The organism is Thalassobaculum sp., from assembly GCF_040219615.1.
GTDB lineage: Bacteria > Pseudomonadota > Alphaproteobacteria > Thalassobaculales > Thalassobaculaceae > Thalassobaculum_A.
Genome location: NZ_JAVJSE010000001.1, coordinates 1 through 54,950 on the forward strand (window position 1 = coordinate 1; position 54,950 = coordinate 54,950).

The window sequence follows — 54,950 nt, forward strand, 5'->3', positions numbered from 1 at the left end:
ACGCTCAAGCCATCGCGCAGACCATCCATGATCGATAGCCGCTCACCGTAGCTCAGGTGACTGTAGCTCTTCCCCATCGCACCGCTCCCGTTCCAGCGCACCGGAGCGTGCCCTGTTGCACTTACTTTTGGAACGCGCCCCGAGAGGCGACAAGAAAAGTGCACTGTCACCGTAATGCCTTCCAATTACGGTGACAGTGCACCTAATTTCGAGCCCTGTTCCTTCCGGGGTTTTGCGCCGACGGTCCGGCGGCCGCGTGGCCACCCCGCTCAGGCCTGCTTCGCCCGTTCGCGCAGGACGAATTTCTGGACCTTGCCGGTCGAGGTCTTCGGCAGTTCGCCGAACACCACCGTGCGCGGGCATTTGAACCGCGCCAGGTTGCGGCGGCAGAAGTCGATGATGTCGTCGGCGGTCGCCTGCTTGCCGGGCCGCAGGGTGACGAAGGCGCAGGGCGTCTCGCCCCATTTCTCGTCCGGTCGCGCCACCACGGCGGCCTCCAGCACCGCCGGGTGGCGGTACAGCACGCCCTCGACCTCGATGGTCGAGATGTTCTCGCCGCCGGAGATGATGATGTCCTTCGAGCGGTCCTTCAGCTCGATGTAGCCGTCCGGGTGCATCACCCCCAGGTCGCCGGTGTGGAACCAGCCGCCCCTGAACGCCTTCTCGGTGGCCGACGGGTTCTTGAGATACCCCTTCATGACGATGTTGCCGCGCATGAACACCTCGCCGATGGTCGCGGCGTCGGCCGGCACCGGCTCCAGGGTCTCCGGGTCGGCGACCATCAGCCCCTCCAGCACCGGGTAGCGCACGCCCTGGCGGGACTTCAGGTCGGCCTGCTCCTCGATGGACCGACCGCTCCACTCCTCGTGCCAGGCGCACACCACCGCCGGCCCGTACACCTCGGTCAGGCCGTAGACATGGGTGACCTTGATCCCGAGCCGGTCCATGCCCTCCAGCACGGCGGCCGGCGGGGCCGAGGCGGCGGTCATCATCTGCACCGCCTGCGGGAAGTCGCGGCGCTGCTCGTCGGGCGCGTTCAGCAGCATCGACATGACGATCGGCGCGCCGCACAGATGGGTCACGCCCTCGTCGGCGAAGGCGTCGTAGATCGCCTGGGCCTCGACCCTGCGCAGGCACACATGGGTCCCGGCCTGGGCGGTGACGGTCCAGGGGAAGCACCAGCCGTTGCAGTGGAACATCGGCAGGGTCCAGAGATAGACCGGGTGCATCTTCATGCCCCAGACCAGGACGTTGCCCAGCGCGTTCAGGTAGGCGCCACGGTGGTGGTAGACCACACCCTTCGGGTCGCCGGTGGTGCCGCTGGTGTAGTTCAGGGCGATGGCGTCCCACTCGTCGGCCGGCCGCTCGCCGCGGTACCCGGCGTCGCCGGTGCGCAGGAACGCCTCGTAGTCGGTCTCGCCGAGCCGCTCGCCGCCCGGCCCTTCGCTGTCGTCGACGTCGATCACGATCAGCTCTCGCCGGGTCCGTCCGAGCGCCGCCTTGATGGTCGGCGCGAACTCGGTGTCGGTCAGCAGCACCCGGGCCTCGCCGTGGTCGAGCATGAAGGCGATCGCCTCGGCGTCGAGCCGGGTGTTCAGCATGTTCAGGACGGCGCCGGTCATCGGCACGCCGTGCGCCGCCTCGAAGGCTTCCGGTGTGTTGGGCAGCATGGCGGCGACGGTGTCACCCTTGCCGACGCCGCGCCTGGCCAGCGCCGAGCCCAGCCGCCGGCAGCGCTCCGCCGCCTCGGCCCAGCTGTACCGCCGCCTGCCATGCGCCACCGCCAGCCGGGTCGGGAACACCGCGGCGGTGCGGTCGAGGAACGACAGCGGCGTCAGCGGCACGTAGTTGGCGGGCGACTTGTCGAGGTCGGTATCGTACGCGTCCATGGGCCTTCGTGCGCTCTTGCGGCGAGGTCGGAACCGTAGCGCCGCCGCCGGGAGAGGGCAATGTGGCGGTGGTCGCCGATGGCGGCCGGCGGCGACGTTCGTTCGGCGACAGATGGGGTCGTTGATCTGCGTCAATGGCCGCCCGGGCGCGGTTGCCTACGGTTCGACGATCGATCGAGGTGCTCGGGCTCGGCGCCGTTCCCCCGGGCGGGCAGGAGAGTTCCGGGGGCGCGCTCCGGGTGTCGTCGGCAGGACGGCAGGGCAAACTGGAACGGACGCTCGGGCGTCCAGGAGCATCGACCGATGAAAGGGCGGCCCAGTCGAAGCGCGCTCGCCGAGCCGGCGGCGCGCGCGTGGCATTCCCTGGATCCGACGGCGGTACTCGCCGATCTGCAGGTCGACGCCGAAGGTCTGTCCTCGCCGGAGGCGGCGCGTCGGCTTGCCGAGCATGGCCCGAACCGGCTGCCGCAGGGCCCGGGCCGGCCGGCCGCCGTGCGTCTGCTCCTGCAGTTCCACAACCTGCTCATCTACATGCTGCTCGCCGCCGGCGCATTGGCGGCCGCGATCGGTCACGTCACGGACGCGCTGGTGATCCTCGCGGTCGTGGTGATCAACGCGGTGATCGGGTTCATCCAGGAGGGCCGGGCCGAGCGTGCCCTGGAGGCGATCCGCGGCATGATCGACCCGAATGCGTCGGTGATACGCGACGGCCGCCGCGTCACGGTGAAGGCCGAGGCGGTCGTGCCCGGCGACATCGTGCTGCTGGAGGCCGGCGACCGGGTGCCGGCCGACCTCAGGCTCATCCGGTCGCGCAACCTGCGCGTCGACGAGGCCGTGCTGACCGGCGAGTCGGTCCCGGTGGACAAGGCGGTCGCTCCGGTCGCCGCCGACGTGCCGATCGGCGACCGGTTCTCGATGGCGTTCTCCGGCACTTTCGTCGCGGCCGGCCAGGCAACCGGCGTGGCCGTCGAGACCGGGATGGCGACCGAACTCGGCCGGATCAGCCTGATGATCGGGGCGGTGGAGAGGCTGGCGACGCCGCTGGTCCGGCAGATGGACCAGTTCGCCCGCCAGGTGGCGGTCGCGGTGCTGGGACTCTCGGCCCTGGTCTTCGGCTACGCCGTGCTGCTGCGGTCCTATCCGCTCGACCAGGCCTTCATGGCGGTGGTCGGCCTGGCCGTCGCCGCCATTCCGGAGGGGTTGCCCGCGGTCATGACCATCGCGCTGGCGGTGGGTGTTCAGCGGATGGCGGCGCGCAACGCCATCATCAGGCGACTTCCCGCCGTCGAGACCCTCGGCGCGGTCTCGGTGATCTGCTCGGACAAGACCGGGACGCTGACCCGCAACGAGATGACCGTGCGGAACGTGACGACGGCGCTGGCCGACATCCGGGTCGAGGGAGGCGGCTACCGGCCCGAGGGCGGGTTCCGGATCGCCGACGAGACCATCGACCCGCCTGCCTACCCGGTGCTGGAGGAACTCGCCCTGGCGGCGGCCCTGTGCAATGACGCGAATCTGCGGCAGGTCGGCGAGAACTGGGTGGTGGACGGCGATCCGATGGAGGGCGCGCTGGTGGCGCTCGCCGTCAAGTCGGGTCACGACGTGGCCGCGGCACGCTCCAACCTGAAGCGGCTGGACGAGATCCCGTTCGACTCGCGCCACCGCTACATGGCCACCCTGCACGCCCGCCGGGGCCGTGAATCCGTCGCCTATGTGAAAGGCGCCCCGGAACGCATTCTCGGCATGTGCGCGTACGAGGCGACGCCCGACGGCGATCGTCCCGTCGACGCCGGGCGATGGCATGCGGCGATCGAGGCGCTGGCGGCGGACGGCCAGCGGGTGATCGCCCTGGCGCGCAGAACGCTCCCTGCCGACATGATCGACGTCGCCCCTGGCGACGTGGAGCACTACCTGACGCTGCTCGGCCTGGTCGGGCTGATCGACCCGCCGAGACCCGAGGCGATCGTCGCGGTCGCCGAATGCCGCTCTGCCGGGATCCGCGTCAAGATGATCACCGGGGATCACGGGGCGACGGCGCGTGCCATCGCGGTCCAACTGGGCATCGAAGACGATCCGAAGGCGGTGACCGGCCAGGACCTGGACCGGATGGAGGCGGCCGAGTTCCGCGACCAGGCCCGGTCGGCGACCGTCTTCGCCCGGACCAGCCCGGAGCACAAGCTGCGGCTGGTCGAGGCCCTGCAGTCGGACGGCTCGATCATCGCGATGACCGGGGACGGGGTGAACGATGCCCCGGCGCTGAAGCGCGCCGACGTCGGCGTCGCCATGGGCGGCAAGGGGACCGAAGCGGCCAAGGAGGCGAGCGAGATGGTACTCGCCGACGACAACTTCGCCTCGATCGTCGCGGCCGTCCGCGAGGGCAGGACCGTCTACGACAACCTGACAAAGGTGATCGCCTGGACGCTGCCGACCAACGGCGGCGAGGCCTTCACGATCGTGCTGGCCATCCTGTTCGGCCTGACCCTGCCGGTCACGCCGGTGCAGATCCTCTGGATCAACATGGTCACCGCCGTGGCCCTCGGCCTCACCCTGGCGTTCGAGCCGACCGAGGCCGGCGCCATGCGGCGGCCGGCACGGCCCGCCGGGCAACGGCTGCTGTCGCGGCGGCTGGTCTGGCGGATCGTGTTCGTTTCCGGGCTGATGGTCGCCGGAACCTTCGGGATCTACAGCTGGGCCATGGCCCGCGGCCTCGACATCGAGACCGCTCGTACGGTGGTGGTGAACACGCTGGTGGTCATGGAGATCTTCTACCTGTTCAGCGTCCGCTACGCTCACGGATCCTCGTTCACCTGGCGGGGCATGCTCGGCACCCGCGCGGTGCTGATCGGGGTCGCGACGGTCGCGGCGGCGCAGTTCGCCTTCACCTACCTGCCGGCGATGCAGGCGGTCTTCGAGAGCCGGCCGGTGGCCCTGGGCGACGGCGTCGCGATCGTGGCGGTAGGCGTGGCTTTGCTGGTGACCGTCGAGGCCGAGAAGTGGATCGCGGCGCGTTTCGGGCGACCGGTCTGAGCTATACCGCCACTCGTCGCCCGGCCTGCCTATCTGATCATCGCGCACGCCACCCGGGCGCCGGCGCCACCGATCGGCTGGGTCGTGTGGTCGTCGGCGTTGGCGTGCATCACCAGGGCCGAGCCGTCGGCGTCGCGCAGGCCGGCCAGCGGGGTCGGCGAGCTGACCTCGGCGTTGACCGATCCGTCGGCGGCCGCGAACACGTTCGGCAGGTCGCCGTCGTCCGGTCCCTCGGGGTTCAGCAGCCCGTGCTTCCTGCCACCGTGGTTCACGTGGCTCTTCGACGCCTGGAACTTCTGGTGGTCGGAGCAGTCGCCGACCGCGTGGAAGTGGACGCCGTGCCAGCCGGGGGTGACCTTGCCGGCCTGGACCGTGATGCGGGCGACCGTCGGCCCGGTGCCGCCGCGCAGCTCGACCTTGCCGATCTCGGTGCCGTCGTTGCCGATCAGCGGCGCCTCGACGGTGTCGGCCCGGAGCCCGGCTGTCGGCAGCGCCAGCGCGGTCGCAAGCACGATCGCAGTGAGTCTGATCATTGGAACCCTCCCGGTCGACGCGGCCGCGCCGCGTCATGGTTGCATCCACGCATGTATCTAGACCGAAGCCGGCGCGATGCAATTCCGTGCGGCGTCTCTGCGGCTGCTCTACGCTCCCGGAAAATGCGAGGGTCGCCGGGAGGATTGGCAGATGACGCAGCAGGGACGGGTCGCGTTCGGGCGCATGGAGGCGGTCAGCTTCGGCCGGCCGGCCGCCGAGGCGGTGGCGGAGGAGCTGGCGGCCCTCGGTGCCGACCGGGTGTTCCTGATGGTCAGCGGCACGCTCAACCGCGAGACCGACGAGATCGCGAAGCTGCGCCGCGCGCTCGGCGACAGATGCGTCGGGACCTACGACCGGATGCGGCCGCACACACCGCGCGGCGACGTGATCGCCGCCGCCCGTGCGGTCCGCGAGGCCGGTGCCGACACCATCGTCACCCTTGGCGGCGGGTCCGTGACCGACGCCGCCAAGGCGGTCCGGCTCTGCCTGGCGAACGGCATCGACACGCCCGAGGGGATGGACGCCTTCCGGCCGGTGATGGGGGGCGACGGCACCCTCGCCGCCCCTGCCGGCAAGGCTCCGGCGGTGCGGCAGGTCGCCGTGCCGACCACGCTTTCGGCCGGCGATTTCAGCGGGCTGGCCGGGGTCACCGACGAGCGGACCCACACCAAGGAAATCTTCCGACATTCGGGGATGATCCCGTCTGCCGTGGTCCTGGACCCGGCCGTCACCGTCCACACCCCCGAGTGGCTGTGGACGTCGACCGGCATCCGGGCGCTCGACCACTGCGTCGAGGGCGTGTGCGCGAAGGAAGCGCATCCCTATGGCGACGCCCAGGCGCTGCAGGCCCTGTCGCTGCTGGCGCGCGGCCTGCCGGCGGTGCAGCGGAACCCGGCCGACCTGGCGGCCCGGCTCGACTGCCAGATGGGCATGTGGCTGTCGATGGGACCGCTGGCGAGCGGCGTGCCGATGGGCGCCAGCCACGGCATCGGCTACGTGCTCGGCGCCATGTTCGACGTGCCGCACGGCCACACCTCCTGCATCATGCTGCCGGCGGTCATGCGCTGGAACAGGCCGGTCAACGCCGACCGCCAGGCGCTGGTCGCCGCCGCCATGGGCCGCCCGGGGGAGGATGCCGGCGACGTGCTCGACGCCTTCATCGGCGGTCTCGGCATGCCGCGCAGCCTGTCCGCCGTCGGCATCGGCCCGGACAAGTTCCAGCGCATCGCCGAGGGCGCCATGGGCACCCCCTGGGTGCCGCGCAACCCGCGCCCGATCCCGTCGCCGGCCGAGGTGCTGGAGATCCTGGAGCTGGCGGCGTGAGGGGCTGGCGCCCGTCGCATCGTGGGTTCCGGAGCCAGCCGCTTGCGCGGCTCCTCCGGAATGACGGAAGGAGGAGAGGTGGGTCGGAACAGCAGATCCCCCTCTCGTCGTCATTCCGGAGGGGGCGCGTCAGCGCCCGGCTCCGGAACCCACCCGCCGTTCCTGCTGCTGGACATTTGATCCAGCGCACGGGCGTGCCCGCGTTGCCCTGTTAACATCCGCCCCGGTCTGACGCAGGATCGAGGCCAAGCACGAGCCCGGCGCGACCCGGGCCACGACCGGATCAGGGAGGAGACATGGGCCGCTTCCACGAGGTCTATCGCCGTTCGCTCGAGGACCCCGAGGGGTTCTGGGCCGAGGCCGCCGAGGGCGTGGCCTGGACCCGGCGCTGGGACCGGGTGCTGGACGACTCGAAGTCGCCGTTCACCCGCTGGTTCGTCGGCGGCGAGACCAACACCTGCTACAACGCGGTCGACCGGCACGTCGAGGCCGGGCGCGGCGGGCAGCCGGCGCTGATCTACGACAGCCCTGTCACCGGCACGGTCGCGACCTTCACCTACGCCGAGCTGCAGGACCGGGTCGCCCGGTTCGCCGGCGCGCTGCGCCGGCTCGGGGTCGGCTACGGCGACCGGGTGATCCTGTACATGCCGATGATCCCGGAGGCGGTCGTCGCCATGTTGGCGAGCGGGCGGATCGGCGCGATCCACTCGGTGGTGTTCGGCGGCTTCGCGGCCAAGGAGCTGGCGACCCGCATCGACGACGCCAGGCCGAAGGTCATCGTGTCCGCCTCCTGCGGCATCGAGGGCCAGCGGGTGCTGCCCTACAAGCCGCTGCTGGACCGGGCGATCGAGCTGTCGGCCCACAAGCCCGAGCGCTGCGTGATCAAGCAGCGCCCCCAGGCCGAGGCCGAGCTGGTCGCCGGCCGCGACCTGACCTGGGAGGACGCCGAGGCGGGTGCCGAGCCGGCAGCCTGCGTGCCGGTGAAGGCGACTGACCCCGCCTACATCCTCTACACCTCCGGCACCACCGGCCAGCCGAAGGGCGTGGTGCGCCCGACCGGCGGCCACCTGGTGGCGCTGAAATGGTCGATGAAGAACATCTACGACGTCGACCCCGGGGACGTGTACTGGGCGGCCTCGGACGTCGGCTGGGTGGTCGGCCATTCCTACATCGTCTACGCGCCGCTGTTCCACGGCTGCACCACGGTGCTGTACGAGGGCAAGCCGGTCGGCACCCCGGACGCCGGCGCGTTTTGGCGGGTGATCGCCGACCACAAGGTCAAGGTGATGTTCACCGCACCGACCGCGATCCGCGCCATCAAGAAGGAGGATCCCGACGGCAAGCTGCTGGCGAACTACGACCTGTCGCATTTCCGCGCGCAGTTCCTGGCCGGCGAGCGCTGCGACCCCGACACCCTGAAATGGTGCCAGGACAAGCTGAAGGTCCCGGCGGTCGACCACTGGTGGCAGACCGAGACCGGCTGGCCGATCGCGTCCAACTGCCTCGGCATCGAGGAACTGCCCTACAAGCCGGGCTCGCCGACCCATTCGGTGCCGGGCTGGAACGTCCAGGTGCTGGCGCCCGAGGGCACGCCGGTGCAGCCGAACGAGATCGGCGCGATCTCGATCAAGCTGCCGCTGCCGCCGGGCGCGCTGTCGACCCTGTGGAACAACGACGACCGCTTCGTGCAGAGCTACATGACCGAGTACCCCGGCTTCTACCAGACCGGCGACGCCGGGCTGATCGACGACGACGGCTACCTGCACGTCATGACCCGGACCGACGACATCATCAATGTCGCCGGCCACCGGCTGTCGACCGGCGGCATGGAGGAGGTGCTGGCCAGCCACCCGGACGTTGCCGAATGCGCGGTGATCGGCGTGGCCGACGACCTGAAGGGCCAGGTGCCGCTCGGCTTCCTGGTGCTGAAGGACGGGGTGAACAAGCCGCACGACCAGGTCGTGAAGGAGGTGGTGGCGCTGGTGCGCGAGCGCATCGGCCCGGTCGCCGCCTTCAAGGTCGCGACCGTGGTGCAGCGGCTGCCGAAGACCCGCTCCGGCAAGATCCTGCGCGGCACCATGCAGAAGATCGCCGACGGCCAGGAGCCGGGGGTACCTGCCACCATCGACGATCCGGCGATCCTCGGCGAGATCGCCGAGTCGCTGCAGGGCGTCGGCTACGCGAAGAAGGGGTGACGGCGATGGCTGGAGCAGGGCGCCTGGCCGGCAAGGTGGCTGTGATCACCGGCGCGGCGCGCGGCATCGGCGCGGCGATCGCCGAGCGGTTCGCCGCCGAGGGTGCGAAGGTGGTGGTCGCCGATATGGACCCGATGGCCGGCGACGCGGTGGTCGGGCGGATCAAGGAGGCCGGCGGCGAGGGCCGGTTCGTGGCCTGCGACGTCACCCGGCGCGACCAGGTGGCGGCGCTGATGGACCACGCCATCGCGGCCTACGGGTCGCTCGACGTGGTGTGCGCCAACGCCGGGATCATCCACCACACCCCGTTCCTGCAGCTCGACGACGAGACCTTCGATCGGGTGATAGCCGTCAACCTGAAGGGCGTGTTCCACACCGGCCAGGAGGCGGCGCGGCGGATGGTCGACCGCGGCATCCGCGGCGTTATCGTCAACACCGCATCGATCAACGCGGTGATCGTCCCGCAGGGCCTGGCGGCCTACAACGCCTCCAAGGGCGCGGTGAACCAGCTGACCAAGACCATGGGCGTCGAGCTGGCGCCTTACGGCATCCGGGTCAACGCCATCGGCCCGGGCAGCGTGGCCACCGACCTGTTCCGCTCGGCCATGCTGACCGACGACGGCGCCATGGAGCGGCTGCGCGCCCGCACCCCGCTGGGGCGGCCGGCCGAACCGTCCGAGATCGCCGGCGCCGCGCTGTTCCTGGCGACCGACGACAGCGCCTACTTCACCGGCCAGACCATCTACCCCGACGGCGGCCGGCTGGCGCTCAGCCACGTCATGCCGAAGGAATAGGACGTGCCGGAAGCACCCGGGACATGGCGCTGTCCCGAGTGCGGGATGGCCGGCCGGGTGATACTGGCAAACGAGTTGTGCCTGTTCCTGCAGGAACCGCAGCGGGTGCTGGTCGGCTCGGGCCTCATCTTGCCGCGCGCCCATCGGCCGACGCTGTTCGATCTCGACGCGGACGAATGGGTGGCGACGCACTCGCTGCTCCGGCAGGCGCGCGAGCTGCTCGACGGGCTTCACCGGCCGCAGGGCTACAACGTCGGTTGGAACGTCGGCGCCACCGCCGGGCAGGAGATCTTCCACGCCCATCTGCACGTCATCCCGCGCTTCGAGGACGAGCCGCTGGCCGGCAAGGGCATCCGCTACTGGCTGAAGCAGCCCGGCAACGCCCGGCCCGGATAGGGCCGTTCACGCCGTCCCGGCCAGCGGGTGCTCGAAGATCCGGTCGGCCGTGACCCGGCGGCGGCGCATGTGGCGGTGCTCGAGGTCGGCGTCGGCGAGCGCCCGGGGCAGATCGGCCCCGTGCACCGTGGCGCCGAGGCTTCCGCCGGACGGGGTGATGTCGGTCATGGCAGTGCCGTCCGTTCGACCACCGGATTCTCCAGCGTGCCGATGGCCGGGCAGGCGATCTCGACCCGGTCGCCCGGCTGCAGGAAGACCGGCGGCTTGCGGAACGCGCCGACCCCGTCGGGGGTGCCGGTGGCGATCACGTCGCCCGGCTCCAGGGTCACATAGCGGCTGACATAGGACAGGATCGCCGGCATGGAAAAGATCATGTCGCGGGTGTTGCCGTCCTGCATGAGCGCGCCGTTGACCCGGCAGGTCAGCTGCAGGTGGCCGGGATCCGGGATCTCGTCGGCGGTCACCAGCCACGGGCCCATCGGGCAGAACCCGTCCATCGACTTGGCGAAGCTGGTCTGCGGCGGCTTCACGTCGAACTGGAACTCGCGGGCCGAGACGTCGTTCAGCAGGGTGTAGCCGGCGACGTGGTCGAGCGCATCGGCTTCCGCGACGTCCCGCATGGTCCGGCCGACCACCACCGCGATCTCCGCCTCCCAGTCCAGCTTGGTGACGGTCGCCGGTTTCTCGATGGCGCCGCCCGGGCCGGTGACCGAGGACGGCACCTTGGTGAACAGCCGCGGCTTCTCCTGGGCCTCCAGCCCGCCCTCGGCGGCGTGGGCGCCGTAGTTCCGGCCGACGCCGATGATCTTGCCGGGACGCGGGACCGGCGCCAGCAGCCGGACGGCGTCGAGCGGGATGCCCTGCGCCCGGTTGCCGCGCGCCGCGCCCGCGATCACATCGAGGCCGCCGCGCAGCAGGGCGATCATGTCGGTGGCGGCGGCGCCGAAATCGGCGGCGTCGACCACCCGCCCGCCCCGGACGAGACCGACCCGGGTCGCACCGGCGCGTTCGTAGGTGACGAGTTTCATGAACGCATTCTGCCACGCCTGCCGCCCGGCGCCACGCCCGCCGCCCGGTCCGCCTCAGAGCATGCGCCGATAGACCACGAAGCCGGTGTCCTGCGCCACGCTGTCGTACAGCCGCCGGGCCGTCGTGTTGGTCTCTTCGGTGAGCCAGTAGACCCGGTCACCGCCGGCGGCCCGGGCGCGCACGCAGACCGCCTCGATCAGCGCCCGGCCGACGCCCTTGCCGCGGGCCTCGGGCAGCGTGAACAGGTCCTGCAGGTAGCAGTTCGGCCCGATCAGCGTGGTGCTGCGGTGGAACAGGTAGTGGACGAGGCCGAGCAGTTCGCCGTCCTGCTCCGCCACCAGTGCATGGACCGGCTCCGCCGGGTCGAAGAACCGCGCCCAGGTGGTCCGGGTGATCTCCGGCGCCAGGGCGGTCGGCCCGGATCGCCGGTAGAACGCGTTGTAGCCGTCCCAGAGCGGCAGCCACCGCCCGTGGTCGTCCTGTTCCACCGCCCGGATGATCATCGCCGTCTCCGCTGCCGTTGTGCCGGTCTCCGGGGTGCGCGAATTTGCGGTGGCTGGCGAGGGCCAATTCCCGCGACGACCCCCGAGCCAACCGGCGCGGGGGGAGCGGCGGTTAGCGGCTCCGCGGGGCGTGGGTGCGCATCTGGTGCTCGACCGAGTCGACCTGGCCGATGCGCAGCGCGAAGCGGCCGTGCAGCCGCTCCAGGGTCTTCTCGGACACCATCGGCATCGGGATCCGGCGGTCCAGGCAGAAGCCGATGAGCGCGTCGAGGACCTCGGCACTGGTGAACGGCACGACGGAGGGCACGCCGTCGCCGGTGTCGACGAGCAGCCGCCCGTTGTTGACCTTCTCGCCGACCGGCTCGGCACCGACCGGCCGGCCGGCCGGCAGGGCCTTGCCCGTCTTCTTCGCAAGGGCCGCCAGGGCGGCTGCCGATTCCTCGGGCGAGAAGACCAGGAAGCGAAACTCGTCTGGCATCGCTTGTCTCGTGCAATCGCCGCCACATGGCGGCTAAGGTCCCGAACAATAGCATTCCGCGGGCGCCGCGGCCTTTGATGGAATTACGTAGTCGCCCGGCGTCCCGGGGACAATCGTCCCGATTTCGGGCGCGATGGCGGGCAGCAGTCGCAGCGCGGCCAACCGGCCGGAGGAGGAACCATGATGTACGGCGGGTGGGAAGGCCACGGCCTGGGGCCGTTGCTTCCGATGCTGGTGATGGCGGTGCCGTTCGCGATCGGCAATTACCTGCTGGCCCGACGCCTCGGGCAGACCCCGTGGCTGTGGGCGGCGGTCACCCTGATCCCGGTGGCGAACTACTTCTTCATGATCTTCGTCGCCTATATGGTGGTGTTTGCGGTGCTCGACCGGCTGGCGGCGTCCCGCGACGCTGCCGGGACCGCCGCAGACTAGGCTTGGCCCGCCGGGCGGTTGCGGCTTGGCTCTAAGCGGAGCGCGTGTTCCGTGGCATCGGAAGGCGCCAAGCCGACCGCGATGGAGCCCCCCATGACCGCCCGCACCAACCACCTCGGACAGCCGATCGGCGACCCGGTTCCGGGCTGGATGCCGCGGCCGCGCCCGGGCCGCTCCCCCATGGTCGGGCGGACCGTGCGGCTCGAGCCGCTGACGGTCGCGGACCACGCCCGGTCGCTGTTCGAGGCGGTGTCCGCCGACGTCGAGGGCGGGATGTGGACCTATCTCGCGGTCGGGCCGTTCGGCGACGACCGGGCCGGGTTCGACAAATGGATCGCGCAGTGCGAGACGAGCGAGGATCCGCTGTTCTATGCCGTGGTCGAGCTGGCCAGCGGCCGCTGCCTCGGCTATGCCAGCTATCTGCGGATCGAGCCGGCGGTCGGGGTCATCGAGGTCGGCCACATCACCATGTCGCCGGCCCTGCAGCGCACGGTGATGGCGACCGAGACCATGTACCTGATGATGGCCCGGGTGTTCGACGAACTCGGCTACCGGCGCTACGAATGGAAGTGCGACAGCCTGAACGCGCCGTCCCGGGCGGCGGCCGACCGGCTCGGCTTCCGGTACGAGGGACTGTTCCGGCAGGCGACCCTCTACAAGGGCCGCAACCGCGATACCGCCTGGTTCTCGATCCTGGACTCCGAATGGCCGGCCCTAAGGGCGGCGTTCGCCCGCTGGCTCGACCCGGCCAACTTCGACGCCGAGGGCCGGCAGCGCGAGAGCCTGTCGGACCTGACGGCCTCGGCCCACGCCTCGCAACCGCACGTCTGACCCGGGTGGCGCCGGTCACCCGGCGTCGGAACCGATCGTTCCCCTGCCGCGTTGTCTATAGACGCGTCCGCCCGTGACGGCGGCGTGCCGCAGCCGGCCGCGGAGGCTTCTTCCGGCCGCTAGAACGCCAGGGGGATGGCCATGCGCAAGACCTTCGTTCCGATCCTGATCGCCGGTGCGCTGATCGCGCAGCCCGTGGCGGCCCAGGAATTCCTGAAGAACATCACGAACGAGGATATCGGCCGGGTGCTCGGCGGTGTCGGCGGGGCGCTGGTCGGCTCGCAGTTCGGCGGCGGCTCGGGCAAGCTTGTGGCGGTCGCCGCCGGCGCGATCGGCGGCATGTTCCTCGGCGGCGTGATCGGCAAGCAGCTCGATCCGAGCGACCGCCAGGGTATCGCCGAGACCCGCCAGCAGGCGCTCGACACCGGCCAGCCGGTTACGTGGAACAATCCCGACAGCGGCGTCCAGTCGACGGCCCGCGTGGTCGAGACGTCGTACCGCCCGGTCCCGGCGGAGCGCAGCACGGACAGCGAGGATCTGGTGTGGCGGGTGCCGCCGCTGCAACTGATCGGAGGCGACTACGTGGCCACGACCACCTCGAACGTCCGCGGCGGACCGGGCACCGAATACGGCGTCATGGACCAGCTGAAGGATGGCGAGCCGGTTTACGTCGTCGGCAAGGTCGTCGAGGCCGACTGGATGATGGTGGCCCGCAACGGCATCGGCCGGGGCTTCGTCCACGCCGACCTGCTGCGCCCGGCGGACGTCGCGACCAGGGTCGACCGGCCGCTGTCGAACGCCAACCTCGCCGGGGTCCGCGAGTGCTCGATCCTCGAGCAGGAGGTGCGGCTGGCCGACGGCACGAGCGAGACCAAGCGGGCCCGGGCCTGCCGGTCCGCCGACGGCAGCTGGGAGCTGGTGTGATGCGTGCGCTCGGGACTGCCTTCGGGATCGCCGCGGCCGTTTTCGGCTTTACCGTCGCCGGGACGGCGACCGCGCAGGAACGGCTGCTGGTACAGCATCCGGACATGCTGGTGGTGGTTGACCGCGAGGTCGCCTGCGGCCAGCCGGTGCCGATCACCGTCCGGGCCGCCGAACCGGCCCTGTTCGAGACCGGCGACCGGCTGCAGCGCACCGTCGACGGGGTGCGGGCGATGCTCGGCTTCGAATGCGCCCGCCTGCCACGGCTGGAGATCACCGGAGAGGCCGGGCGCGACCAGCAGGTCGTGTATCGCGGTGTCGCCGGCGACGAGACCAGCTGGCTGGTCGAACGCCGGGGCCCGGCGGCGACCGGCTCCACCGGCACGACGTCCGGTTCCGCCGGCGGACCGCTGGCGGGCGGCGGCCGCGGTTCGACCGACCCGGCGGTCACCGGTCCCGAGGTCGCCGGCGTCCGGCTCGGCATGTCGGTCGAGCAGGCGCTGGACGCCGCCGCCGGATCGTTCGGGAACCGGCCGACCTATCGCGAGGAGGCCCGGGTGATGCAGGCGATGTCCGGCGGCTGCGACTTCCGCTTCGACGCGGATCGCGCGCCCGAGCCGGGCTGGCGATGCTTGGAAGGCGTATTCACCGAGGGTGGCTCGCCGCGGCTGCACACCGTCGGGCTGGCCCAGGCGGTCGACCAGGACCAGCGCGATGCGATCGAGGCGCGCCTGATCGAACGCTACGGCCCGCCGGACCGGTCGATCCGCCGGGACGAGGCCGGCGGCGACGGTGGCCACCCGTTCCTGTACCTGGCCTGGGGCGACGTGCTCAGCCGCGACCGCGGCAGCCGGCTCGGCTTCCTGGACGCGCCGCTGCGCAAGCTGGAAGCCTATGCCGAGGTGCGGAACAACCTGACCGTCGTCAACATCTGGAACCAGTATCCGGCGGTCGCCGTGGCCGCGGCCCCCGACTACCGCCTGAAGTTCTGAGGAGCCCGGCGGGCGCCTTGGCCGGCCGCACGGCCGAACCCGGATCACCGGCCGCGAGGCGGCGATCCAGGCCCTGTTGCCGATCGCCGCGGTGGGAGTCGGGATGGTGCTGCTGGCGGCCGCGATGGCGGTCGCGACCGCCGGGCGGCCGGCCTGACCGTCAGGGCAGTTCGCTGATCGACTCGAGCTGCTGCTCCGGCGGGACGTGGGTGCCGCCGGCCTTCTCGATGGCGGCGTCCAGGTCGCGCTGGGTGCACAGGCCGAGGAACACCGGGTGCCGCGGCTGGATGTTCGGGCTGTTCCAGTGGGTGCGCTCACGGATCTTGTTGATGGTGTCCTTGGTGGTGCCGATCAGCCGCGCGATCTGGGCGTCCTTCAGCTCCGGATGATGCTTGACCAGCCAGGCGATGGCGTCCGGCTTGTCACCGCGCTTGGCGATCGGGATGTACTTCGGACCCTTGGTCTTCTGTACCGGCTTGGGCAGGTCGCTGGTGGCCATCTGCAGCCGCGCCTTCGGGTTGGCCTCGCAGCGCACGATCTCGGCCTTGGTCACCTGGTTTGCCAGCACCGGGTCGAAGCCCTGGATGCCCGCGGACACCTCGCCGTCGGCGATGGCCTGGACCTCAAGGGGATGCAGACCGACGAACGCCGCGATCTGCTCGAAGGTGAGCCCGGTGTTGTCGATCAACCACACGGCGGTGGCCTTCGGCATGAGCGGTTGCGCCATGATGTCTTCTCCTCGCCCCGGCGTCACCGACGTCGACGCCCGGTTGAAATCTCAAGTCAACGTTTCGGGATTCGTGCCTCTATATAGGGATTTCCGCCTCTCCCGGCAAAGGATTATCTGGCCCGCCGTGCTCCCGCGACGCGCGGAAGGTTATCCCCGATCCCGAGTCGCTCTACCATGTCCGCCGGGCCGCATGAGTCGATCGGGAGGAGCGTGATGGAACTCGAGGACCTGGAGCCGCGCAACCAGACGAAGAAGCCGAAGGATCTGTCGAACTGGAGCTTCGAGGACCTGGAGGCCTACATCGCCGCGATGGAGGCCGAGATCGTCCGGGCCCGAGAGGTGATCGCCAAGAAGAAGGGCGTCGCCTCGGTCGCCGACTCGCTGTTCAAGCGCTAGCTCGGACGAGGGCGCCCGGCCTTGGCGCTGGACAACCCGGGGGTGCCGGAGTATTCCCCCGCCCCTGGGTGCGACGCGATGTCACCGCTTGACCGTCGTCAGGGCGCTCGCTAGCGTCGGCCCAAGCAAGTTGAGCAGGGAGCTCACGGCGAAAGCCCGGACGGGGCCGCGGAACACGCGGCCCCGTAACCGTGTCCGGGGCAGGGAAGGTCTCTGGGCGACGGCAACGGCCTGGTCAGTCTGTGGTTCCGCCGAGATAGGGGCCTGCCGCGGGCCGCCGTCGCAGCCGCTCGAAATAGTTCCCGACCGCCGGGAAATCCGGCCGCTCGATCGGGGACTGGAACCAGCGGTTCACCGACAGGCCAACGACAATGTCCGCGACGGTGAAGGCCTCGCCGCACGCATAGGGGCCGGAGCGTGCCAGGCGGTCGTCGAGCAGCCCGACCATGGCGTTCCATTCGCGCAGCGAGCCGGCAACCTGCTCGGGGCTGCCGGCCGCCGGGTTGCCCCGCACGAGGGCCGAGAAGGCGACCCGCCATGCCGCATTGAATTCGGTCGCCTGCCAGTCCATCGCCTCCTCGACCCGGGCGCGGGCCAGCGGCGCCTCCGGCAGCAGGTCGTCCCGGCCATGCTTCGCCGCCAGATAGCGCACGATGCTGTTGGATTCGGTCAGGATCGCGTCGCCGTCCATCAGCACCGGCACCAGCCCCTTGGGGTTGATCGCCCGGAACGCCGGGTCCGAGGTCGGCTGCGTCCCGGCCCCCCAGTCTTCCCGCTGGTATTCCAGGCCGATCTCGTCGCAGGCCCACAGTACCTTGCGGACGTTGATCGACTGCAGCTTGCCGAGGATGCGGATCATGATGCCCGGCTCCTGTTCGCCCTTGCGGCGGCATCCTCGCGCCGGCCCGACCGCCTGGGCAATCGGCGGATTGTCCCGGACACAATCGCGGCGGCCGGGGCTGGGCGCGGCGTCGCTGTAATCCGCGGTCCACAGGTGCTAAGTCCATGTCATCGAGTTCAGCGATCGTGACGCGCCGAGGAGCATCGACCATGGGCACGGACGGCAACGTCTACGGCTTCGACACCCTGAGCCTGCATGCCGGCCAGCAGCCGGATCCCGCGACCGGCGCCCGCGCGGTGCCGATCTACCAGACCACGTCCTACGTGTTCCGCGACGTCGACCACGCGGCCTCGCTGTTCAACCTGGAGCGGACCGGCCACATCTACTCGCGGATCTCCAACCCGACCGTGGCGGTGCTGGAGGAGCGGGTGGCGGCGCTGGAGGGCGGGGTCGGGGCGATCGCCACGGCCAGCGGCCATGCCGGGCTGTTCCTGGCGATCTCGACCCTGATGGGCCAGGGCGGCCACATCGTCGCGTCGTCGGCGCTGTACGGCGGCAGCCACAACCTGTTCAGCCACACCCTGCCGCGCTTCGGCATCGAGACCACCAAGGTCAATCCGCGCGACCACGAGGGCTTCCGCCGGGCGATCCGGCCGGAGACCCGGCTGGTGTTCGGCGAGACCATCGGCAATCCGGGCCTGGAGGTCATGGACATCGCGGCGATGGCGGCGATCGCCCACGAGGCCGGGGTGCCGCTGCTGGTCGACAGCACCTTCGCGACCCCGCATCTTTGCCGGCCGATCGACCACGGCGCCGACTTGGTGCTGCATTCCGCGACCAAGTGGCTGGGCGGGCACGGCGTGGCGATCGGCGGCGTGCTGGTCGACGGCGGCACCTTCGACTGGGAGGCGTCGGGCAAGTTCCCGACCCTGACCGAGCCCTATGCCGGCTACCACGGCCTCGACTTCGCCGAGGAATTCGGCCCGCAGGCCTTCCTGATGCGGGCCCGCGCCGAGGGCCTTCGCGACTTCGGGGCGTGCATGAGCCCGGCCAACGCCTTCCACATCCTGCAGGGGATCGAGACCCTGCCGCTTCGCATGGACCGGCACGTCGCCAACGCCCGCGCCATCGTGGCCTTCCTGGAGGCCGCCGACGAGGTCTCGTGGGTCGCCTATCCGGAACTCGACAGCCACCCGGACAAGGCGCTGGCGGCGAAGCTGCTGCCGAAGGGCGCCGGCTCGATGGTGGCGTTCGGCATCAAGGGCGGGCGCGAGGCCGGCCGCACCTTCATCGACCGGCTGCAGCTTTGGTCGCACCTCGCCAATGTCGGCGACGCCAAGTCGCTGGTCATCCACCCGGCCAGCACCACCCACCAGCAGATGGACGCGGCGACCATGCAGGCGGCCGGCCTGTCGGAAGACCTGGTGCGGCTGTCGGTCGGGCTCGAGGATCGGCGGGACCTGGTCGAGGATCTCAAGCAGGCGCTGCGGGCCGCGGCTCGCGCCGCCAAGGCGGCCTGACCATGAAGTTCGAGGTCGACGGCAAGGGCGTCTTCGCCGCCACCGGCGGGCGCCCGTTCGATCCGGCCCGGCCGGCGCTGGTATGCGTGCACGGCGCCGGCATGGACCACACGGTCTGGGCCATGCAGACCCGCTATTTCGCGCATCACGGCTGGTCGGTGCTGGCGCTCGACCTGCCGGGGCATGGTGGCAGCGAGGGGCCGGCGCTGCCGACTGTCGAGGAGATGGGGGCGTGGGTCGGCCGGGCACTGGCGGCGGCGGGCGGCGAGGACCAGGTGGCGTTCGCCGGGCACTCCATGGGGGCGCTCGCCGCGCTGGAGGCGGCGGCCGGGGCCGGCGACGATGCCGTGGCACTGATGCTGCTCGGCGTGGTCCCCACCATGGGCGTCCACCCGGACCTGCAGGCGGCGGCGGATTCCGGCGACCACCGGGCGGTCGAGCAGATGATCGGCTGGGGCTTCGGGCGACCGATGCAGATCGGCGGCAACCGGTCACCCGGGAGCTGGGCTTCCGGTGCGGGGTTGCGGGTGCTGGAGCGGGGGCTGTCCGGGCCGCTCGGCAGCGATCTGCGGGCCTCGAACGGGTATTCCGGGGCGCTCGCCGCGGCCGCACGGGTGCGCTGCCCGACCCTGATCCTGGCGGGCGACGACGACCGCATGACGCCGTTCCGGCAGGTCGGGCCGCTGGCAGGGACGCTGCCTGACTCGCGGGTGGTGGTGCTGCCGCGGACCGGGCACATGATGTCGATCGAGCGGCCGGACGAGACCCTGGACGCGATGCGCGACTTCCTGGCGGGAGTGTCGCGGTGAGCGGCGAGCGCGCGCCGGACCCTGCCCGCGCCGACTACCGGCACTTTCTCGCCATCCAGACCCGCTGGATGGACAACGACGTCTACGGGCACGTCAACAACGTCCAGTACTACTCGTTCTTCGACACCGCGGTGAACCAGTACATGATCGAGCGGGGCGGGCTCGACATCCACAACGGCACCACTGTCGGCCTGGTGGTCGAGACCGGCTGCTCCTACCGACGGCCGCTGGCCTTCCCGGACGTGGTCGAGGCCGGCATCCGGGTGGCCCGCATCGGCACCTCGTCGGTGACCTACGAGGTCGGGATCTTCCGGCGGGGCGAGGAGGCGGTGTGTGCCTTCGGGCGCTTCGTGCACGTCTACGTCGACCGGCAGACCAACCGGCCGGTGCCGATCCCGAAGCAGGCGCGGGCGGCGATGCAGGCGATCGCGGTGGGCTGACCGGCGTCGATCGGCAAACGAAAGGCCGGCCCCCCAAGGGGCCGGCCCCGCATCCGTTTCTGTCAGGCCTGGATCAGGCGGCCTTCTTGTCCTCGATCGCCTTCGCGCCCGAAGTGCCGGCAATCTCGATCTTGCGCGGCTTCATGGCCTCCGGCACCTCACGCACCAGCGAGACGTGCAGCAGGCCGTTCTCGAGCGCGGCGTCCTTCACGCGGATATGGTCCGCGAGGTCGAAACGACGCTCGAAGTTGCGGGTCGCGATGCCGCGGTGCAGATAGCCGCGGCCCTGGTCCTCGGACTTCTCGATCCGCCCGGAGATCACGAGCTGGCCGTTCTCGACGGTAATGTCGAGATCGCCCTCACCGAAGCCGGCGACCGCCATGGTGATGCGGTAGTCGTCCTCGCTGAGCTTCTCGATGTTGTAGGGCGGGAAGGTCGGCACGTTGGCGGCATCGGTCGCGCGCATCGCGTGATCCAGCAGACGGGCCATCCGGTCGAAGCCGACGGTGGAACGGAAAACGGGGGTGAAATCGACGGTACGCATGCCACATCCTCCTCAGAAGCGATATGGAACTCGGTTTCCAATGGCCCGCCGAACCATGGCCGGGCCGGTTCTCGTCGGTGCCCGGAACTCCGGCACCCCGACACCGGAGCATCTGGGAAGCGGCCGATCCGGAGTCAAGAGGGGGAACTTCCGTAAGGCCCCGGGGGTTGGCAGAGTGATCCCGGAGCTTCATACTCGTTTTGATGTCGGAACAAATTAACCATATCGGTTCCGCTCCTCGCGTGGCGCCGCTGGACGGCACCTACCGCGAGGTCATGGACCTGCTGGAGCGGGCCCGGGCGCTGGCCTCGACGCCCCGCATGCTTGGGGGCATGCCGGTCCGGTCGATCGGACCGGCGGTCGACCCGGAGTCCATGATCCGCCTGGAGGCCAGCTGCGAGGCGCTGCGGGTGACGTCCCGGCTGACCCATTGCCTGGCCTGGGTGCTGGTCCACAAGGCGATCCATGCCGGCGAACTGTCGCTCGACGCCGCCTTCGATCCCGAGAACCGGCTGAGCGGGGGATCGGTGTGCATGGCCGTGGGCGGCGAGGGCAACCCGCATCTGCCGCGCCGCCTGCGGGAACTGCTCGGCGCGAGCCGGACGCTGTATGTCCGGCTGGCCCGCCTCGATGCCCGGATGTCGGTCGAGTCGGTCCGCGCCTGAGGCACCGGACCGACCGAGAACGGTGGCCCAAACGAAAACGGCGGCCCGGAGGCCGCCGCATCGATGCCTATCGCCTGGCGATCAGAGCTTCAGGCCGCCGAAGCGCTTGTTGAAGCGCGAGATCTGGCCGCCGCTGTCGACGATGCGGTGCTGGCCGGTCCAGGCCGGATGCGACTTGGGGTCGATCTCCAGGCGGATGACGGCGCCCGGCTCGCCATAGGTCGAGCGGGTCATGTACTCGCTCCCGTCGGTCATGATGATCTTGATCTCATGATAATCGGGATGGATGTCGGCCTTCATCGCGTCTCTCCACCGCCGCTGCGCCGATGCGCATCCGGCGGATCCATGATCAATCGGAAGGCGGGTAGATACCCGAACCGGCGGCGGCGTGCAACCCCGAACGCGTGTCCCTGCCGGACATCGTCAGCGCTGGGTCAGCTTCATCTCGATGCGCCGGTTGCGCTCCAGATCCGTGGGGTCGATCGGCTGGAATTCGCCGTAGCCGGTGGCCGACAGGTGGTCCGCCGGAATCCCCTGTTCGACCAGGTATTTCACGACCGAGATCGCGCGCCCCGCCGACAGCTCCCAGTTGCTGCGGAACTGCTCGTTGTAGATCGGGACGGTGTCGGTGTGGCCCTCGACCTGCAGGACCCAGCTGATCTCCGGGGGAATGCGCGGCATGATCTCGCGCAGGGTCGCCGCGAACTGCGCCAGCTTCTGCTTGCCGGTCTCGCCGATCTGCGCCGATCCCGAGGTGAACAGCACCTCGGACTGGAACACGAAGCGGTCGCCGACGATCTTGACGTCGTCGCGGTCCGACAGCACCTCGCGCAGCCGGCCGAAGAACTCGCTGCGGAACCGGGCCAGTTCCTGGACCTTGGTGGCGAGCGCGGCGTTCAGGCGCTTGCCCAGGTCGACGATCTGGACCTTCTGCTCGCGGTTGCGGGCCTCGGTTGCCTCCAGCACCGCCTCGATCCGGGCCAGCTGCTGGCGCAGGGCGGCGATCTGCGAGTTCAGCAGTGCCACCTGCTGCTGCGCCTCGGCCGACACCTTCTCCTCGGCGGTCAGCTTCTGCTGGGTGAGTTGGTGCTCGCTGAACAGCTCCTCCAGCCGGATGTCGCGCTGCTCGATCTCGGACTGCGCGAGCTGGGTGCGCTCGGTCTGGTCGGCCAGCCGCGCCTCCAGCTTCCTGGTGGTGTCGCGCAGGTCGCCGAGCTGGCTGCGCTGCTCCTGCGAGCGCGCCCGCTCGGCCTCGAGCTCGGCCTGCAGCCGTTCGGCGCCGGTCCGGCTGTCGCCCAGGTCGGAGCGGAGCTGGCGCGTCTCGGCCTGCTGCTTGTCCAACTCGTCCTGCAGGTTCACCACCCGCCGGTCCGACTGGGTCAGCTTCTCGGTCAGCTCGGCGACCCGCGCCAGCGTCTCCTGGTTGGTCTCGCTCAGGGTACGGATGCGGGTCTGGGCGGCGTCGACCTCGCCGACCAGCAGCACCACCCTCTGCTCGGCTTCCTTGCGGGCGTCCTCGCTGGCCTCGTATTGCTGGCGCAGCGCGTCGCGGGCCTGGACCAGGGCGGCGATCTCGTCCTCCAGGCCCTGGCGGGTCTCGCGCAGGGCCGCCAGGTCGCGGCGCAGCCGCTCCAGGTCCTTGACCTGCAGCTCGATGGTCTCGCGGTTGGCGGCGATCACCTTGATCGCCTGTTCGAGCTCCGCCGCGCTCTGGGCACGCTCCGCCTCGGCGATGCCGGCATCGTCCTCGACCGAGCGCAGCTTGCCGAGCAGGGCGTCGCGCTCCTCCAGGACCTCCAGCAGCCGGGCGTCGATGCCCTTGCGGGCGGCCTCGCTCTCGTCCAGGCGTTGCTGCAGGACGGCGCGGCTGGCCAGCATCTCGGCCAGCCGGCCCTCCAGCGAGTCGCGGGCCGCGGTCAGCTGGCCGACCTGGGTGCGCAACTCCTCGCGGGCGGAGATCGAGATCTGCAGCTCGGACGACAGCTGGGCGACCGTGATCCGGAGTTCGGCGCTGGTCTCGCGCTCCAGGGACAGCAACTCGCTCAGCTCCGCCACCTGCCGGGTCAGGCGGGCCAGGGATTCGTCCTTCCCCGACAGGATGCGGGTCAGATAGAACTGCGCCACCACGAAGATCATCAGGATGAAGATGATCACCATCAGCAGCGTGGCCAGGGCGTCGACGAAGCCGGGCCAGATGTTGCTGTCGCGTTGCCGTCGGCGGACCAGGGTGGACATCGGCCTACCTTACCGGTCTTCCTCGGCCAGCGCCGCGATCGTGCGCGCCACCAGCCGGATCTCTCCCCGCAGCTCTTCGGTCATCTGGGCCCGGCCGGAAGCCCCGTCCTCCAGCAGCCGGGCCATGTAGGCCTCGATGTTCCGCAGATGCGTGCGGGCGATCTCGTCGCGGCCGCCGCCGGACATGTCGGCCAGCCGCGACAGCACCGGGCGCAGCTCTCCCTGGGTGGTGGCGAGGCGCTCCAGCAGGTCGCGATCGCTTTCCAGGCGGTCGGACAATGCGCCGAGCCGATCGACCAGGGCCAGCAGCGTGTTGTTGGCATTGCGCCGGTCGTCCTCGCCGCGCGCCATGATGCGCTGCAGCTTGTCCAGCGACTCCGCGGTCTGCTCCATCAGCGCCTGCTGGAAGGCGGTGGCCGAGTGCTCGCCCTCGAATCCGAAGCTGCCGGAACTCAGTCGCGTCAGGCTCGCCAGCCATTCCTCGAGCTCATTGTAGAACCGGTTCTGCGCCTGGCCGAGCTGTAGGTCCAGAAAGCCCAGGACCAGCGATCCGGCCAGCCCGAACAGCGACGAGCTGAAGGCCGTGCCCATGCCGGACAGCGGCGACTGCAGGCCGGCCTTCAGGTCGGCGAACACCGCCCCGAGGTCGCCGCCGTCGATGCTGAGGCCGCCGATCACCCCGCCGACCGCGCCGATGGTGCGCAGCAAACCCCAGAAGGTTCCGAGCAGGCCGAGGAAGATCAGCAGGCCGGCGAAATAACGCGCCAGATCCCGCGATTCCTCGAGCCGCACCGAGATGCTGTCCAGCAGCGACCGCAGCGACATCGCCGACAGGCTCTGCCTGGCGTTCTGCTGGCGGTCGCCGAGCAGCGTCGCGACCGGTACCAGCAGGCTCGGCGGCTCCTGGATCGACGAGCCCGGCGAGTGGGTACGGTAGGTCTCGATCCAGTTGACTTCCGGGACCAGGCGGAAGACCTGGCGCAGGATGAACACGATACCGATCAGCAGGACCCCGAGGATTACCCCGTTGAGCGCCGGATTGGCCAGGAAGGCCTCGGCGAGCGGCCCGCCCAGAACGCCGCACACGATCGCGACGGCGACCATGAACGAGACCATTCGGATCAGATAGCGACGCGGGTCGGTCACCGGCTGCGCTCCAGGGATTAGCCGGCGTCCGCGCCGACCGGCAAGCCGCCGGTCAGCGGCTCACCAGCACGACATCCACACGGTCCTTGGGGGAATCTTTCGTTCGGTTGCCCAGCGCACGCACGTCCATTCGCGTACTCTGGATCTGCTTGTCGATCAGATAGGCACGGACCGCCAGCGCGCGCGACAGCGACAGCCGGCGCGCCTTGTTGGCGTTGTCCTCGTCGCCGTCGGCATAGGCCATCAGCTGCACCCGCAGCGAGCTGTCCTTGCGCAGGCGGGCGACCACGGCGTCCAGGCCGGCCGAAGCAGCGGGCGGCAGCGCCGACTGGTTGGCATCGAACGGTACCCGGACGACATCGCCGGCCGCACCCTGCGACGACGGCGACGGGGCGGGCGAAGAGGGCGACGGGCCGGTCGTCGCGGCTGCGACCTGGGTCTCCTTCGCCGGCGTCGCCTTTTCGGATTCGGGCGCGGTGGCGGTCGGCAGCGCCGGCGGCGGCGGGGCCTTGGGCGGCTCAGGAGCCTTGGCGGCCGGTGCCGGCGGCGGTGGTGGCGGGGCGGCCGAGGCGGTGGCGGCCGGCTTGGGCGGCGGCGGTGGGCTCGGCGGTGTCGTTGCCGGCTTCGGCTCGGGCGGCTTTACCTCGGGACGGGGCGGCGGCGGCGGGCTGGAGGCGGCGGCGCGCTCGGCCGGCTCCGGCTGGCGCAGCGTCGGCGCCGCGGCGCGCGCAGTCGCACCCGGCGGGGTCAGGGCCGGCGGGGTCAGGGCCGGCGCGGTGAGGGTCGGCGCACTGCCGCGCGGGGCCGTCCGCTGCGACGGCGGCGCGGACAGGGTCTCGGGCAGCGGCGCATAGCGCGGCGCGTCCGGGCGGCGAAGCCAGTCCGGCGCCGGGGCGCTGTCGATGCCGAGCGTCGGCGCCCCGGCGCGACGTGCCGGATAGCCGGCAGGGCTGCCGCGCGACGACTGAATGGCCGCCAGCGCCCCGACCCGCGGGTCGTAGCCGAGTTCGCCTACCGGCGTTCCCGGGCGCAGCATCTCGGGCACCGTGGGCAACGGGCCGAGGCTCTCCAGCACGCCCATGTCGACGGTCACATCGCCCCGGTCGTCGCCGATCTGGTACGGCACCTGGGCCGTCGCCGCTCCGGCCGCGAGGCTTGTCACCACCGCGAACGTGATGCCGGCGAGCGCGCGTCGTCCCGTCATTGTCCCTCCCGGTATTCGTCGTTCAACGAATCGTTATACCAGAGGCGCCGGGCGCGACAACACCGGCCGCCTGCGCGACCGGGCCGGACAGGGGCTCAGGCCGCGCCGGCCTTCGGCTTCGCGTTCTTGAAGAGTTTCAGGATCGGCCCGTGCAGATGGTCGTTGACGGCCACGACATCGCCCGATTCGAGCACGTTGGCGCGCGCCTGGAAGTCGGACACGTAGCCGCCCGCCTCCTTCACCAGCAGGATCCCGGCGGCGATGTCCCACGGGTTCAGGCGCATCTCCCAGAAGCCGTCGAACCGGCCGGCCGCCACCCAGGCGAGGTCGAGTGCGGCGGCGCCGAAGCGGCGCACCCCGGCGCAGTTGTCCATGACCGCCCGCTGGTAGGCCAGGAAGCGGTCGTGATCGCCGCCGAGCCCGGTCACCGGAATGCCGGTCGCCAGCACCGCGTCCTGCAGGTTGCGGCGGCCGGACACCCGCAGGCGCCGGTCGTTGAGATAGGCGCCCTGGCCCTTCTCGGCCCAGAAGAACTCGTCTGTCAGCGGCTGGTAGACGGCGCCGAAGACGATCTCGCCGTTCTCCTCGGCGGCCACCGAAATCGCGAAATGCGGGATGCCGTGCAGGAAATTGAGGGTGCCGTCCAGCGGATCGACGATCCAGCGCCGGCCGCGCGGGTCGTCGGTCTTCACCTCGCCCGACTCCTCCATCAGGAAGCCGAACTCCGGCCGCGCCCGGTTCAGTTCCTCCTTCAGGACGCGCTCCGCCTGGAGGTCGGCGGTCGACACGAAGTCCCGCGGCCCCTTGCGCGAGACCTGCAGGTTCTCGACCTCGCCGAAATCGCGCTTGAGGTTGCGCGAGGCCTTCTGGCAGGCCTTGAAGACCACGTTGTACAGGGCCGACTTGACGGCCATGGGCGTTCTCCTGCGGGTCGCTCGCGGCCGTTGTGGCGCAGCGTTGTGGCGCGGCGGGGGGCGCTGCGCGTCAGTCCTTGGCGCGCTCGACGTAGGTGGCGTCTTCCGGCTTCACCACGATCCGCGTGCCGGTCTCGATGAACGGCGGCACCATCACGCGCACGCCGTTCTCCAGCACCGCCGGCTTGTAGGAGCTGGAGGCGGTCTGGCCCTTCACCACGGCGTCGGCCTCGACGACCTCCATCACCACGGTGTCGGGGAGCACCACGGACAGCGGCTCCTCCTCGTAGCTCTCGATCTGCACGACCATGCCGTCCTGCAGGAACGCCGCCGGCTCGCCGACCAGCTCGACGTTGACCACGGTCTGCTCGAAGGTCTCGCTGTCCATGAAGGTCAGGTGGTCGTCCTCGCGGAACAGGAAGGTCGCCTCGCGCTGCTCCAGGCGCACCCGCTCGACCTGCTCGTCGGCGCGGAAGCGCTCGTTGAGCTTGGTGCCGCTGCGGATGTCCTTCATTTCGACCTGGTTGAAGGCGCCGCCCTTGCCGGGCTTCACCGCCTGGGTCTTGGTGACCACCCAGAGCCGGTTCTGGTGCTCCACGACGTTGCCGATGCGCACCGCGTTGCCGTTGATCTTCATGGCCGCAATTCCGTAACTGACATGGGATGTCCGGAGACCTGCGGGCGCCAGGACCCGCGCCCCCGGGACGCGCGGGCTTGTATCAGGCGCGGCGCGCGGAGTCTACGCTCCGGCCATCGCCTTCTCGAACGCCCTGACCGCCGCGCCCGGCCCCTGCGGGTGGTTCCAGACCGAGCCGACCACGGCGAGGAAGTCGGCGCCGGCCGCGACCAGCGGGCCGCAGTTCTCGGGCGTGATCCCGCCGATCGCGACGCAGGGCGTCAGGGCGATGTCCTGCCACCACTCCAGGATCTCCAGCGGGGCCCGGGTCGTGGCGTCCTTGGTGCCGGTCGCGAAGAACGCCCCGAAGGCGACGTAGTCGGCACCGGCCTCGGCGGCCTCCATGGCGAGATGGCGGCTCGCCTTGCAGGTGACGCCGATCATCGCCCGGCCGCCGAGCAGCCGGCGGGCCTCGGCGTAGGGCGTGTCCTCCTGGCCGACATGGACGCCGTCGCAGCCGGTCTCCTGCGCCAGGTCCGGCCGGTCGTTCATCAGCACCGGCACTTCGCGGGCATGGGCCACCGTCAGCAGGCGCTCGGTGGCGCGCCGCACCGTGTCGTCGTCGACGTCCTTGAGGCGGATCTGCAGGCAGGCCACCGGCCCGGCGTCGAGCGCCTCGGCCAGCCGGTCTGCGAAGCCGTCCAGGTCGTCGATCCGCGGTGGGGTGATCAGGTAGAGCTGGGTGGGGGCGCGCTCGTCGAGCGCCGCCCCCGTCCCATCGGGTGCGTCGGTCACGCCTTGCCGCGGTAGATGTCGATGATCTGGTTGAGCATCGACAACGCCTCGTCGCGCGGCCGCTGGAAGGTGTTGCGGCCGATGATCGAGCCGTTGGCGCCACCCGCGGCCAGTTCCTTGATCTCGCCCAGGATGCCGTTCAGGTCCTTGGCCTCGCCGCCCGAGAACACCACGATGCGGCGGCCGCCGAAGGTGGTCTCCATGACGTGACGGATGCGGTCGGTGAGGGTGTCGGTCTTGATCCTCTGGGCGTCGTAGACCTTCTTGGCGGCGTCGAGGCCCATGGCCGCGGTCGGCGGCTTCACCTTGATGATGTGGGCGCCCATCAGGGCCGCCATGTGGGCGGCATAGGCGCAGATATCGACCGCGGTCTCGGCCTCCTTCGCGAGGTTGCCGCCGCGCGGGTAGGACCACATCACCACCGCCAGGCCGACCGACTTGGCCTCCTCGGCCATCTCGCGGATCTGGCCCATCATCTCGAACTGCGCGTCCGAGCCCGGGTAGATCGTAAAGCCGATCGCCGAGCAGCCGAGCCGCAGGGCGTCCATGACCGAGCCGGTGATCGCCTGGGACGGGGCTTCCTTCTCGCGCGACAGGCTGTTCGAGGAGTTGACCTTGAGGATCGTCGGAATGGCGCCGGCGAAGCTGTCGGCGCCGGCCTCGATCATGCCGAGCGGGGCGGCGTAGGCCGACAGCCCGGCGTCGATCGCCAGTTTGAAGTGGTAGTGCGGGTCGTAGGCCGGCGGGTTCGGCGCGAAGCTGCGCGCCGGTCCGTGCTCGAAGCCCTGGTCGACCGGCAGGATGACCAGCTTGCCGGTGCCGCCCAGCTTGCCCTGCATCAGGATGCGGGCGAGGTTGGCCTTGGTGCCCGGGTTGTCGCTCTCGTAGCAGTCCAGGATCTTCTTGACCCGCTGGGTGATCTTCATCGTCGTCTCCGTGGAATCGACTGGAGGTTGGTGCCGGCCGGAAAGGTGTGTCGGGCGTGCGCTACAGGGTCCGGGCGAGCACCGCCGCGGTGTCGAGCATCCGGTTCGAGAAGCCCCATTCGTTGTCGTACCACGACAGCACCCGCACCAGCTCGCCTTCGAGCACCTGGGTCTGCTTCAGGTCGACGGTCGAGCTGTGGCTGTCGTGGTTGAAGTCGCTGGACACCAGCGGCTCGGTGTTGATGCCGAGAATGCCCTTGAGCGCATTGCCCTTGGCGGCCTCGACGAAGGCCGCGTTGACCTCCTCGACGGTGGTCTTGCGCTTCGGCACGAACTTGAAGTCGATGACGCTGACATTCGGGGTCGGCACCCGGATCGAGGTGCCGTCGAGCTTGCCCGCCAGCTCCGGCAGCACCAGGCCGACCGCCTTGGCGGCACCGGTCGAGGTCGGGATCATCGACATCGCCGCCGCGCGCGCCCGGTGCAGGTCCTTGTGCATGGTGTCGAGCACCGGCTGGTCGCCGGTGTAGGAGTGGATCGTGGTCATGTAGCCGCGCTGGATGCCGATCGCGTTGTTCATGACGAACGCCACCGGGGCCAGGCAGTTGGTGGTGCAGGACGCGTTCGACAGGACGGTGTGCTCCTTGCCGATCTTGTCGTGGTTCACGCCGTAGACCACGGTCAGGTCGGCGCCGGTCGCCGGGGCCGAGATCAGCACCCGATTGGCGCCCGCCTCCAGGTGCAGGGCGGCCTTCTCGCGGGCGGTGAAGATCCCGGTGCACTCGAACGCGATGTCGACGCCCAGCTCGCCATGCGGCAGCTTCGCCGGGTCGCGCTCGGCGGTGACCCTGATCTTGCCCTTGCCGATGTCGATCCAGTCGTCGCCGGCGGAGACTTCCCCTGGGAAGCGGCCATGGACGCTGTCGTAGCGGAGCAGGTGGGCGTTGGTCTCGACCGAGCCGAGATCGTTGATCGCCACCACCTGCAGGTCGTCGCGCCCGCTCTCGTACAGCGCGCGCAGCACCAGCCGACCGATACGTCCGAACCCGTTGATCGCGATCTTCGTCGCCATGGACCTTCCTCCTCGAAACCTATGTCAACCGAGACCCGTCGCCGGGGTTCCACCAGTCACGCGGAGCCGTCAGCCGTTCCGCGCCGCCAGCAGCCGGCCGGCCTCGTCGGCCACCGCTTCCGGCGTAATCCCGAAGTGCTTGTAGAGTTCCTCGTACGGCCCCGAGGCGCCGAAACCGGTCATGCCCACGAAGCCCCCGTCAGCGCCGATGTCGGCATCCCAGCACATCCGGACCCCGGCCTCGACCGCCACCCGCACCGTGCCGTTGCCCAGCACCTGGGAACGGTAGGCGGCGTCCTGGGCGGCGAACAGCTCGCGGCAGGGCATCGACACCACGGCCGCACCGATGCCGCGGGCGGCCAGCAGGTCGCGGGCCTTGCGGGCGACATCGATCTCCGAGCCGGTGGCGATCAGCGTCACCTTGCGCTCGCCGTCGGCCTCGAACAGCACGTAGCCGCCGCGCCGCACCCGGTTGTCGCCGGTGTGCACGGTCCGCACCGCCGGCAGGCCCTGGCGGGTCAGCGCCAGCACCGACGGGCCGTCGGTGCGTTCCAGCGCCACCTGCCAGCACTCGGCGGTCTCGACCGCGTCGGCCGGGCGGTGGACGTGCAGGTTCGGGATGCAGCGCAGGGCGGCCAGATGCTCGACCGGCTGGTGGGTCGGACCGTCCTCGCCGAGGCCGATGGAATCGTGGGTCATCACGTAGATCACCCGGATGCCCATCAGCGCGGCCAGCCGGATCGACGGCCGGCAGTAGTCGGTGAACACCAGGAAGGTGCCGCCGTAGGGCACCACGCCGCCATGCAGCGCCATGCCGTTCATGGCCGCCGCCATGGCGTGCTCGCGCACCCCGTAGTGGATGTAGCTGCCGCCGGCGTCGTCGCGGGTCAGGACCCGCTGCGACTTGACCTTGGTGTTGTTCGATCCGGACAGGTCGGCCGAGCCGCCCAGCAGTTCCGGCATCGTCGGGGCGATCGCCTCGAGGGCGCGCTGCGAGGCGACGCGGGTGGCGAGCTTCGGCGGGTCCGAGGCGAGGGTCGCCTTCAGCGAGTGGACCGCGTCGGCCATGGCGGCCGGCAGCTCGCCGGCCATCACCCGCTCGAACTCGCCGCGGATCGCGGGATCGGCGGCCTCCAGGCGGCCGAGCCAGTCGTCCTGCGCGACCGCGCCGCGCGCGCCGAGCTGGCGGCCGGCGGCGGCGACCGCGGCCGGGATCTCGAACGGCGGGTACGGCCAGCCCAGGGCCTCGCGGGCGCCGGCGATCTCCTGGGCGCCGAGCGGGGCGCCGTGGCTGCCGGCGGTACCGGCCTTGGTCGGGGCGCCGAAGCCGATGGTGGTCCGGCAGGCGATCAGCGACGGCCGCGGGTCGGCGGCCGCCTCGGCCAGCGCGGCGGACAGCACCGCCGGGTCGTGCCCGTCGGTCGCCACCACGTGCCAGCCATAGGATCGGAACCGGGCCTGAACGTCGTCGGAGACCGACAGGTCGGTCGGCCCGTCGATCGAGATCTCGTTGTCGTCCCACAGCACGTTCAGGCGGCCGAGCCCGAGATGCCCGGCGAGCGACGCCGACTCGTGGCTGATGCCCTCCATCAGGCAGCCGTCGCCGGCGATCACCCAGGTGCGGTGGTCGACCAGGTCGTCGCCGAAGCGGGCGTTCAGGTGGCGCTCGGCGATCGCCATGCCGACCGCGTTGCCGAAGCCCTGGCCGAGCGGGCCGGTGGTGGTCTCGACGCCGGCGGTGTGGCCGTACTCCGGATGGCCCGGGGTCTTCGAGCCGAGCTGGCGGAAGCGCTTCAGCTCATCGATCGTCATGTCGGGATAGCCGGTCAGATGCAGCAGCGCGTACAGCAGCATCGAGCCGTGGCCGGCCGACAGCACGAAGCGGTCGCGGTCCGGCCAGTCCGGGCGGCGGGGGTCGAAGCGGAGCTGCTCGGAGAACAGCACCACCGCGGCGTCGGCCATGCCCATCGGCATGCCCGGGTGGCCGGAGTTGGCTGCCTCCACAGCGTCCATGGCGAGCGCGCGGATGGCGCTTGCGAGGGACTTGTGGTCGCCGGGGGTCAGGGCGGCGCCGCGGGCCTTGGGCGAGGATGTCATGATACGTTCGCGGGATCCGGGGGCGGGCCGGCGTCGGCCGGCGCCTTGGTGGCGCGGAAAATGCCGGTGCCGGAAGGGTGCGTCAAGCTGCCCGTGCCCAGGTTTCGGCACGGCACCGGTCGCGTTGACGGCCGGACCGTGCCGCCGGTATCATGCGGCGCTTCAAGGTCGCGGCCTTACGCCTTGAATCGCTGGCCGTTGAAGCGCGGGCGGGCGGCACGCGATCTCGAACCACGAGGGGCAATCCACATGTCGCGACTGGCGACTGCACGGGACAGGCTGGACAAGGCGGTCGCCCGGCTGGAGGCCGCGCTCGACGGACTCGGCGGTCCGGACGGCGCCGGCGACGCCGCGCTGAAGGCCGAGCTGGCCGCGGTGAAGCGCGACTATGCCGCGCTCGCCAAGACCGCCACCGAGGTCGACGGCCGGCTGCAGCGGACCATCGGCCGGCTCGAACTCGTGCTGGAGAACTGAGCCGTGGCGCAGGTCGACATCCAGATCAACGGCAAGGCCTACCGGATCGCCTGCGAGGACGGCCAGGAGCCGCGGCTTCGCGAGCTCGCCCAGATGGTCGACGCCCACGTCAAGGACCTGGTCGGCCAGGTCGGCCAGGTCGGCGACACCCGGCTGCTGGTGATGGCCAGCCTGCTGGTGGCCGACGAACTGATGGACCTGCGCGACGCCGCCCACGAGGTCGACGAGGGCGAGGAGGAATTCAGCCCGAGCGAGATCGACGACCTGGCGCTGGCGGTCGAGGGACTGGCCGAACGCATCGAGCGTATTGCGGTTAGGCTCGAGGCTTCCTAGATTGGCCCCCGACGGGGCTGCGCGGTTCGTTAGGCCGACTTTACCCCTGGGGCGATACCATCCTTCAAGGGAGCTGCCCCTGTCGGGACCGTGGTCTCGGCATAGCGGCGCCCACCTGCTTGGCAGGCCACAGAAGGGTATGCACTGACCGACGGCCGAGGCGGCTCCGTCACATCTACCGCCCCGCCTTTCTCCGATGCCGCCGCGACCGACTGGAGCTCATGACCGACCGCGACGACACGGCCAATTTCGTCGACCTGGAGGAGCTGCGCGCCGCCAAGGCCGCGCTGCGCCGCCCGATGCGCCAGCGGCGTGCCGCGGCGGCGGCCGCCGCCCCGGATGCCGGATCGCAGGTGGCGGCCCTGGTCGCCGCCTCCTTCGCCCCGCCGAGCGGCTCGGTGGTCGCCGGCTACTGGCCGGTGCGCGACGAGCTGGACCCTCGCCCGACCCTGTCCGAACTGTCGGCCCGCGGCTGCCGGATCGCCCTGCCGGCTGTAGTCGGCGAGGGCCAGCCGCTGGTGTTCCGGGCCTGGGAGGACGACGAGCCGCTGGAGCCGGGGCCCTACGGCACCGTGCAGCCGGGCGAGGCCGCCGACCAGGTCGAGCCGCAGCTGCTGCTGGTACCGATGCTGGCGTTCGACCGGGCCGGCCGCCGGCTCGGCTACGGCGGCGGCTACTACGACCGCACGCTCGCCACGCTGCGCGGCCGGTTCGCCGTGCAGGCGATCGGCATCGCCTATGCCGGCCAGGAGGTCGAGGCGGTTCCGGCCGGCCCGGAGGATGCCCGGCTCGACGGCGTGGTGACCGAGCGCGCCTTCATCGATTTCGCGGAGTAATCGCGTTGCGTCTGCTGTTCCTCGGCGATGTGGTCGGCCGGTCCGGTCGGGCGGTCGTGACCGAGCGCCTGCCGGGCCTGATCCGCGACCTCGGCACCGACTTCGTGGTCTGCAACGGCGAGAACGCCGCCGCCGGCTTCGGCATCACCGCCAAGATCTGCGCCGAGCTGTACGACGCCGGGGTCGACGTGATCACCACCGGCAACCACGTCTGGGACCAGCGCGAGATCCTCGACTACATCTCCGACGACCGGGCGCTGCTGCGGCCGATCAACTACCCGGCCGGCGCCCCCGGCAGCGGGGCCGGGGTGTTCGAGAGCGCGCGCGGCCACCGGGTGCTGGTGATCAACGCCATGTGCCGGCTGTTCATGGACGCGCTCGACGATCCGTTCGCGGCGGTCGAGCGGGCGATCGACGGCTGGGCGCTCGGCCACGACGCCGACGTCATCATGATCGACATCCACGGCGAGGCCTCGAGCGAGAAGATGGCGTTCGGCCACGCCTTCGACGGCCGGGTGTCGCTGGTGGTCGGCACCCACACCCATGTGCCGACGGCGGACACCATGATCCTGGCCAACGGCACCGCCTACCAGACCGACGCCGGCATGTGCGGCGACTACGACAGCGTCATCGGCATGAAGAAGGATTCCCCGGTCGACCGCTTCACCCGCAAGCTGCCGACCCCGCGCCTGGAGGCCGCCGACGGCGAGGCCACCCTGTGCGGCGTGTTCCTGGAGACCGACGACGCGACGGGACTGGCGAAGAGCGTCGCCCCGGTGCGGCTCGGCGGCGTGCTCAGCGAGGCGATGCCCGACTGAGCATCGGCCGTCTGCTCAGGTTCCGGCCAGCCAGGCGCGGGCCTCGGCCATCCGCGTGCGGTCGAAGAACCGGCTCTCGGCCTTGAAGAACGGCTTCGACAGCCGGGTCGCCCATTCCTGCCAGCCCGGTTCGCCGACCACGGCCACGCGGCCGAGATCGTCCTGATGACTCACGTCGAACTTGAACTCCTCCCACAGCCCGGGCAGGTCCCAGCCCCGGAAGTTCTCCAGGTCGAGGAGGAGCCGGACCGGCCCGAGCGTTTTCGCGAGCTGCTCAAACTCCGGCACGAACCGGTCGTAGTCGGATCTGGTCAGGGTTTCCGAGGCACGGACGGTGACGATCCCGTCTGCGCCTTGCTCGAGTGTCAGCATGCCGGCGCTCCTTGCCGTTCCAACGTCCCACCCCCGGACGACAGACAGGTGGCGCCGCGCGCCGGGGCCCGCAACCCGGTCGCCCAGGGCGGTCGCGGGCTGCTCAAAACCCGCGACGCGCGGCCCCTCGCGTGCTAGAAGCGCGCCGGCGCCGGGTCGGCGTCAGGTCGGGGCGCGCGCTGCTTCAGGTGGTGATGCGCCGGACCCCCACATCTGGTATAGAGGCAGCAACCGCGGCACGAGTCGTCGCGGTCGGGAGCGTATGAGATGGCTGGTCATTCCCAGTTCAAGAACATCATGTACCGCAAGGGCGCGCAGGATAAGAAGCGCGCCAAGATCTTCACGCGCCTGACGCGCGAGCTGCAGATCGCCGCCAAGGCGGGCGAGGATCCGGGGGCGAACCCGGCGCTGCGGTCGGCCATCATCGCCGCCCGCAAGGAGAACATGCCCAAGGACAACATCGAGCGGGCGATCAAGAAGGGTGCCGGCGGCGGCGACGACAGCAACTACGAGGAGATGCGGTACGAGGGCTACGGCCCCGGCGGCGTCGCGATGATCGTCGACACCCTGACCGACAACCGCAACCGCACGGCCTCGGAGGTGCGCTCGACCTTCTCGAAATACGGCGGCAACCTGGGCGAGACCAACTCGGTGTCGTTCATGTTCAGCCGGGTCGGCCAGATCATCTACCCGGCCGAGGCCGGCACGCCGGACGCCATCCTGGAGGCGGCGATCGAGGCCGGCGCCGAGAACGCCGAATCGGGCGAGGCCGAGCACGAGATTACCTGCGCGGTCGAGGACTTCCACGCCGTGCGCGAGGCGCTGGAGGAAGCGCTCGGCGCCGCCCAGTCGGCGCAGCTCACCTGGAAGCCGCTGAACACCGTGCCGGTCGACGAGGACCAGGCCGGCACGCTGCTCAAGCTGTTCAACCAGCTCGAGGACAACGACGACGTCCAGCAGGTCTCGGCCAACTTCGAGATCCCGGACGAGGTCATGGCGAAGCTCACGGCCTGATCGGGGCCGACCCGAGCCGGCCAAACGGAGGAGCCTGGATGCGGCTGATCGGGCTCGACCCCGGCCTGCGGAACACCGGATGGGGTGTGATCGAGACCGACGGCCACGCGCTCCGGCACGTCGCCGACGGCACGGTGCATTCCGACGGCGACGCGCCGATCGCCAGCCGGCTGGTGCAGCTCTACGACGGCGTGCTGGAGCTGATCGAGCGCTGGCGGCCGTCCGAGGCCGCGGTCGAGGAGACCTTCGTGAACCGCAACCCGGAATCCACGCTGAAGCTGGGTCTCGCCCGCGGCGTGGTGCTGCTGGCGCCCGCCAAGGCCGGGCTGCCGGTGTCGGAATACGCGCCGAAGCGGGTCAAGAAGTCGGTGGTCGGGACCGGCAGCGCCAGCAAGGAGCAGGTGCAGGCGATGATCGCCACCCTGCTGCCCGGTGCCCGGATCGCCGGCGCCGACGCCGCCGACGCGCTGGCCGTCGCGGTCTGCCACGCGCACTTCATCCAGGCCCGCGGCGCATACGGGGCGGCGGCCGGGGTCGCGACCCGCAAGTCGGCGGCCGGCTCCGCCATCCAGCCCGGCCTGCAGAGCGCCATCGCCGCCGCGCTCGCCAAGGAAGCCGCGGCCAGGGGGACCGGCTCGTGATCGCCAAGCTGAAGGGGCTGCTGGATTCCCTGGCCGAGGGTTCGGCGGTGATCGACGTCGGCGGTGTCGGCTACCTGGTGTTCGCCTCGGCCCGCACCCTGACGGCGCTCGGCGAGCCGGGCGCGGCGGTGTCGGTGCTGGTCGACACCCATGTCCGCGAGGACCACATCCATCTCTACGGCTTCGCTTCGGCGGCCGAGCGCACCTGCTTCCGGATGCTGCAGACCGTGCAGGGGGTCGGGGCCAAGCACGGGCTGTCGATCCTGTCGGTGCTGTCGCCGGACGAGGTGTTCACCGCGATCGCCGCCCAGGACCGGGTGATGCTGACCCGGGCCGACGGGGTCGGGCCGAAGCTGGCGCAGCGCATCGTGAACGAGCTGAAGGACAAGACCGTCAACGTCGCCCTCGGCCTCGGCGCCGACGCCACCGCCCCGGCGCGCGCCGCCGCGGTCAAGGGCAAGCCGGGCGACGACAGCGTCGCCGACGCGGTCTCCGCCCTGGTCAACCTCGGCTACGGCCGGGCCGAGGCCTACGGCGCCGTCAGCAACGCCCGCCAGGCGCTCGGCGAGGCCGCCGCCCTCGACAAGCTGATCACCCTCGGGCTGAAGGAGCTGGCGAGCTGATGGTCGATGACGACCAGGACTCCGATCGCCTGATCGCCCCGGAGCGGGCCGCCGAGGATGTCGGCGAGACCAGCCTGCGGCCGCAGACCCTGGACGACTTCACCGGCCAGAAGACCGTGCGCCGGAACCTCAAGGTGTTCATCGAGGCGGCACGCGGCCGCGGCGAGGCGCTCGACCACGTCCTGCTGTTCGGCCCGCCGGGCCTCGGCAAGACCACGCTGGCGCAGATCGTCGCGCGCGAACTCGGCGTGAACTTCCGGGCGACGTCCGGCCCGGTGATCGCCAGGGCAGGCGATCTGGCCGCCCTGCTGACCAACCTGGGACCGCGCGACGTCCTGTTCATCGATGAGATACATCGCCTCAATCCTGCCGTAGAGGAAGTGCTGTATCCCGCCATGGAAGACTTCCAGCTCGACCTGATCATCGGTGAGGGGCCGTCGGCGCGTTCGATACGCATCGACCTGCCGCCGTTCACCCTGGTGGCCGCCACCACCCGGTCGGGCCTGATCACCACGCCGCTGCGCGAGCGCTTCGGGATTCCGCTGCGGCTGGAGTTCTACGACGCCGAGGAACTGACCGGGATCGTCCGGCGCGGCGCCCGGCTTCTGGACTTCGACCTGGCCGAGGACGGCGCCCACGAGATCGCCCGGCGGGCCCGCGGAACCCCGCGGGTGGCGGGACGTTTGCTGCGGCGGGTCCGCGACTTCGCCGCCGTGGCCGGCGCCGGCCGGGTCGACGCCAGGACCGCCGACGCGGCGCTGACCCGGCTCGACATCGACAGCCGCGGCCTCGATGCCATGGACCGCCGCTACCTCGCCTGCATCGCCGAGAACTACGGTGGCGGGCCGGTCGGGGCCGAGACACTGGGAGCCGCCCTGGGCGAGCAGCGCGACGTGATCGAGGAAGTCATCGAGCCGTACCTGATGCAGCAGGGGCTGATCCAGCGCACGCCGCGCGGCCGCATGCTGTCGTCCTCGGGCTGGCGCTACCTCGGGCTTACGCCGAGCGCGGTCGCGGCCGCCCAGCTCGAGCTGCTGCCGGACGGCGACGACGACGACCTGCCCGGGGCGCCAGCGGAGGGCCCCGATGGTTGACCCCGCGGCGGCCGTCGGGCCGCTCGCCGGCGGGGAGTTCCGGTTCCCCGTCAGGGTGTTCTACGAGGACACCGACGCCGGCGGCATCGTCTACCACGCCAACTACCTGCGGTTCGCCGAGCGCGCCCGCACCGAGACGCTGCGCTGCCTCGGCATCGAGCAGTCGCGGCTGCGCGAGGAGCACGACGTGGCGTTCATCGTGCGCCGCTGCACGATCGACTACCGGGCCCCGGCGCGCCTCGACGACGCGCTCGAGGTCCGCACCCGGATGACCGGCTGGCGGGGCGCCGCCATCGAGGCCGAGCAGTCCGTCCACCGGCAGGGCGAGGAGACCGCGCTGGTCGCCCTCGACCTCGTCATCGCCTGCGTGAACGGCAGGGGGCGGCCGGTCCGGGTTCCCGGACCGGTGCGCGACGCCTTCGACCGTGCCGCCGGTGCTGCGTAATCAGCGTAGAGGGATCGATGGATCAGACCGCACAAATCGCGCTTGGGGCCGTGGCGGCCGACGCGTCCAGCTTGAGTATCTGGGACCTGTTCCTGGCAGCGGACCCGATCGTGAAGGGCGTGATGTTCATGCTGCTGATCGCCTCGGTGATCTGCTGGGCGATCATCTTCGACAAGACCTTCAAGGTGCGGTCGCTGCGGCGCCGGGCCGCGGATTTCGAGGAGGCGTTCTGGTCCGGCGGCTCGCTCGAGGACCTGTACGACCGGATGGGCAACCATCCCGACGACCCGATGTCCGCTGTGTTCGCCTCGGCGATGCGCGAGTGGCGCCGTTCGGCCGCGCGCGGGCTGACGGCGCGCAGCAACGAGATCCGGGCGAGCCTGCGGCAACGCATCGACCAGGTCATGTCGCTGACCATCTCGCGCGAGATGGAGACGCTGGAGAAGCGCATGACCTTCCTCGCCTCGGTCGGCTCGACGGCCCCGTTCGTCGGGCTGTTCGGCACGGTCTGGGGCATCATGAACAGCTTCCAGTCGATCGCGGCGTCCAAGAACACCAGCCTGGCGGTGGTCGCCCCCGGCATCGCCGAGGCGCTGTTCGCGACCGCGCTCGGCCTGGTCGCCGCGATCCCGGCGGTGATCTTCTACAACAAGATCTCCAGCGACCTCGGCAAATACGCGGCCCGGCTCGAGGGCTTCGCCTCGGAGTTCGCGTCGATCCTGTCGCGCCAGCTCGACGAGGGGAACTGAGCCGTGGCCGCGCCGCTCATCAAGGCTGGGGGCCACGGCCGGCGACGCTACCGGCCGCTCAGCGAGATCAACGTGACGCCGTTCGTCGACGTCATGCTGGTGCTGCTGATCGTGTTCATGGTGACGGCGCCGCTGCTCACCGTCGGCGTCCCGGTCGACCTGCCGAAGACCGAGGCGGCGCAGCTGACCGACCAGGTCGAGCCGCTGGTGGTCACGGTGCGGGCCGACGGCAGCATCTTCCTGCAGGAGACCGAGGTCGCCGCCGACCAGCTAGTGCCCCGGCTGACCGCCGTGACCGGCGCCAAGGCGGACACCCGGATCTTCGTGCGCGGCGACCGCCGCATCGCCTACGGATCGGTCATGGAAGTGATGGGCATGATCAGCGCCGCCGGGTTCTCCCGGGTGGCGCTGCTGGCCGAGCTTCCGGAGCCGCCGGCCCCGGCGAAGCAGTGAGCTGACGAGACGGTCATGAACCGCGGCCTGACCCTGTCGGTTGCCTTGCATCTGACGTTGATCGTGTTCGCGATCTACGGGCTCCCGCAGCTGTTCAAGCCGCAGCCGATCGAGAACCGCCTGATGGTGGTCGACGTGGTGACCGTGGGCTCGATCACCAACGCGCCGCCGCCGGCCGAGGCCGCCAAGAAACCGGACGCCCCGACCCAGACCGCCAAGGCCAAGCCGGATTCCCCGAAGACACCGCCGCCGCCGCCGTCCAGCGCCGCCGCCCCGCCGCCGCCGCCGACCCCGAAGATCGAGCCGCCCAAGGTCCAGGCCCCGCAGGCCGCGGTCCCCAAGGCCCAGCCGCCGAAGCCGCAGACCGCGACGAGCGTGTCGCCGCCGGCCGAGCCGGTGCCGACCGCCGAGCCGGTGCCGGCCCCGAAGCCGCAGACCGCCGCCAGCGCCGAGCCGGTGCCGTTGCCGAAGCCAAAGCCGCAGGAAGCCCGGAAGCCCGATCCGGCGGCCGAGGCCGTCCCGCTGCCGAAGCCGCAGGAGCGGCCGAAGCCCGAGGCCGAGGTGGCGCCGCCGCCGAAGCCGAAGCCCGAGGAGGCGAAGAAGCCGGAACCCGAGCCCGAGACCCCGAAGCCGGTGGAGGCGACCAAGCCGGAGCCGCCGAAGCCGGCGCCGCCGAAGGTCGAGCCGGAAGCGGTGAAGGCCGCCGAGGCGTCGCCGGAACCGCCGCCGCCGCTGCCGGTCGCCCGCCCGACGCCGCCGAAGCGCCCGGCCAAGGAGCAGGTCGCGACCAAGGAGACGCCGGACAAGGACAAGAAGCCCGAGAAGACCGACGATTTCCTGAACGTGCTGAAGACCGTCCAGAAGATGAAGGACAGCGCGGCGACCCCGGCCGAAGCCGAGAACAACGCGCCGAAGACCTCGGATTCGACGGCGCGCCGGTCGAACTTCGACGCCGATCGGCCGTTGTCCGTATCGGAGATGGACGCGATTCGTCAGCAGATCGCGCGGTGCTGGCTGGTGCCGGCCGGCGCGAAGCAGGGAGAGTCCCTGGCCGTGGAGATCCAGGTCCGCATGAACCAAGACCGGACGGTCCGCGAGGCCGCGGTCGTCGATTCCAGCCGCATGCGGTCGGACCCGTTCTTCCGCGCCGCGGCGGAGTCCGCGCTGCGGGCCCTGCGCAACCCGTCCTGTACCCCACTCAACCTCCCGCCGGAGAAGTACGAGACATGGAAAAGCTTCACGATCACGTTCGATCCGAAGGACATGCTGTCCTGACGCCGCACACGCCGGCCCGGCCGTCGACCGAGCCGTCGCGTGTCGATCTGTCGCGCCGCGGCCTCGGCCGGCTGGCGCTCGGCGGGGCGCTGACCGGGGGGCTGGCAGGCGCCGGGGTCGTCGGCCTGGCGCGGCCGGCCTCGGCGGAGCTGCGCATCGACATCACCCAGGGCCGGGTCGAGCCGCTACCGGTGGCGATCTCCGACTTCAAGGGGCAGGGCATCGAGCCGACCCGGATCGGGCGCGAGATCGCCGGCATCATCCGCGCCGACCTGGAGCGTTCCGGCCTGTTCGCGCCGATCGACCAGAACGCCTTCATCCAGACCGACCTGGAGTTCGACGCCGTGCCGCGGTTCGGCGACTGGCGGCTGATCAACGCCCAGGCGCTGGTGCACGGCCGGGTGACCGAGATCGGCAACCGCCAGGTCCGCGTCGACTTCCGGCTGTGGGACGTGTTCGCCGAGCAGTACATGACCGGCACCACGCTGACCGTGATCCCGGAATCGCTGCGCCGCGCCGCCCACATCATCGCCGACATGATCTACAAGCGGATCACCGGCGAGGACGGCTATTTCGACAGCCGGATCGTCTACATCGCCGAGGAGGGCGCCCAGAACCGCCGCCGCAAGCGCATGGCGATCATGGACCAGGACGGCGCCAACCATCAGTTCCTGACGGATTTCGGCACCCTGGTGCTGACCCCGCGGTTCTCGCCGACGCACCAGGAGATCACCTACCTCGCCTATTACAACAACAAGCCGCGGGTCTACATCTTCAACCTGGATACCGGGCAGCAGGAGGTCCTCGGCGACTTCCCGGGCATGACCTTCGCGCCGCGGTTCTCGCCGGACGGCAACCAGGTGATCATGAGCCTGGCGCGCGACGGCATCACCGACCTGTACCGGATGGACCTGCGCACCCGCCGGGTGACGCGCCTGACCAACAGCCCGTCGATCGATACCTCGCCGAGCTTCTCGCCGGACGGCACCCAGGTGGTGTTCAACTCCGACCGCGGCGGCTCCCAGCAGCTCTACCTGATGGATGCGAACGGCGCCGGGGTGCGACGCATCAGTTTCGGGCAGGGCCGCTATGCAACGCCGGTATGGTCGCCCCGTGGAGATCTCATAGCGTTCACCAAGATCACCGGTGGAGAGTTTCACATCGGGGTGATGCGGGTCGACGGTTCCGGCGAGCGGCTGCTGTCCAGCGGCTTCCTGGTCGAGGCCCCGAGTTGGGCGCCGAACGGCCGGGTTCTGGTGTTTTTCAAGCAACAACGCACCGACAAGAGCGGGCGCGGGGGAGAGTCGAAACTCTACACGATCGACCTCACGGGCTACAACGAACGGGAAATGGTAACCCCGCTGGATGCGTCCGACCCGGCGTGGAGTCCGTTGTTGCGTTAAAGTTACGAACCCATGGAGCCCCTTGCTTATTTAAGCGTTACGCAAGTATAAGGGGCCTCGCTCGCGGTCGGGGGCCGGGCGGAGATACGTGCGACCGACCAGCAGGCAAGGCCCGGAGGACGGGGTCCCAGCGGACCACCAGAGGGGGCGGGGCGCCAAGGTTCACACATCTCCAGAGGATAACCAATCATGCGCATGAAGTTGTTGAGCGTTTTCGCCGTCGTCGCGCTCCTCGCCGCGTGCGAGACCGCTCCGGACTCGTCGGCCAATGCCGGTAACACCGGTGCTACCACGGCTACCACCGCCCCGGCCAAGGCCGGTCCGACCCCGGGCACCGCGGAAGACTTTGTCGTCAACGTCGGCGACCGGGTGTTCTTCGCCTTCGACAGTTCCGAGCTGTCGGCCGAGTCCCGCACCACGCTCGAGAAGCAGGCCTTCTGGCTGCGCAAGTACCCGCAGTCGACCGTGACGGTCGAGGGCCACTGCGACGAGCGCGGCACGCGTGAGTACAACCTGGCGCTGGGCGAGCGGCGTGCCGCCTCTGCCCGTGACTACCTGGTGTCCCTCGGCGTCGACCCGAGCCGTGTCGCGACGATCTCCTACGGCAAGGAGCGTCCGGCGGTCACTGGTTCGACCGAGGAGGCCTGGGCCCAGAACCGTCGCGCCGTCACCGTCATCAACTGACGGCCGCGAGACTGAGTGCGTGAACCGGCGGCCGCGGGGTGACCGTGGCCGCCGGCGCCTCATTTTCGCCGCGGGTTCACGATATGGAACGGGCCATGACGCGCTACGGCTTCGCATCGCCCCTGATCGCCCCCCTGTTCGCCCGACCCGCGGCCATCGCCTCGCTGCTCGCGGTCGTCACGGCCTTCGCCGCCGTCCCGGCGGTGGCACAGCAGGACGTCTCGGCCCTGGTCGAGCGGGTGCAGCGGCTGGAACGCACGGTCACCGACCTGCAGCGTTCCGTCTACGCCGGGCAGACCCCGCCCGCCGGTAGCCTGAGCGGCCCGGTCGACGCCGGCGCCCAGGCGGCCCTGCCGAACCTTCTGACCAAGGTCCAGCTGCTCGAAACCCAGATCCGCAACCTGACCGGTCGGGTCGAGGAGCTTGGCTACAAGCTCGATCGGGCGAATACCCAGATCGAAAAGGTCCAGGCCGACACCGATCTTCGTCTGCAGGCGCTCGAAGGCGGTGCGCCGTCTTCGTCCGCGCCGGCGCCGTCGTCCGTTCCGGCGCCTGACCAGACGCTGGGATCGGCGCCGCGCGCGCTCGGCCAGCTCTCGCAATCCGAAGCGGCGCAGGCCGGCTCCGGCGCCCCGTCTCCGGCGCCGCAGCAGCAGGCCGCGCTGACCAACGGTTCGGTCCAGCAGCAGTACGAAGACGCGTTCAACATGCTGGTGAAGCACGACTACGACCGGGCCGAGCAGGCGTTTACCGCGTTCGTCAAGGCCAACCCCCAGGATCCGCTCGCCGGCAACGCTCAGTACTGGCTGGGCGAGACCTACTATGTCCGCCAGCGCTACCAGGACGCGGCCGTCGCCTTCCTCGAGGGCTACCAGAAATACCCGAAGAGCCCGAAGGCCGCCGACAACCTGCTGAAGCTCGGCATGGCACTCGCCCAGGTCGGCCAGAAGGCCGAGGCCTGCACGTCCTTCGCCCGGCTGCAGCGGGAGTTCCCGGACGCGCCGACCAACATCAAGCGCCGGCTGGTCCAGGAGACCGACCGGCTGAAATGCGCGCCCTGATCGCGACGGTTTCCTCGGTCGACCACGTACCGGTGGACCCGGCGGGCTTCGCCGCCCGGCTCGACCCGCTGGCGGCGGCGGTCGACGCCCCGCTGGCGGTGGCGGTGTCCGGCGGGCCGGACAGCCTCGCCCTGCTGCATCTCGCCGACCTGTGGGCCCGCCGGCACGGCCGCGACCTGCTCGTCTACACCGTCGATCACGGGCTGCGGGCCGGCGCTGCCGACGAGGCCGCCGCCGTGGCCCGGCATGCGGCCCGCCGGCAGCGCCGCCATCGCACCCTGGCCTGGACCGGCGCCAAGCCTGACAGCGGCCTGCAGGCGGCGGCCCGCGAGGCCCGCTACCGGCTGTTGGTCGACGCCTGCCGGCGCGACGGCGCCGGGGCGCTGCTGCTCGCCCACCATCTCGACGACCAGGCCGAGACCCTGCTGCACCGCATCGACCGCGAGACCGGGCCCGACGGCCTGGCCGGCATGGCGCCGTCGCGGACCGTCGACGGCGTGCTCCTGCTGCGCCCGCTGCTGGACGTCCCCAAGGCGCGGCTGCTGGCGACCTGCCGGGCGGCCGGCATCGTCTGGGCCGAGGACCCGTCGAACAGCGACCCGCGGTTCGCCCGGGCCGGCCTGCGCGAACTCGCCCCGGCGCTGGCCGAGGCCGGGGTCACCCCGGCGCGTCTCGGCCGGCTGGCGGTGGCCATGGCGGCGGCGCGCGCCGGGTTCGACCGGTTCGCCGCCGAGTGGATGGCCGCCCATGGCGAGGTCCGGGCCACCGGCGCCGTGAGCCTCGATCTGGCCGCTCTCGCCGCCGCCCCGGCGATGCTGCGGGACCGCCTGGTCGACCGCGCGCTGCGGGCGGTCGGCGGGCTCGGCTATCCGGTGCGCGGCGACCGGCTGGCCCGGCTGACGGACTGGATCGCGGTCGGTACGCCCGGTCCGCGTGCCCGCACCCTGGCGGGCTGCCGGATCGAGATCGACGGCGGGGCCGGGCTCCTGACGGTGCTGCGCGACTGGCGGCAGGCCGGCCGGCCGGTGACCGTGGCGGCCGGCGGAACCGCCCGCTGGGACGGCCGGTTCGAGATCGAGAACGCGACCGCCCGCCCGGTCCGGGTCGGGGTCTGCGGCGCCGAGGGCTGGCGGCGCTGGCGTCGAACCGGGCCCGCACGGCCGGCCGCCGGCGATGCGACCATTCCGCACGCCGTCCGGCTGGCGCTGCCGGCCGTCGTCGACCTTGACGGGGGTATCGCCCTCCCCCACCTTGTAGCAAGCGCGCCTGCGCCGTCCGAATGGGTCGGAGATGCTGTCCGGGTAAGGTTCCGACCGTCCGGTCTCGTCTTCGTGCTTGGTCGGCGTGGCGGTATCGGTGGCGATTTCCGACCCTCACTGCCGTGCAACGGAAGGCAGGCTACGTGAACAATTTCGGCAAGAACCTGGCTCTCTGGATCATCATCGGCGTCCTGCTGGTGGCGCTCTTCAACCTGTTCAACGGGTCGACGCCGCGGACCAGCCAGTACAGCCTGCCGTACTCGGACTTCCTGGCCGAGGTCGAGTCAGGGCGGGTCAACCAGGTCACCATCCAGGGCAATACGATCAACGGCCACTTCTCCGACGGGCGCGGGTTCTCGACCTACGCGCCGCAGGACGCCGACATGGTCGACCGCCTGAACAAGGCCGGCGTCCGGATCTCGGCGGCACCGCCGGAAGAGGGCATGTCGGGGGTGCTGGGGATCCTGATCTCCTGGTTCCCGATGCTGCTGTTCATCGCGGTCTGGATCTTCTTCATGCGCCAGATGCAGGGCGGCGGCGGCAAGGCCATGGGCTTCGGCAAGAGCCGGGCGCGGCTGCTGACCGAGAAGACCGGCCGGGTGACCTTCGACGACGTCGCCGGCATCGACGAGGCCAAGACCGAGCTCGAGGAAATCGTCGAGTTCCTGAAGGATCCGCAGCGCTTCCAGCGTCTGGGCGGCAAGATCCCGAAGGGCTGTCTGCTGGTAGGGCCCCCGGGCACCGGTAAGACGCTGCTGGCCCGTGCCATCGCGGGCGAGGCCAACGTGCCGTTCTTCACGATCTCCGGCTCCGACTTCGTGGAGATGTTCGTCGGCGTCGGCGCCAGCCGCGTCCGCGACATGTTCGAGCAGGGCAAGAAGAACGCCCCCTGCATCATCTTCATCGACGAAATCGACGCGGTCGGCCGGCATCGCGGCGCCGGCCTGGGCGGCGGCAACGACGAGCGCGAGCAGACCCTGAACCAGCTGCTCGTGGAGATGGACGGCTTCGAGGCGAACGAGGGCGTGATCCTGATCGCCGCCACCAACCGGCCCGACGTGCTGGATCCGGCTCTGCTGCGCCCGGGCCGCTTCGACCGCCAGATCGTGGTGCCGAACCCGGATATCCTCGGCCGCGAGAAGATCCTCAAGGTCCACATGCGCAAGGTTCCGCTCGGGCCGGACGTCGAGGCGCGGGTGATCGCGCGCGGCACGCCGGGCTTCTCGGGCGCCGACCTCGCCAACCTCGTCAACGAGGCCGCCCTGCTCGCCGCCCGCAAGGGCAAGCGCGTGGTCGGCATGTCCGAGTTCGAGGAGGCCAAGGACAAGGTCATGATGGGGGCCGAGCGGCGCTCCATGGTCATGACCGAGGAAGAGAAGAAGCTGACCGCCTATCACGAGGCCGGGCACGCCATCGTGGCCCTGCACTGCCGCGACAGCGACCCGATCCACAAGGCCACGATCATCCCGCGCGGCCGGGCCCTCGGCATGGTCATGCGCCTGCCGGAAGGCGACCGGATCTCGCTGTCGCTGGCCAAGCTGATGGACGACCTGCGGGTCGCCTGCGGCGGCCGGATCGCCGAGGAGCTGATCTTCGGCGCCGACCGCATCACCACCGGCGCCTCGTCCGACATCCGCATGGTGTCGGACATGAGCCGGCGGATGATCACCGAGTGGGGCATGAGCGACAAGCTCGGCTTCCTGGCCTACTCGGCGGACCAGCAGGAGGTGTTCCTGGGCCATTCGGTGACCCAGCAGAAGAACGTCTCGGACGCCACCGCCAAGGTGATCGACGAGGAGATCCGGCGGGTTACCGACGGCGCCTACGAGGATGCCAGGCGGGTCCTGATGGAGCATCTCGACGACCTGCACACGCTGGCCAAGGGCCTGCTTGAGTACGAGACCCTGTCCGGCGACGAGATCAAGGATCTGCTGGCCGGCCGTCCGGTCGACCGCAGCGGCGGCCGCGAGGATACCCAGAAGCCGGCCGCCGGGCGTCGCGCCTCGGTGCCGACCGGTGGGGCCGAGACCCCGGGTGCCGGTGGCACCGGCGGCCTCGAACCGGACCCGCAGCCGGGCGACTGAACCGGTGACCGGGTTCGCCCCGTGATTGGGATCGAACGGAAGCCCGCGCCACTGCGCGGGCTTCTGCGTTCCGGGCACCGCCTCTACCTGCTGCCGCGCGATCTTCTGACCGGCGAAGCCGCCGAGGCCGAGGTCGAGGCCGGATCGGCGCATTGGCTGGCCGGCGGCCCGGTCGCCTTCCGGGCGGTCGACCTGATCATGCGCTCCGGGCCGGCGGTGCAGATGGCCCGGGCCCCGGTCGAGACCCTGGCGGACCACGACATTCCCGACCTGGACGGCCGCTTGCGGCGGCTGTGCGGGCCGCGCCCCCTGCTCGGGAAGGCGACCGTGCCGCTGCTCATGGGGATCGTCAACGCCACGCCCGACAGCTTCTTCGACGGCGGCCACCATGCCGGGGCCGAGGCCGCGATCGCCCATGGCCGGGCTTTGGCGGCACAGGGTGCGGCGATCCTCGACATCGGCGGCGAGTCGACCAGGCCCGGCGCCGAGCCGGTGCCGCTCGACGAGGAGCGCCGCCGCACCGAGCCGGTGGTCCGGGCGCTGGCTGCCGACGGGCACACGGTATCGATCGACAGCCGCAACGCCGCGGTGATGGCGGCCGCCCTCGACGCCGGCGCCGCCTGGGTCAACGACGTTTCCGGGCTGTCGCACGACCCGGCGGCCGCCGCCCTGGTCGCGGCGCGCGGCTGCCCGGTGGTGCTGATGCACATGCGCGGCGAGCCGCGCACCATGCAGGCCGAGCCGCGCTACGACTGCGCGCCGCTCGACGTCTACGACGAACTCGAGGCCCGGGTGCTGGCGGCCGAACAGGCCGGCATCGCCCGTGACCGGATACTGGTCGATCCGGGTTACGGCTTCGCCAAGACCGTCGCCCACAACCTCCAGGTCACCTCGTGGCTGGCGGTCCTGCACGGCCTCGGCTGTCCGGTGCTGTTCGGGGCGTCGCGCAAGAGCTCGATCGGCAAGCTGTCGCGTGGCGAGCCGGCGTCGGACCGGCTGGCCGGCTCGATCGCACTGGCCCTGGCGGGGGTCGCCCGCGGCGCCCAGGTGCTGCGGGTCCATGACGTCGCCGAGACCGCGCAGGCGCTGGCGGTGCAGCGGGCGCTGGACGCCGCCGAGCGCTGACTGCCGCCGTTAGCGCCGGCGCCCGGCCAGGATCAGCAGCGCCGCCCCCGCGTCCAGGCCGGCGCACAACCACCAGGCTGTCGCGTAGTCTGCGAACAGGTCGTGCAGTAGCCCGATCGACAGCGGCGCGAAGGCATAGAGCACCTGCGAACCCGCCATCACCAGGCCGACCGCGGCGGTGAACGCCGCCGCTGCCACCTCGCGGCGCAGGATCAGGCTGGGCAGGGTGATCAGGTTGCCGACCCCCAGGCCGTAGGCGGTGCAGGCCACCAGTGTCGCAGGGACCGACGGCATGGTGGCGAGGACCGCCAGCGCGGCGGTCTGAACGGCGAGGGTGGCGGCCATGGCGATGCGCGGATCGACCCGGTCGATCACCAGGCCGGTCGCCACCCGGCCGACGATCGCCGCACCGGTGGTCAGCCCGACCGCGAGCGACAGGGTCTCCGGCACCAGCCGGGGCGCCAGGAACGCGACCTGGTGGGTCAGGAAACCGACCTGGGCGAACAGGCCGATCGCCGAGGCCGCCATCACCGACTGCAGCATCGGCAGGCGCAGGAGCGCCCCGGTCGACGCGCGCGGCCCCGCGGTCGGTCGGGCCGACCGGTCGGCGGCCCCGCCGTCCGGCGCCAGCCCGAGCCGGGCCGGCGAGGTGCCGAGGAACAGCAGTGCGGCCGGCCACAGGGTCACGGCCATGACCAGGACCACGACGGCGACCCCGGCGGTGAAGCCGAGCCGGTCGATCGCCAGGATCATCAGCGGTGCCACGATCACGCCGCCGCAGCTCGCGCCGTTCAGCGCCATGCTGATCGCCATGCCCAGCCGGCGGTCGAACCAGGGGGCGACCAGGGCGTTGACCATCACCCCGCTCATGGTCGCCCAACCCACGCTCATGGCCAGGAAGGCCGGCCATAGCTGCCAGGGCTCGGTCACCCGGGTCACCGCCAGGACGGCGGCGCCCATGGCGACGCTGCCGGTCAGCAGCACCGGGCGCTCGCCGAAGCGGTCGACCGCCCGCGGGACGATGGTCAGCAGCGCGCCACCCAGCAGGTAGTAACCTGTGATCGCCGCCCCGAGCGTGCCGGCGGCCCAGCCGTGGGCCTCGGCCAGGGTCGCCAGGTAGACGCCGGCGCCGTAGAATCCGAAACCCCAGCCGAACAGGGCGACCAGGAACGCCGTCGCGACGACCTTCCACCCGTGGAACAAGCCCGATCTCCCGATTGCGGTGGCGGCGGCTCGGCACTACCTCGGCACCGTATCCAGCACCACGGCCGGCGCGTGGTGCCATTCGGCCTTTCGCGTTGGCACCAACCGACGCTCGATCGCCGCCGGCAGGGAGACCGAATATGGCAAGGGTAGCGGTGGTCACGGGCGGCAACCAGGGTCTGGGGCTGGCGCTGGTCAGGGGATTGTGCGCCGCATTCGGCCCGGGCGACATCGTGTATCTGACGGCCCGAAGCGAGGCGCGTGGCCGGGCCGCCCTTGCCGAGATCGGCCCGGTCGCGCCGGATCTGCGGTTCGAGCGCATCGACGTCACCGACACCGCGACCGTCGCCGCCGCCGCTGGGGCGATGCAGGCCCGGCACGGTGGCGTCGACATCGTGATCTCGAACGCGGCCGCGCGGATCGGCCGCGAGACGGCTCCGGCCGACCAAGTCGCGGCCTTCGTCGACACCAACAACCACGGCACCTGCCGAATGCTCGCGCACTTTCTTCCGATCCTGCGGCGGGACGCCCGGTTCCTGGTGGTCGCCAGCTCGTTCGGTCGGCTGCAGCTGCTGCCGACGCGCCTGCACCCGCTGTTCGACATCGCGACCGCGAGCCTCGACGGCATCGAGGCGGCCATGGAAGGGTATGCCGCCGCGTTGCGCGGCGGTACGGCGGCCGAGGAGGGGTGGCCCGAGTGGATCAACGTGCCGTCGAAGATCGGCCAGGTGGCGTCGGCCAAGGTCGCTGCCCGCCTCGTCCGGGCCGAACGGCCGCACGACGGCATCCTGGTCAACGCCGTCTGCCCCGGCCTCATCGACACCGAGGCGTCGCGTCCCTGGTTCGACGACATGTCCTCGGCGCAGAGCCCGGAGCAGGCCGCCGTCGACGTTCTGTGGCTGGCGCTGCTGCCGGGCGGGGCCGCGCAGCCGCAGGGCGAACTGGTGCAGTTCCGCAAGGTGCTGTCCTGGCGATAGCGCCGGTCGCACGGGTCGCGGAGCAGGGGTGAATCGGCTATAAGCGACCCACGACATCAACCTGGGTGAACAGCATGGCGCGTGCGCTGTTCGGAACCGACGGCATCCGCGGTCGGGCCAACACCGAGCCGATGACCGCCGACCTCGCCATGAAGGTGGCGATGGCGGCCGGCCTGCATTTCCGCAAGGACCACGGCCGCCGGCCGCTGGCCGTGATCGGCAAGGATACCCGGCTGTCCGGCTACATGCTGGAGCCGGCGATGGTGGCCGGATTCACCGCCATCGGCATGGACGTGGTGCTGGTCGGGCCGATGCCGACGCCGGCGGTGGCGATGCTCACCCCGTCGCTGCGGGCCGACCTGGGGGTTGTGATCTCGGCCTCTCACAACGGCTATCAGGACAACGGCATCAAGCTGTTCGGCCCGGACGGCTACAAGCTGTCGGACGCGGTCGAGGCCGACATCGAGGCGCGGCTGGAGAGCCTGGGGCCGTCGGCGCTCGCCGGCTCCGCCGACCTCGGTCGGGCCCGCCGGCTGGAAGACGCCCAGGGCCGCTACATCGAGGCGGTGAAGGCCTCGTTCCCGTCGAGCCTGCGGCTGGACGGCCTGAAGGTGGTGGTCGATTGCGCCCACGGCGCCGGCTACAAGGTCGCGCCGCGGGTGCTTTACGAACTCGGCGCCGACGTGGTGGCGATGGGGGTGTCACCGGACGGCTTCAACATCAACGACCGGGCCGGCGCGGTCGCCCCGCAGGCGATGCGGGCGCGGGTCGTGGAGGAGCGGGCCGATGTCGGCCTGGCCTTCGACGGCGACGCCGACCGGCTGATCCTGGCCGACGAGATCGGCCAGATGATCGACGGCGACCAGGTCCTGGGCATGATCGGGCGCTCCTGGTCGGAGGACGGCCGCCTCAAGGGCGGCGGCGTGGTCGCCACCGTGATGTCCAACCTCGGCCTCGAGCGGTTCCTGGAGTCGATCGACCTCAAACTGATCCGCACCAAGGTCGGCGACCGCTACGTGCTCGAGCGCATGCGCTCCGACGGCTACAACGTCGGCGGCGAGCAGTCGGGCCACATGATCTTCACCGACTACGCCAAGACCGGCGACGGCCTGCTGGCGGCCCTGCAGGTACTGGCGGTGCTGGTGCAGGCCGACAAGCCGCTGTCCCAGGTCGCCCGGGTGTTCCAGCGGCTGCCGCAGGTTCTCAAGAATGCCTGCTTCGACGGCGGCGACCCGCTGCAGCGCAGGATCGTCAAGGAGGCGATGGCGGACGGCGAGCGGGCGCTCGCGGGTACCGGCCGGCTGCTGATCCGCAAGTCCGGGACCGAACCGGTGATCCGGGTAATGGCGGAGGGCGAGGACGAGCGGGCGGTCACCCGGATCGTCGATTCCATCGTCGCGGCGATCGAGAACCGCAGCAGCAGCGAGGACGCGGCGTGAGCGAGGGCGGGACCGCAAGGCGCATCGCCGGCCGGGTGCTGATCGTCGCCGGCTCCGACTCCGGCGGCGGCGCCGGCATCCAGGCCGACATCAAGTCGGTGACCGCGCTCGGCGGCTACGCGATGACCGCGATAACCGCGCTGACGGCGCAGAACACCGAGGGCGTGTTCGGGGTCCACGAGGTGCCGACCGCGTTCCTGCGCCAGCAGATGGAACTGGTGATCGGCGACATCGGCGTCGACTGCGTGAAGACCGGCATGCTGCATTCGGCTCCGGTGATCGAGACGGTGTGCGACGTGCTGGAGGCCCGGCTGCCGAACGTGCCGCTGGTGGTCGACCCGGTGATGGTGGCGAAGGGCGGACACCCCCTGCTGGAGCCGAGCGCGATGGGGGTGCTCAAGAACCGCCTGATCACCCGCGCCACCGTGCTGACCCCGAACGTGCCGGAGGCCGAGCTGCTGACCGGCCTGACCATCCGCGACGAGGACGCGATGCGGCAGGCGGCGGAACTGCTGCTGTCTTTCGGGCCGCGCGCGGTGCTGCTGAAGGGCGGCCACATGAGCGGCCGCGACGTGGTCGACCTGCTGGCGAGCGAGGACGGGATCGAGGCGATCCGGGGCCCGCGGATCGACACCCGGCACACCCACGGCACCGGCTGCTCGCTGGCTTCGGCGATCGCCTGCGGGCTGGCCCAGGGGCTGAGCCTGACCAAGGCGATCCGCCGGGCCCGGAACTACGTCCTGACGGCGATCGCCACGGCGCCCGGCTGGGGCCGCGGTCACGGCCCGCTCAACCACGCCCATACGATTCGCGCGGACGCCTGACCGGCCGAGGGATCACCAGCCGGCGCGGCGGATCTCGTCGTAGCCGAGGTCGGCGGCCAGGCGCGACAGGGTCACCTCGATGGCGTCCGGAACCATTCGTCCGCCCATCGGCGCGCGCCAACTCGGTCCCCGGATCGCGAGCAGGCCGGGTTCGGCCTCGATCGAATAGACGAACGCCGCGAAGATGCAGCCGGTCGGCGCGGCCAGCCCGACCAGGCCGCGCGGTGGCATGTCGCCGCCGACCAGCAGGCGGTCGCGCCGCGCGACGTCGGCGGCGGTTTCCGCCATCCAGTCGTCCAGGGTCAGCGAGGGCCGGTCGTCGGCCACCAGCGTGTACGCGCGCAACGCCCCGTCGCGGCCGAGCAGGGTGGGAACGAGGACCAGTGAGTGGGGGGCACCGCATCTCATGCCCCGACCCTAGGCGCCCGCCGGCCACCGGTTCCTTGATGCACCTCAAACCGTGATGGCCGCCGCTACATCACCGCACGGTCCAAGGCCGGGTCGCGGGCGAATGTGGCGGCGATCTGGTCGAGACCGCGCTGCACCGCCGCGCGCTGGGCCGGCTTGCCGAGGGCCAGGCGGATATGGTCGCGGCCGGCCCCGGGGGCGACCGCGAACACCGGCCCGTCGGCAACCGTCACGCCGCGCTCCACCAGGGTCGATGCGGCGGCGCCCCGCCACGGCTCCGGCACCGCGAGCCAGAGATGCGGGCTGGCGGCCGGCGCCGGTGCCAGCCAGCCGCCGAGACGGGCGCGGGCGAGGGCGCCGCGGGCGGTCTGCTCCTGCCGCTTGGCCTCGACCAGCCGTTCGGCCGTGCCGTCGGCCAGCCAGCGCACCAGGATCTCCACCACCAGCGGCGGCACCATCCACAGGGTGTCGCGGAGCCCCGCCATCAGCCGCGGGCACATGGCCGTCGGCCCGTGCACCGCGCCGACCCGGAGGCCCGGCGCCAGGTGCTTCGACGCCCCGGTGACGTAGAGGCTGTGTTCGGGTATCCGGGCGGCGATCGGGATCGGCGCCTTGCCGGTGCCGGCCCCCTCGGCGAAGGCGTGGTAGATGTCGTCCTCGATCAGGGTCACCCGGTGCCGCGCGACGATCCCGGCGACCGCGTCGCGCCGCGCTTCCGACAGTACCGAAGCCGTCGGGTTCTGCAGGGTCGGGATCAGGAACACGCCCTTCGGCCGGTGCTGGCGGATGGCGGAGTCCAGGGCGTCCGGCAGCAGCCCCCCTGCGTCCATGTCGAGCGGCACGACCCGCAGGTGCCGGGCGGCGGCGGCGCTCTTGAAACCCGGATGGGTCAGGCGCTCGCACAGCACGACGTCGCCGGGCTCGAACGTCGCGGCCAGAGCGACGGAGATGCCGTGCTGGGCGCCGGCGGTGACCAGGGTGCAGGCGGCCTCGGCCGGCATCCGCATGTCGTGCCGCAGCCAGTCCGCCAGGGCCGCCCGATGGGCCGGGCGACCGCCGCTC

Annotated in this window: 57 protein-coding genes, 1 other RNA gene and 1 pseudogene (1 of these 59 running past the window's edge); 36 read left to right on the forward strand and 23 right to left on the reverse strand. The window is 71.0% G+C overall.

Annotation, left to right across the window (positions count from 1 at the left end):
- Window positions 1–269: 269 nt before the first annotated feature.
- Entirely contained in the window at window positions 270–1,889 is a 1,620-nt protein-coding gene (locus tag RIC31_RS00005; RefSeq protein ID WP_350099738.1) for an acyl-CoA synthetase, read from the reverse strand.
- A gap of 303 nt (window positions 1,890–2,192) precedes the next feature.
- Here RIC31_RS00005 and RIC31_RS00010 point away from each other — a divergent pair, with 303 nt between their 5' ends.
- Window positions 2,193–4,916, forward strand: coding sequence for a cation-transporting P-type ATPase (locus tag RIC31_RS00010; protein WP_350099740.1), 2,724 nt, complete (start codon window positions 2,193–2,195; stop codon window positions 4,914–4,916).
- 29 nt (window positions 4,917–4,945) lie between these two features.
- Here the strand turns inward: RIC31_RS00010 and RIC31_RS00015 are convergent, their stop codons facing one another.
- On the reverse strand, window positions 4,946–5,449 hold the full coding sequence (locus RIC31_RS00015) for a superoxide dismutase family protein (protein WP_350099742.1): 504 nt from the start codon (window positions 5,447–5,449) through the stop codon (window positions 4,946–4,948).
- A 151-nt stretch (window positions 5,450–5,600) separates the two neighbouring features.
- On the opposite strand from RIC31_RS00015, the gene RIC31_RS00020 reads away from it, so the two are divergent.
- The 4 genes from RIC31_RS00020 (at window position 5,601) to RIC31_RS00035 (ending at window position 10,158) form a co-directional block, all read left to right on the forward strand.
- Complete coding sequence (locus RIC31_RS00020; protein ID WP_350099744.1) at window positions 5,601–6,773, forward strand: iron-containing alcohol dehydrogenase; 1,173 nt, start codon at window positions 5,601–5,603, stop codon at window positions 6,771–6,773.
- A 296-nt stretch (window positions 6,774–7,069) separates the two neighbouring features.
- Window positions 7,070–8,968 carry a propionyl-CoA synthetase gene (locus RIC31_RS00025; protein ID WP_350099746.1) on the forward strand — a complete coding sequence of 633 codons (1,899 nt, stop codon included), beginning with the start codon at window positions 7,070–7,072 and terminating at the stop codon, window positions 8,966–8,968.
- Between the two features lie 5 nt (window positions 8,969–8,973).
- Window positions 8,974–9,762, forward strand: a complete 789-nt coding sequence (locus RIC31_RS00030) for an SDR family NAD(P)-dependent oxidoreductase (RefSeq protein ID WP_350099748.1) — start codon at window positions 8,974–8,976, stop codon at window positions 9,760–9,762.
- A 57-nt stretch (window positions 9,763–9,819) separates the two neighbouring features.
- The gene (locus RIC31_RS00035; protein ID WP_350099750.1) at window positions 9,820–10,158 is read left to right on the forward strand and encodes an HIT family protein; all 339 of its coding nucleotides are present in this window, start codon (window positions 9,820–9,822) and stop codon (window positions 10,156–10,158) included.
- Window positions 10,159–10,164: 6 nt separating this feature from the next.
- Here RIC31_RS00035 and RIC31_RS00040 read toward each other — a convergent pair whose 3' ends face one another.
- From RIC31_RS00040 to RIC31_RS00055, 4 genes are all read right to left on the reverse strand, one after another.
- Window positions 10,165–10,326, reverse strand: coding sequence for a hypothetical protein (locus RIC31_RS00040; protein ID WP_350099752.1), 162 nt, complete (start codon window positions 10,324–10,326; stop codon window positions 10,165–10,167).
- The gene (locus RIC31_RS00045) at window positions 10,323–11,186 is read right to left on the reverse strand and encodes a fumarylacetoacetate hydrolase family protein (RefSeq protein ID WP_350099754.1); all 864 of its coding nucleotides are present in this window, start codon (window positions 11,184–11,186) and stop codon (window positions 10,323–10,325) included. Before RIC31_RS00045 ends, RIC31_RS00040 begins: the two co-directional genes overlap by 4 nt.
- 54 nt (window positions 11,187–11,240) lie before the next feature.
- Window positions 11,241–11,690: a GNAT family N-acetyltransferase gene (locus RIC31_RS00050; protein ID WP_350099757.1), complete on the reverse strand. Its 450-nt coding sequence runs from the start codon at window positions 11,688–11,690 to the stop codon at window positions 11,241–11,243.
- Window positions 11,691–11,802: 112 nt separating this feature from the next.
- A complete protein-coding gene (locus tag RIC31_RS00055; RefSeq protein WP_350099759.1) occupies window positions 11,803–12,168 on the reverse strand; it encodes a hypothetical protein in 366 nt (121 codons plus the stop codon).
- Window positions 12,169–12,348: 180 nt separating this feature from the next.
- Here RIC31_RS00055 and RIC31_RS00060 point away from each other — a divergent pair, with 180 nt between their 5' ends.
- The 4 genes from RIC31_RS00060 (at window position 12,349) to RIC31_RS00075 (ending at window position 15,344) form a co-directional block, all read left to right on the forward strand.
- A complete protein-coding gene (locus RIC31_RS00060) occupies window positions 12,349–12,600 on the forward strand; it encodes a hypothetical protein (RefSeq protein WP_350099761.1) in 252 nt (83 codons plus the stop codon).
- A gap of 93 nt (window positions 12,601–12,693) precedes the next feature.
- Complete coding sequence (locus RIC31_RS00065) at window positions 12,694–13,431, forward strand: GNAT family N-acetyltransferase (RefSeq protein WP_350099763.1); 738 nt, start codon at window positions 12,694–12,696, stop codon at window positions 13,429–13,431.
- A 141-nt stretch (window positions 13,432–13,572) separates the two neighbouring features.
- On the forward strand, window positions 13,573–14,355 hold the full coding sequence (locus RIC31_RS00070; protein WP_350099765.1) for an SH3 domain-containing protein: 783 nt from the start codon (window positions 13,573–13,575) through the stop codon (window positions 14,353–14,355).
- A complete protein-coding gene (locus tag RIC31_RS00075; RefSeq protein ID WP_350099766.1) occupies window positions 14,355–15,344 on the forward strand; it encodes a hypothetical protein in 990 nt (329 codons plus the stop codon). The genes RIC31_RS00070 and RIC31_RS00075 overlap by 1 nt, the downstream gene beginning before the upstream one ends.
- A gap of 160 nt (window positions 15,345–15,504) precedes the next feature.
- On the opposite strand, the gene RIC31_RS00080 is transcribed toward RIC31_RS00075, so the two are convergent.
- Window positions 15,505–16,071, reverse strand: coding sequence for a DUF1013 domain-containing protein (locus RIC31_RS00080; protein ID WP_350099767.1), 567 nt, complete (start codon window positions 16,069–16,071; stop codon window positions 15,505–15,507).
- A gap of 216 nt (window positions 16,072–16,287) precedes the next feature.
- On the opposite strand from RIC31_RS00080, the gene RIC31_RS00085 reads away from it, so the two are divergent.
- On the forward strand, window positions 16,288–16,470 hold the full coding sequence (locus RIC31_RS00085; protein ID WP_350099768.1) for a DUF1192 domain-containing protein: 183 nt from the start codon (window positions 16,288–16,290) through the stop codon (window positions 16,468–16,470).
- 235 nt (window positions 16,471–16,705) lie between these two features.
- Here the strand turns inward: RIC31_RS00085 and RIC31_RS00090 are convergent, their stop codons facing one another.
- Window positions 16,706–17,329, reverse strand: coding sequence for a glutathione S-transferase family protein (locus RIC31_RS00090; RefSeq protein WP_350099770.1), 624 nt, complete (start codon window positions 17,327–17,329; stop codon window positions 16,706–16,708).
- 191 nt (window positions 17,330–17,520) lie between these two features.
- Here RIC31_RS00090 and RIC31_RS00095 point away from each other — a divergent pair, with 191 nt between their 5' ends.
- The 3 genes from RIC31_RS00095 to RIC31_RS00105 are packed head-to-tail and all read left to right on the forward strand — an operon-like array spanning window position 17,521 to window position 20,080.
- Complete coding sequence (locus tag RIC31_RS00095; protein ID WP_350099772.1) at window positions 17,521–18,831, forward strand: O-acetylhomoserine aminocarboxypropyltransferase; 1,311 nt, start codon at window positions 17,521–17,523, stop codon at window positions 18,829–18,831.
- Window positions 18,832–18,833: 2 nt separating this feature from the next.
- Window positions 18,834–19,640 carry an alpha/beta fold hydrolase gene (locus RIC31_RS00100; protein WP_350099774.1) on the forward strand — a complete coding sequence of 269 codons (807 nt, stop codon included), beginning with the start codon at window positions 18,834–18,836 and terminating at the stop codon, window positions 19,638–19,640.
- A complete protein-coding gene (locus RIC31_RS00105; protein WP_350099776.1) occupies window positions 19,637–20,080 on the forward strand; it encodes an acyl-CoA thioesterase in 444 nt (147 codons plus the stop codon). The genes RIC31_RS00100 and RIC31_RS00105 overlap by 4 nt, the downstream gene beginning before the upstream one ends.
- Before the next feature lie 73 nt (window positions 20,081–20,153).
- Here the strand turns inward: RIC31_RS00105 and RIC31_RS00110 are convergent, their stop codons facing one another.
- Window positions 20,154–20,624 carry an Hsp20 family protein gene (locus RIC31_RS00110; RefSeq protein WP_350099778.1) on the reverse strand — a complete coding sequence of 157 codons (471 nt, stop codon included), beginning with the start codon at window positions 20,622–20,624 and terminating at the stop codon, window positions 20,154–20,156.
- A 242-nt stretch (window positions 20,625–20,866) separates the two neighbouring features.
- On the opposite strand from RIC31_RS00110, the gene RIC31_RS00115 reads away from it, so the two are divergent.
- Window positions 20,867–21,289, forward strand: a complete 423-nt coding sequence (locus RIC31_RS00115; RefSeq protein WP_350099780.1) for a DUF1465 family protein — start codon at window positions 20,867–20,869, stop codon at window positions 21,287–21,289.
- Window positions 21,290–21,370: 81 nt separating this feature from the next.
- Here the strand turns inward: RIC31_RS00115 and rpmE are convergent, their stop codons facing one another.
- From rpmE to tkt, 10 genes are all read right to left on the reverse strand, one after another.
- Complete coding sequence (rpmE, locus tag RIC31_RS00120; protein WP_350099782.1) at window positions 21,371–21,589, reverse strand: 50S ribosomal protein L31; 219 nt, start codon at window positions 21,587–21,589, stop codon at window positions 21,371–21,373.
- Between the two features lie 123 nt (window positions 21,590–21,712).
- Window positions 21,713–23,524, reverse strand: a complete 1,812-nt coding sequence (locus RIC31_RS00125) for a peptidoglycan -binding protein (protein WP_350099784.1) — start codon at window positions 23,522–23,524, stop codon at window positions 21,713–21,715.
- A gap of 9 nt (window positions 23,525–23,533) precedes the next feature.
- Window positions 23,534–24,670, reverse strand: coding sequence for an FUSC family protein (locus tag RIC31_RS00130; RefSeq protein ID WP_350099786.1), 1,137 nt, complete (start codon window positions 24,668–24,670; stop codon window positions 23,534–23,536).
- 52 nt (window positions 24,671–24,722) lie between these two features.
- On the reverse strand, window positions 24,723–25,874 hold the full coding sequence (locus RIC31_RS00135; protein ID WP_350099788.1) for an OmpA family protein: 1,152 nt from the start codon (window positions 25,872–25,874) through the stop codon (window positions 24,723–24,725).
- A gap of 95 nt (window positions 25,875–25,969) precedes the next feature.
- Entirely contained in the window at window positions 25,970–26,788 is an 819-nt protein-coding gene (locus RIC31_RS00140; RefSeq protein ID WP_350099790.1) for an inositol monophosphatase family protein, read from the reverse strand.
- A gap of 70 nt (window positions 26,789–26,858) precedes the next feature.
- Window positions 26,859–27,425 carry an elongation factor P gene (efp, locus tag RIC31_RS00145; RefSeq protein WP_350099792.1) on the reverse strand — a complete coding sequence of 189 codons (567 nt, stop codon included), beginning with the start codon at window positions 27,423–27,425 and terminating at the stop codon, window positions 26,859–26,861.
- A gap of 102 nt (window positions 27,426–27,527) precedes the next feature.
- Window positions 27,528–28,199: a thiamine phosphate synthase gene (gene thiE, locus RIC31_RS00150; RefSeq protein ID WP_350099794.1), complete on the reverse strand. Its 672-nt coding sequence runs from the start codon at window positions 28,197–28,199 to the stop codon at window positions 27,528–27,530.
- Entirely contained in the window at window positions 28,196–29,125 is a 930-nt protein-coding gene (locus RIC31_RS00155) for a class I fructose-bisphosphate aldolase (protein WP_350099796.1), read from the reverse strand. The genes thiE and RIC31_RS00155 overlap by 4 nt, the downstream gene beginning before the upstream one ends.
- Before the next feature lie 61 nt (window positions 29,126–29,186).
- A complete protein-coding gene (gene gap, locus RIC31_RS00160; RefSeq protein WP_350099798.1) occupies window positions 29,187–30,197 on the reverse strand; it encodes a type I glyceraldehyde-3-phosphate dehydrogenase in 1,011 nt (336 codons plus the stop codon).
- Window positions 30,198–30,266: 69 nt separating this feature from the next.
- Entirely contained in the window at window positions 30,267–32,294 is a 2,028-nt protein-coding gene (tkt, locus tag RIC31_RS00165) for a transketolase (RefSeq protein WP_350099800.1), read from the reverse strand.
- A gap of 249 nt (window positions 32,295–32,543) precedes the next feature.
- Here tkt and RIC31_RS00170 point away from each other — a divergent pair, with 249 nt between their 5' ends.
- From RIC31_RS00170 to RIC31_RS00190, 5 genes are all read left to right on the forward strand, one after another.
- Window positions 32,544–32,768, forward strand: a complete 225-nt coding sequence (locus tag RIC31_RS00170; protein ID WP_350099802.1) for a hypothetical protein — start codon at window positions 32,544–32,546, stop codon at window positions 32,766–32,768.
- 3 nt (window positions 32,769–32,771) lie between these two features.
- The gene (locus tag RIC31_RS00175; RefSeq protein WP_350099804.1) at window positions 32,772–33,101 is read left to right on the forward strand and encodes a cell division protein ZapA; all 330 of its coding nucleotides are present in this window, start codon (window positions 32,772–32,774) and stop codon (window positions 33,099–33,101) included.
- Between the two features lie 11 nt (window positions 33,102–33,112).
- Window positions 33,113–33,272, forward strand: a non-coding RNA gene (ssrS, locus tag RIC31_RS00180) — 6S RNA.
- Window positions 33,273–33,322: 50 nt separating this feature from the next.
- Window positions 33,323–33,937: a 5-formyltetrahydrofolate cyclo-ligase gene (locus RIC31_RS00185; protein WP_350099806.1), complete on the forward strand. Its 615-nt coding sequence runs from the start codon at window positions 33,323–33,325 to the stop codon at window positions 33,935–33,937.
- A 5-nt stretch (window positions 33,938–33,942) separates the two neighbouring features.
- Window positions 33,943–34,755 carry a TIGR00282 family metallophosphoesterase gene (locus RIC31_RS00190; protein WP_350099809.1) on the forward strand — a complete coding sequence of 271 codons (813 nt, stop codon included), beginning with the start codon at window positions 33,943–33,945 and terminating at the stop codon, window positions 34,753–34,755.
- A 15-nt stretch (window positions 34,756–34,770) separates the two neighbouring features.
- On the opposite strand, the gene RIC31_RS00195 is transcribed toward RIC31_RS00190, so the two are convergent.
- Window positions 34,771–35,127: a SpoIIAA family protein gene (locus tag RIC31_RS00195; RefSeq protein WP_350099811.1), complete on the reverse strand. Its 357-nt coding sequence runs from the start codon at window positions 35,125–35,127 to the stop codon at window positions 34,771–34,773.
- Window positions 35,128–35,394: 267 nt separating this feature from the next.
- Between RIC31_RS00195 and RIC31_RS00200 the strand changes: the two genes are divergently transcribed.
- The 14 genes and pseudogenes from RIC31_RS00200 to folP all read left to right on the forward strand — a co-directional run bounded on the left by RIC31_RS00200 (window position 35,395) and on the right by folP (window position 49,037).
- Complete coding sequence (locus tag RIC31_RS00200) at window positions 35,395–36,141, forward strand: YebC/PmpR family DNA-binding transcriptional regulator (protein ID WP_350099813.1); 747 nt, start codon at window positions 35,395–35,397, stop codon at window positions 36,139–36,141.
- Window positions 36,142–36,179: 38 nt separating this feature from the next.
- Window positions 36,180–36,638, forward strand: a pseudogene (gene ruvC, locus RIC31_RS00205) (crossover junction endodeoxyribonuclease RuvC); the annotation flags it as partial.
- 140 nt (window positions 36,639–36,778) lie between these two features.
- A complete protein-coding gene (gene ruvA / locus RIC31_RS00210; protein WP_350099816.1) occupies window positions 36,779–37,405 on the forward strand; it encodes a Holliday junction branch migration protein RuvA in 627 nt (208 codons plus the stop codon).
- Window positions 37,405–38,499: a Holliday junction branch migration DNA helicase RuvB gene (ruvB, locus tag RIC31_RS00215; protein ID WP_350099818.1), complete on the forward strand. Its 1,095-nt coding sequence runs from the start codon at window positions 37,405–37,407 to the stop codon at window positions 38,497–38,499. The genes ruvA and ruvB overlap by 1 nt, the downstream gene beginning before the upstream one ends.
- Complete coding sequence (gene ybgC, locus RIC31_RS00220; RefSeq protein ID WP_350099820.1) at window positions 38,492–38,944, forward strand: tol-pal system-associated acyl-CoA thioesterase; 453 nt, start codon at window positions 38,492–38,494, stop codon at window positions 38,942–38,944. Before ruvB ends, ybgC begins: the two co-directional genes overlap by 8 nt.
- 17 nt (window positions 38,945–38,961) lie before the next feature.
- Complete coding sequence (tolQ, locus tag RIC31_RS00225; protein WP_350099823.1) at window positions 38,962–39,693, forward strand: protein TolQ; 732 nt, start codon at window positions 38,962–38,964, stop codon at window positions 39,691–39,693.
- A 3-nt stretch (window positions 39,694–39,696) separates the two neighbouring features.
- Window positions 39,697–40,146 carry a protein TolR gene (tolR, locus tag RIC31_RS00230; RefSeq protein ID WP_350099825.1) on the forward strand — a complete coding sequence of 150 codons (450 nt, stop codon included), beginning with the start codon at window positions 39,697–39,699 and terminating at the stop codon, window positions 40,144–40,146.
- Between the two features lie 15 nt (window positions 40,147–40,161).
- Window positions 40,162–41,421, forward strand: coding sequence for a cell envelope integrity protein TolA (tolA, locus tag RIC31_RS00235; RefSeq protein ID WP_350099827.1), 1,260 nt, complete (start codon window positions 40,162–40,164; stop codon window positions 41,419–41,421).
- Window positions 41,373–42,824, forward strand: a complete 1,452-nt coding sequence (gene tolB, locus RIC31_RS00240; protein ID WP_350099829.1) for a Tol-Pal system beta propeller repeat protein TolB — start codon at window positions 41,373–41,375, stop codon at window positions 42,822–42,824. The genes tolA and tolB overlap by 49 nt, the downstream gene beginning before the upstream one ends.
- 189 nt (window positions 42,825–43,013) lie before the next feature.
- Window positions 43,014–43,508 carry a peptidoglycan-associated lipoprotein Pal gene (pal, locus tag RIC31_RS00245; RefSeq protein ID WP_350099831.1) on the forward strand — a complete coding sequence of 165 codons (495 nt, stop codon included), beginning with the start codon at window positions 43,014–43,016 and terminating at the stop codon, window positions 43,506–43,508.
- A 95-nt stretch (window positions 43,509–43,603) separates the two neighbouring features.
- Window positions 43,604–44,569, forward strand: a complete 966-nt coding sequence (gene ybgF, locus RIC31_RS00250) for a tol-pal system protein YbgF (RefSeq protein ID WP_350099834.1) — start codon at window positions 43,604–43,606, stop codon at window positions 44,567–44,569.
- On the forward strand, window positions 44,557–45,975 hold the full coding sequence (gene tilS, locus RIC31_RS00255; RefSeq protein ID WP_350099836.1) for a tRNA lysidine(34) synthetase TilS: 1,419 nt from the start codon (window positions 44,557–44,559) through the stop codon (window positions 45,973–45,975). Before ybgF ends, tilS begins: the two co-directional genes overlap by 13 nt.
- Window positions 45,972–47,912 (forward strand): ATP-dependent zinc metalloprotease FtsH, encoded by a 1,941-nt coding sequence (ftsH, locus tag RIC31_RS00260; protein ID WP_350099872.1) that lies wholly within the window; start codon window positions 45,972–45,974, stop codon window positions 47,910–47,912. Before tilS ends, ftsH begins: the two co-directional genes overlap by 4 nt.
- Before the next feature lie 21 nt (window positions 47,913–47,933).
- Window positions 47,934–49,037, forward strand: a complete 1,104-nt coding sequence (gene folP / locus RIC31_RS00265) for a dihydropteroate synthase (RefSeq protein ID WP_350099838.1) — start codon at window positions 47,934–47,936, stop codon at window positions 49,035–49,037.
- A gap of 9 nt (window positions 49,038–49,046) precedes the next feature.
- On the opposite strand, the gene RIC31_RS00270 is transcribed toward folP, so the two are convergent.
- Window positions 49,047–50,240, reverse strand: coding sequence for an MFS transporter (locus RIC31_RS00270; protein ID WP_350099840.1), 1,194 nt, complete (start codon window positions 50,238–50,240; stop codon window positions 49,047–49,049).
- Window positions 50,241–50,380: 140 nt separating this feature from the next.
- On the opposite strand from RIC31_RS00270, the gene RIC31_RS00275 reads away from it, so the two are divergent.
- The 3 genes from RIC31_RS00275 to thiD all read left to right on the forward strand — a co-directional run bounded on the left by RIC31_RS00275 (window position 50,381) and on the right by thiD (window position 53,480).
- Window positions 50,381–51,217, forward strand: coding sequence for an SDR family NAD(P)-dependent oxidoreductase (locus RIC31_RS00275; protein ID WP_350099842.1), 837 nt, complete (start codon window positions 50,381–50,383; stop codon window positions 51,215–51,217).
- Between the two features lie 74 nt (window positions 51,218–51,291).
- Window positions 51,292–52,656, forward strand: a complete 1,365-nt coding sequence (gene glmM, locus RIC31_RS00280; RefSeq protein WP_350099844.1) for a phosphoglucosamine mutase — start codon at window positions 51,292–51,294, stop codon at window positions 52,654–52,656.
- Window positions 52,653–53,480 carry a bifunctional hydroxymethylpyrimidine kinase/phosphomethylpyrimidine kinase gene (gene thiD / locus RIC31_RS00285; RefSeq protein ID WP_350099846.1) on the forward strand — a complete coding sequence of 276 codons (828 nt, stop codon included), beginning with the start codon at window positions 52,653–52,655 and terminating at the stop codon, window positions 53,478–53,480. The genes glmM and thiD overlap by 4 nt, the downstream gene beginning before the upstream one ends.
- Window positions 53,481–53,492: 12 nt before the next feature.
- On the opposite strand, the gene RIC31_RS00290 is transcribed toward thiD, so the two are convergent.
- Complete coding sequence (locus tag RIC31_RS00290; protein WP_350099848.1) at window positions 53,493–53,825, reverse strand: hypothetical protein; 333 nt, start codon at window positions 53,823–53,825, stop codon at window positions 53,493–53,495.
- Between the two features lie 128 nt (window positions 53,826–53,953).
- On the reverse strand, window positions 53,954–54,950 hold the 3' portion of the coding sequence (locus tag RIC31_RS00295) for an aminotransferase-like domain-containing protein (protein WP_350099850.1). The gene runs 401 nt beyond the window's last position; only the last 997 of its 1,398 coding nucleotides appear in the window; its start codon lies off the right edge, out of view; its stop codon occupies window positions 53,954–53,956.

Excerpts from the sequence above, each read along its gene's own strand:
- RIC31_RS00005 (WP_350099738.1), bottom strand. The coding sequence starts at position 1,889 with ATGGACGCGTACGATACCGACCTCGACAAGTCGCCCGCCAACTACGTG.
- RIC31_RS00010 (WP_350099740.1), top strand. The coding sequence starts at position 2,193 with ATGAAAGGGCGGCCCAGTCGAAGCGCGCTCGCCGAGCCGGCGGCGCGC.
- RIC31_RS00015 (WP_350099742.1), bottom strand. The coding sequence starts at position 5,449 with ATGATCAGACTCACTGCGATCGTGCTTGCGACCGCGCTGGCGCTGCCG.
- RIC31_RS00020 (WP_350099744.1), top strand. The coding sequence starts at position 5,601 with ATGACGCAGCAGGGACGGGTCGCGTTCGGGCGCATGGAGGCGGTCAGC.
- RIC31_RS00025 (WP_350099746.1), top strand. The coding sequence starts at position 7,070 with ATGGGCCGCTTCCACGAGGTCTATCGCCGTTCGCTCGAGGACCCCGAG.
- RIC31_RS00030 (WP_350099748.1), top strand. The coding sequence starts at position 8,974 with ATGGCTGGAGCAGGGCGCCTGGCCGGCAAGGTGGCTGTGATCACCGGC.
- RIC31_RS00040 (WP_350099752.1), bottom strand. The coding sequence starts at position 10,326 with ATGACCGACATCACCCCGTCCGGCGGAAGCCTCGGCGCCACGGTGCAC.
- RIC31_RS00045 (WP_350099754.1), bottom strand. The coding sequence starts at position 11,186 with ATGAAACTCGTCACCTACGAACGCGCCGGTGCGACCCGGGTCGGTCTC.
- RIC31_RS00050 (WP_350099757.1), bottom strand. The coding sequence starts at position 11,690 with ATGATCATCCGGGCGGTGGAACAGGACGACCACGGGCGGTGGCTGCCG.
- RIC31_RS00055 (WP_350099759.1), bottom strand. The coding sequence starts at position 12,168 with ATGCCAGACGAGTTTCGCTTCCTGGTCTTCTCGCCCGAGGAATCGGCA.
- RIC31_RS00060 (WP_350099761.1), top strand. The coding sequence starts at position 12,349 with ATGATGTACGGCGGGTGGGAAGGCCACGGCCTGGGGCCGTTGCTTCCG.
- RIC31_RS00065 (WP_350099763.1), top strand. The coding sequence starts at position 12,694 with ATGACCGCCCGCACCAACCACCTCGGACAGCCGATCGGCGACCCGGTT.
- RIC31_RS00070 (WP_350099765.1), top strand. The coding sequence starts at position 13,573 with ATGCGCAAGACCTTCGTTCCGATCCTGATCGCCGGTGCGCTGATCGCG.
- RIC31_RS00075 (WP_350099766.1), top strand. The coding sequence starts at position 14,355 with ATGCGTGCGCTCGGGACTGCCTTCGGGATCGCCGCGGCCGTTTTCGGC.
- RIC31_RS00080 (WP_350099767.1), bottom strand. The coding sequence starts at position 16,071 with ATGGCGCAACCGCTCATGCCGAAGGCCACCGCCGTGTGGTTGATCGAC.
- RIC31_RS00085 (WP_350099768.1), top strand. The coding sequence starts at position 16,288 with ATGGAACTCGAGGACCTGGAGCCGCGCAACCAGACGAAGAAGCCGAAG.
- RIC31_RS00090 (WP_350099770.1), bottom strand. The coding sequence starts at position 17,329 with ATGATCCGCATCCTCGGCAAGCTGCAGTCGATCAACGTCCGCAAGGTA.
- RIC31_RS00095 (WP_350099772.1), top strand. The coding sequence starts at position 17,521 with ATGGGCACGGACGGCAACGTCTACGGCTTCGACACCCTGAGCCTGCAT.
- RIC31_RS00100 (WP_350099774.1), top strand. The coding sequence starts at position 18,834 with ATGAAGTTCGAGGTCGACGGCAAGGGCGTCTTCGCCGCCACCGGCGGG.
- RIC31_RS00110 (WP_350099778.1), bottom strand. The coding sequence starts at position 20,624 with ATGCGTACCGTCGATTTCACCCCCGTTTTCCGTTCCACCGTCGGCTTC.
- rpmE (WP_350099782.1), bottom strand. The coding sequence starts at position 21,589 with ATGAAGGCCGACATCCATCCCGATTATCATGAGATCAAGATCATCATG.
- RIC31_RS00125 (WP_350099784.1), bottom strand. The coding sequence starts at position 23,524 with ATGTCCACCCTGGTCCGCCGACGGCAACGCGACAGCAACATCTGGCCC.
- RIC31_RS00135 (WP_350099788.1), bottom strand. The coding sequence starts at position 25,874 with ATGACGGGACGACGCGCGCTCGCCGGCATCACGTTCGCGGTGGTGACA.
- RIC31_RS00140 (WP_350099790.1), bottom strand. The coding sequence starts at position 26,788 with ATGGCCGTCAAGTCGGCCCTGTACAACGTGGTCTTCAAGGCCTGCCAG.
- efp (WP_350099792.1), bottom strand. The coding sequence starts at position 27,425 with ATGAAGATCAACGGCAACGCGGTGCGCATCGGCAACGTCGTGGAGCAC.
- RIC31_RS00155 (WP_350099796.1), bottom strand. The coding sequence starts at position 29,125 with ATGAAGATCACCCAGCGGGTCAAGAAGATCCTGGACTGCTACGAGAGC.
- gap (WP_350099798.1), bottom strand. The coding sequence starts at position 30,197 with ATGGCGACGAAGATCGCGATCAACGGGTTCGGACGTATCGGTCGGCTG.
- tkt (WP_350099800.1), bottom strand. The coding sequence starts at position 32,294 with ATGACATCCTCGCCCAAGGCCCGCGGCGCCGCCCTGACCCCCGGCGAC.
- RIC31_RS00170 (WP_350099802.1), top strand. The coding sequence starts at position 32,544 with ATGTCGCGACTGGCGACTGCACGGGACAGGCTGGACAAGGCGGTCGCC.
- RIC31_RS00185 (WP_350099806.1), top strand. The coding sequence starts at position 33,323 with ATGACCGACCGCGACGACACGGCCAATTTCGTCGACCTGGAGGAGCTG.
- RIC31_RS00195 (WP_350099811.1), bottom strand. The coding sequence starts at position 35,127 with ATGCTGACACTCGAGCAAGGCGCAGACGGGATCGTCACCGTCCGTGCC.
- RIC31_RS00200 (WP_350099813.1), top strand. The coding sequence starts at position 35,395 with ATGGCTGGTCATTCCCAGTTCAAGAACATCATGTACCGCAAGGGCGCG.
- ruvB (WP_350099818.1), top strand. The coding sequence starts at position 37,405 with ATGGTCGATGACGACCAGGACTCCGATCGCCTGATCGCCCCGGAGCGG.
- ybgC (WP_350099820.1), top strand. The coding sequence starts at position 38,492 with ATGGTTGACCCCGCGGCGGCCGTCGGGCCGCTCGCCGGCGGGGAGTTC.
- tolQ (WP_350099823.1), top strand. The coding sequence starts at position 38,962 with ATGGATCAGACCGCACAAATCGCGCTTGGGGCCGTGGCGGCCGACGCG.
- tolA (WP_350099827.1), top strand. The coding sequence starts at position 40,162 with ATGAACCGCGGCCTGACCCTGTCGGTTGCCTTGCATCTGACGTTGATC.
- tolB (WP_350099829.1), top strand. The coding sequence starts at position 41,373 with ATGGAAAAGCTTCACGATCACGTTCGATCCGAAGGACATGCTGTCCTG.
- pal (WP_350099831.1), top strand. The coding sequence starts at position 43,014 with ATGCGCATGAAGTTGTTGAGCGTTTTCGCCGTCGTCGCGCTCCTCGCC.
- ybgF (WP_350099834.1), top strand. The coding sequence starts at position 43,604 with ATGACGCGCTACGGCTTCGCATCGCCCCTGATCGCCCCCCTGTTCGCC.
- tilS (WP_350099836.1), top strand. The coding sequence starts at position 44,557 with ATGCGCGCCCTGATCGCGACGGTTTCCTCGGTCGACCACGTACCGGTG.
- RIC31_RS00275 (WP_350099842.1), top strand. The coding sequence starts at position 50,381 with ATGGCAAGGGTAGCGGTGGTCACGGGCGGCAACCAGGGTCTGGGGCTG.
- glmM (WP_350099844.1), top strand. The coding sequence starts at position 51,292 with ATGGCGCGTGCGCTGTTCGGAACCGACGGCATCCGCGGTCGGGCCAAC.